The organism is Mesobacterium hydrothermale, from assembly GCF_035818635.1.
GTDB lineage: Bacteria > Pseudomonadota > Alphaproteobacteria > Rhodobacterales > Rhodobacteraceae > Mesobacterium_A > Mesobacterium_A hydrothermale.
In genome coordinates, this window is the sequence record NZ_JAYLLH010000012.1 from 1 (window position 1) to 54122 (window position 54122).

The window sequence follows — 54122 nt, forward strand, 5'->3', positions numbered from 1 at the left end:
GAAATGGAGGATGTTCTGCGCCAGGCGCGGGGTCTCGGGCAGGTCGAGCGGGATGTATTCGGGCATTACATACCCGAGGGGGGGGGGGGGGGCCCGCCCCCCCCCCCGGGGGGGCCCCACGGCGGTTTTCGGGGGCACTGCCCCCGTCGCGGGCTGGCCCGCGACTCCCCCGAGGTATTTGGAAAACCAAAGACATGCGGGGCTGTGTGGAATTCCGCACGGTTTGCGTGGGTGGTTGTGCGGGTTGCGTGACATGCTGTTTCGCAAGGATCGTTATCTAATTGAATTTAAATGTGAAATTAAATCTCTTGCCGGGGTGTGGGTGGCATGTGTTCACTTCGCCGTGAAGGTGCTGGAGGGCACCTTGAATTGTGACTTTGAAAATCCTGGGAGGATGACATGAAGAAATTTGCACTGGCCGTAAGCACCGTGGCCCTGATGGCCGCAGGCGCAACCGGCGCGATGGCTGCCTGTGACGACGGCGAGATCGTGATCAAGTTCAGCCACGTGACCAACAGCGACAAACACCCCAAGGGCATTGCCGCGACCCTGTTGATGAACCGCGTCAACGAAGAGATGAACGGCAAGGCCTGCATGGAGGTCTTCCCGAACTCGACCCTGTACAACGATGACCAGGTCCTGGAAGCGATGCTGCAAGGCGACGTTCAACTGGCCGCGCCGTCGCTGTCGAAGTTCGAGCAGTTCACCAAGAAGTTCCGTATTTTCGATCTGCCGTTCATGTTCAAAAACATTGCGGCCGTGGATGAATTCCAGAACAGCGAAACCGGCCAGGCGATGAAGGAATCGATGGTCAAGCGCGGCCTGCTGGGCCTGCAGTTCTGGCACAACGGCATGAAGCAGATGTCGGCCAACAAGCCGCTGGTCCTGCCAACCGATGCCGCCGGTCTGAAGTTCCGCGTGCAGCCGTCAGAAGTGATCAAGGCGCAGATGGAAGCGATTGGCGTCAGCCCGCAGCCGATGGCCTTTTCGGAAGTCTACGGCGCACTGCAGACCGGCGTTGTCGACGGTCAGGAAAACACCTGGTCGAACATCTATGGCCAGAAGTTCTTTGAGGTTCAGGACGGCACGACCGAAACCAACCACGGCATCATCGACTATATGGTCGTGACCTCGACCGACTGGTGGGACAGCCTGCCCGACGACGTGCGCACCCAGCTGGCGACCATCCTCGAAGAGGTCACCACCTCGCGCAACGCCGCCGTGGGCCAGGTCGACGCCGAAGCCCGCCAGGCGATCCTGGATGCCGGCGGCGTGATCCGCGAACTGAACGCCGACCAGCGCCAGGCCTGGGTTGATGCGATGCTGCCGGTCTGGAAGCAGTTCGAGGGCGATGTCGGCCAGGACAACATCGACGCCGCGCAGGCGATCAACGCCAAGCACTGATCGTTTTCATATCAGGCTACGCCCGGCCCCGCACGCGTTGGGGCCGGGTTTTCCCGATCCATCCTTACATCGTCAGGGGGGAGTGCGATGTCTTCCCAATATGAGCCGCAATCGGCATTGGGCCGCTTTGTGAACGATTTCGAGGAAACGGCGATTGCCGTGATCCTTGGAATGATGACCATCATCACCTTCGTCAACGTGGTGCTGCGCTATGTCTTTCGCGACGGGCTGAGCTGGGGGCTTGAGGCGACGACCTTCCTGTTCGCCTGGCTGGTGCTGTTCGGGATCAGCTATGCGGTCAAGGTGACCGCGCATCTGGGCGTGGATGCGGTTACGGGCATGGTCAGCGCACCGGTACGGCGCGTTCTGGCCCTGATCGCCGCAGCGCTGTGCATCTTTTACGCGGTCCTGCTGATGAAGGGGGCCTGGGATTACTGGGCCAATTTCGCCAACCTGCCGCAAACCACAGGGCGCTGGCTGCCCACCGGGCTGGAAGAGATGAAGCGCACCAGCTATCGCGGTTGGTACGAGGTGCTGGAACTGCCGATGCCCGATTGGCTGCGGTGGATCGAACCGATCATGAACGACGGTGACGCCTATGAAAAAGTGCCGCGCTTTATTCCCTATTTCATCCTGCCTTTCGGGATGGCGCTGCTGTTGTTCCGCTTTATTCAGGCCACCGTTCGGATTTGGACCGGTCAGTCCGACAGCCTGATCGTCAGCCACGAAGCCGAAGACGCCGTCGATGACGTCGCCCACATGAACCGCGAGGGCTGATCCCATGGAAGTTGCAATTCTCTTTGCCATGGTCGTCGGACTGATGTTGATCGGCGTGCCGATCGCGGTGTCCCTTGGCCTGTCGTCGATCCTGTTCCTGCTGGTTCTGTCGGATACCTCGCTGGCCTCTGTGGCGCAGTCGCTGTTCCAGGCGATGGCAGGTCACTATACCCTGCTGGCAATCCCGTTCTTCATCCTGGCCTCCAGCTTCATGTCGACGGGCGGCGTGGCGAAACGGATCATCCGCTTTTCCATCGCCTGCGTCGGCCACCTGCGCGGCGGCCTTGCCATCGCAGGTGTCTTTGCCTGCATGCTCTTTGCCGCGCTGTCCGGCTCGTCGCCCGCGACCGTGGTGGCGATCGGCTCTATCGTCATCGCGGCCATGCGGCAAGCGGGATATTCCAAGGATTTCGCCGCCGGCGTCATCGCTAATGCGGGCACCCTTGGCATCCTGATCCCGCCCAGCATCGTGATGGTGGTCTATGCGAGCGCCACCGACGTCTCGGTCGGGCGGATGTTCCTCGCGGGCGTGATCCCGGGGATCATGGCGGGCACCATGCTGATGATCACGATCTACGTCATGGCCCGCATCCGCAACATGCCCGCCGGGGAATGGAAAGGGTTCGGAGAGATCTTCTCAAGCTTCCGCGACGCGTTCTGGGGGCTGATGCTGATCGTGATCATCATGGTGGGCATCTATGGCATTCCAGGTATCACCGGCGCGATCTTCACCCCGACAGAAGCAGCGGCGGTGGCCTCGGTCTATGCCTTCCTTGTCGCGGTCTTCGTCTACCGGGACATGGGGCCCCTGAACCAGGGGGACGACAAGCGCAAGCTGACCCTGATCGACAAACCGATCGCGCTGGTCACGGCCTTCTTTCACCGCGACACCCGGCAAACCCTGTTCGAGGCCGGCAAGCTGACGGTCACGCTGATGTTCATCATCGCCAACGCGCTGATCCTCAAGCACGTGCTGACCGACGAACAGATCCCGCAGCAGATTGCCAGCGCGATGCTGGATGCAGGCTTTGGCCCGGTGATGTTCCTGATCATCGTCAACGTGATCCTTCTGATCGGCGGGCAGTTCATGGAGCCCTCGGGCCTGATCGTGATTGTCGCCCCGCTGGTCTTCCCGATCGCGATCCAGCTTGGCATCGACCCGATCCACCTGGGCATCATCATGGTGGTGAACATGGAAATCGGCATGATCACTCCGCCGGTGGGCCTGAACCTCTTTGTCACGTCGGGCGTGGCGGGGATGCCGATGATGCGGGTTGTGCGGGCGGCTCTGCCATTCCTGGCGGTGCTGTTCGTCTTCCTGATCATGGTGACCTACATCCCCTGGATCAGCACATGGCTGCCGATCAGCATCATGGGACCAGAGATCATCACGAACTAGGCCCGACCCGGCCGAAAAAACAAACGGCGCCCCGAAAAGGGCGCCGTTTTCCTGTCTGCCAGTCCGCGTTGGCCGGACAGACCGGCCTTCCCATCATCTTGCCGGAAATATCCCGGGGGGTGTGGGGGGCTGGCCCCCCACCGGTCCGCCAGCGTCAGCGGGCCGAGGCGTTCAATGCCTCGACGATCGGCCGGAAATCCGCGGCGGTCAGGGACGCCCCGCCGACCAGCGCGCCATCGACATTCGACACGCCAAAGATCTCGGCCGCGTTGCCGGGTTTCACCGAACCGCCATAGAGGATGCGCACCGACCGGCCGACACCGGCGCCAAAGCGGCGTTCCAGCCGCATCCGAATGAAATCGTGTACCTCTCCGATCTGGTCCAGCGTCGGGATCAGCCCGGTGCCAATGGCCCAGATCGGCTCATAGGCAATCACCAGGTTATGACCCGTCGCGCCATCGGGTACCGACCCCGCAAGCTGGCCGCCGATGATGTCCAGGGTGTCTTGCGCCTCGCGTTGGGTCAGGCTTTCGCCGCAGCACAGCACCACGGTCAGACCCGCCGCCCAGGCGGCGGCGCATTTGGCGCGCACGTCCGCATCGCTTTCGCCATGGTCATCGCGGCGTTCGGAATGGCCCAGGATGACATGGCTCGCGCCCGCGTCCTTCAACATCTCGGCAGAGATGTCGCCGGTATGCGCGCCGCTGTCCTTGGGGTGGCAATCCTGCCCGCCGATGGCCAGCCCGTCGGGAGCGGTTTCGCAGGCGGCAGAGATCAGCGTGGCGGGCGGGCAGATCAGCACTTCGGCCTCTCCGGCCAGGGTAGGCGCCAGCGCCTCCAGTTCCGACAGCGCGGCCCGAAGCCCGTTCATCTTCCAGTTGCCCGCCGCCAGTTTTCTCCGCATACCCTGTTCTCCATCGTTGTCTGGGACCCGCGACATCATCGCGGGGGCAGGCCGAAGGTCAAGCCCTTGCGCCGCATTCGCCCCCTGCTATGACGACGCATCCCTTGGACGGAGCGCGGGATGATCCCCAGACTCGATGCCGCGAAAATTGCCGCCGGCGACGTGGAAACACTTGCCACGCTGAAATCCGCCGCCGAAGGCATCGGGTTCATGACCGTGACCAAAACCGCGATCACGCCCGCCCGGATGCGGGACGTCCTCGCCGCCTACCGCGCATTCTTTGCCCTGCCAGAGGCGGACAAACAGGTGGTCAACATGGCGCTGACCGGGGCCAACCGGAAGTGGGGCGCGCCTCTGTCGGAACATGTCGATCCCGACGCCAATCCCGATTACAAACAGGTCTTCGACTGCGGCTTTGAACTGCCCGCGGGGGATCCGCGGGCCGGCCTGCCGGTCCGCGTCGCCCCCGGTGATTTCGTCATCAATTTCGGCGAAATGCTGGAAATGTGGACCCGTGGCCGGGTGAAGGCAACGCTGCACCGGGTTGTGGGGTCGTCGCAGGAACGGATTTCGGTCCCGATGTTCTTCAACCCGAACTTTGACACCAATGTCGCGCCCATGGGGTCCGACGCGGTGATCATGGCGGGCGAACACCTGTCGAAGCGCTTTGCCGAAACCTATGTCCATATGAAAACGAAGGGCTGAGCCCGTCGGCTGGCCGGTTAGCGCAGTTCCGCCAGGGCTTCACGTGCAAGCGCCTCTGCGGCGTCGGGGTGGTCCTGCGCCTCGGGTGGCAGGGTCCAGTAGGGCATGGCCGCATGTGCGCCGTCCTTGCGGGTATATTCCCAGCGGGTGCAGCCCATCGCGTCCAGCTTGTCGGCAAAGGCCCCTGCGCCCTTGATCATCAAGGCCCCGTCCGGGCCGATGATCGCGAAGATGGTGCCATCGTGATACAGGCACAGTCCACCCATCATCTTGCGCGTGGTGATGTCGCCCAGCCCCGAAAACAGGTCCACGGCAAAGGCGATATCGCCGTCACTGACCGCCATGGCTGTCCTGTTCGGCGCGCAGTTCCTCGACGTCCTTGAACTTGATCGACTCCCCACAGCCGCAGGCATCGACCACGTTCGGGTTGCGGAACTTGAACCCCGATTCCAGCAGGCTGGTCTCAAAGTCGATTTCGGTTCCGAACAGGAACATCTGTGCCATTGGCGCGATCATCACCCGCGCACCATCCTGTTCAACCACCTCGTCATTGGGGTCGGCGGTATCGACGTAGTCCATGGTATATTCCATGCCTGCGCAGCCGCCTTTCTTGACACCGATGCGCAGACCGGCACGTCCGTCGCGCTCCATCAGTTTGTGAATCTGCTTGACGGCGGCAGGGGTCAGGGTCACGGCCTGTTTGCCGGGAATGGTGAACATTGCGGCTCTCCTTTCCGGGAAAGGTAGGGGTTGAAGCGGTTCCGCTCAAGAGGACATCAGAACAGCACGGACATGAAAGCCGTAATCTGATGGTCGAAAATGGCCAGATGGGCGGCGATTGCCCGACGGGCCTGTTCAGTGGCGAAAAACAGGGCGATCTGGCCAAGCACGAACCCGCCGGTCAGACCAATCGCGGCGCGCGCCAGAACGCCCCGGCGCATCATGCCACGCGCCTGTCGGCTGCGGGCATCACATGAACCCCAGTTCCAGCCGCGCCTCGTCGGACATCATTTCCATGCCCCAGGGCGGATCGAAAACCATTTCCACGTCGACCTGCTTGACGCCGGCCAGCGGTTCGATCGCGTCGGCGACCCAGCCGGGCATTTCACCGGCCACCGGACAGCCCGGTGCGGTCAGCGTCATCAGCACCCGGACTTCGTTCTGATCGGTGATGTCGATCGTGTAGATCAGCCCCAGATCATAGATATTCACCGGGATTTCCGGGTCATACACCGTCCGGCACGCTTCGACGATCTGCTCGTACAGCGGATGGTCTGTGCTGGAAGGCGCAATCAGCGGTGTGCCTTCCATGGGCTGGGTTGCTTCGGTCATATCCGGTCCTTCGATCTTACCTGAGTGAAGATATAGGGAATATCGCCGGCGGGGTAAAGGCCGCGCGCTCCGAGGCATTTTTCACAAACAGGTCATATTGAAGCCCGAATCAACCCGCGAAATGCAACCATACCGCGCACACAAGGGACGAGAGGACCGCACCATGACCCTGCCTAAGATCGACGCATTGACCCGCACCCGCGTTCACGACCTGATCGCAACGGATCTGCAATGCGCGGTGGACGATGCCGATCTGCGCCGCCGCCTGGCGATGAACGGTTACGGGTTTCGCGATGACGCGGATCGCCGGGTACTGGTGACCCTGCCGCACATGGTCGAAATCCTGGACCTGCCGCGCCGCGCGCTGATGAACTGAGGCGCACCTCAGTCGTTGATATCCTCGCGGATGATCTTTCGGTTGCTCTTGGGGCCACGAAACGCCAGTTTCAGACCGATCCATGCCGCCAGCGACAGACCGGCCCAAAGCGCCATGAGGATCGACGCTGCGGGGCTGAGACCCAGCGCAACCAGCACGCTGACCGCCAGCGCCCCAAGCGCGAAACCCAGGAAAACGAACCCCGGCGCCAGCACTTCCAGAATGGCCAGCGCCAGCGCCGCCGACAGCCAGACCCACCACAGCGATAGCCATGCCATCAGGCACCGCCTTTCGGTTTGAACATGGCAAAGGCATTGCCGAACGCATCCAGCGCCTGCGCGGGCAGAACAACGGTCTGGCTGCCTTGTCCGGCCCCCAGAGCATTCAGCGCCTCGACCTGTTTCAGGGCGACGTTGTATTGCACGGCGTCCAACCCGTTTTCGGTAATCGCCTTGGCCACGACCTCGGTCGCATAGGCTTCGGCCTCGGCGGTGACGCGGCGCGCCTTGGCGGCCTGTTCCGCGGCATAAAGGTCGCCATCAGCCGCCAGTTCAACCGCACGCTTGCGGCCCTCGGCTTCTGTCACGGCGGCGCGGCGGGCGCGTTCGGCGTTCAACTGCTGCAACATCGCTTCGCGGGTGGCGGCATCCAGATTCACGTCCAGGATCTCGGACCTGGTCACCTCGATCCCCCAGGCATCGACCGCGTCTTCGACCGCGGCCTTGATCGCGGCGGTCAGCTGTGACCGGTTCGATTGTACCTCGTCCAGTTCCATCTTGCCGATCTCGGCGCGGACGATCCCGGCGACGGTGGTTGCAATCGCGGCATCGACATCGCGGATGCGGTAGACGGTCTTTTCCGGCTCTGTGATGCGATAGAATACGCTTGTATCGACCTGGACCAGCACGTTGTCGCTGGTGATGGCGTCCTGGCTCATGGTCGGCAACTGGCGTTCCAGAACCGAAATCTTGTGTCGCACCACGTCAAGGAAGGGCACGATCATGTTGATGCCCGGTCCCAGCACCGCATGCAGCCGCCCGAACCGTTCGACCACGTGTTTTTCCGATTGCGGCACGATCCGCACCGCCCTGAGCACGAGGATGACGAACAGAACCGCCAGGAGCAGGTAGCCAAGGTTGGAGGCAAGAAACTCTTCAAGGATGGGCGGCACGGGCGTGTCCTTTCGCAAAATCACTGAGGGTTTGATATAGGCATGACGGATGATTGCAACCAGTGACAGGCACGGGTAATCCACCGGGGTTGCAAGGAAAGGACGACAGGCGATGGCGCAGACGGGCTTTGTGAAGCTGGCGCAGGACGGCAAGGCGCGCACCGGGGTGATCACCACACCGCGCGGAGAGATCCGCACCCCGGCCTTCATGCCGGTGGGCACGGCGGCGACGGTCAAGGCGATGCTGCCGGAAAGTGTGCGGGCCACCGGTGCCGATATCCTGCTGGGCAACACCTACCATCTGATGCTGCGGCCAACCGCGGAACGGATCGACCGGCTGGGCGGGCTGCACAGGTTCATGAACTGGGACCGGCCGATCCTGACCGATTCCGGCGGGTTCCAGGTGATGAGCCTGTCCGGGCTGCGCAAGCTGACCGAGGCGGGCGTGACCTTCAAATCCCATATCGACGGGTCGAAACACATGCTGTCGCCGGAACGCTCGATGGAGATCCAGCGCCTGCTGGGGTCGGACATCGTGATGTGTTTCGACGAATGCCCCGCACTGCCCGCGGATCGCGACAGGATCACCCAGTCGATGCGGCTGTCGATGCGCTGGGCCGCGCGTTCGCGCGAGGCTTTCGGCGACCGGCCCGGGCACATGCTGTTCGGCATTCAGCAGGGCGGGCTGGAACAAGACCTGCGGGGCGAAAGCGCCGAGGCGCTGAAGGCGATCGGGTTCGACGGCTATGCCGTCGGGGGCCTGGCCGTGGGCGAAGGGCAGGAGGCGATGTTCGGCTGCCTGGACTATGCGCCCGACATGCTGCCCGAGGACAAGCCGCGCTACCTGATGGGGGTGGGCAAACCCGATGACATCGTGGGCGCGGTGAAACGCGGGGTCGACATGATGGATTGCGTCCTGCCGTCCCGGTCGGGGCGCACGGGGCAGGTGTTCACCCGGCGCGGCGTGCTGAACATCAAGAACGCCCGCCACCAGGACGACCCGCGGCCGCTGGACGAGGCCTGCAGCTGCCCGGCCTGCACCGGGTATTCCCGGGCCTACCTGCACCACGTGTTCCGCGCGCAGGAGATCATCAGCTCGATGCTGCTGACCTGGCACAACCTGCATTATTTCCAGGAGATCATGGCGGGGATGCGCGCCGCGATCGCCGAGGGACGGTTCGACGCCTGGGAGGCGGAGTTCCACGCCACCCGGGCGCTTGGGGATATCGAGCCGCTGTAGCGCGGAACGCCGCCCGGCGGGCGGCGTGCAATGGAAGCCCGGGCAAGCCCGGGCGGGGGAAAGGGGGCGCTGCCCCCTCTGGGCCTTTGGCCCATTCACCCCCGGGATATTTTCCGGCAAGATGATCTGGACTGTCAGCTTTCGCCGAAGACGCGCCCGAAGATCGTGTCGACGTGCTTGGTATGGTAGCCCATGTCGAATTTCTCGTTGATGCCGTCGGTGCCGAGGGCCGCGACGACATCCGCGTCGGCCAGCAGCTGTTCGCGGAAATCGACGCGGTCTTCCCAGACTTTCAGCGCGTTGCGCTGGACCATGGCATAGGCGTCTTCGCGGCTGACGCCGGCCTGGGTCAGTGCCAGAAGAACACGTTGGCTCATCACCAGCCCGGGGAACTTGTTCATGTTGTCGCGCATGTTGTCGGGGAAGATCAGCATCTTGTCGATGACACCCGCGAGACGGTTCAGGGCGAAATCGAGCGTCACGGTGGCATCGGGGCCGATGCCCCGTTCGACCGAGCTGTGCGAGATGTCGCGTTCGTGCCAGAGCGCCACGTTTTCCATCGCCGGAATCACCGTCATCCGCACGAGACGGGCGAGGCCGGTCAGGTTTTCGGTCAGCACCGGGTTTTTCTTGTGCGGCATGGCCGAGGAGCCTTTCTGGCCCATCGAGAAGAATTCCGCGCCTTCCAGAACCTCTGTCCGCTGCATGTGGCGGATCTCGATCGCGACGTTTTCGATGCTGGAGGCGATGACGCCGAGCACGGCGAAGAACATGGCGTGGCGGTCGCGCGGGATGACCTGGGTGCTGATCGGTTCCGGGGTCAGGCCCATCATCTTGCAGACGTGGTCTTCGACCGCGGGGTCGATATTTGCGAACGTGCCGACCGCGCCCGAGATGGCGCCGGTGGCGACCTCGGCCCGGGCCTGTTGCAGGCGGGCCTTGTTGCGGTCCATCTCGGCGTAGAAGCGGGCGAAGGTCAGACCCATGGTGGTGGGTTCGGCATGGATGCCGTGGCTGCGGCCGACCCGCAGGGTCATCTTGTGCTCGAACGCGCGTTTCTTGAGCGCGGCCAGTACCTTGTCGAGATCGGCCAGAAGGATGTCGGCGGCGCGGACAAGCTGCACGTTCAGACAGGTGTCGAGCACGTCCGAGGAGGTCATGCCCTGGTGTACGAAGCGGGCCTCGTCGCTGCCCACATGTTCGGCGAGATGGGTGAGGAAGGCGATCACGTCATGCTTGGTCACCGCCTCGATCTCGTCGATGCGGGCGACGTCGAATTCCACGTCTTTGGCTTTCCAGACGGCTTCGGCGTTTTCCCTGGGGATCACGCCAAGCGCGGCCTGGGCGTCGCAGGCGTGGGCCTCGATTTCATACCAGATCTTGAACTTGGTGGCGGGCTCCCAGATGGCGGTCATCTCGGGTCTTGCATAGCGGGGGATCATGGCGCGCGCTTTCGTGGTTGTTCGGGAATTGCGCGCGGGTTTAGACCGGGGGGGCGTGCGGGGCAAGGCATCGCGCGGGGGCTGAGGCGGTTTGCCATGGGGGAACGCGGTGAGACTGGCGGATTTCGAGGGGCGCTGGCGGTTGGAGCGGGTGATCGAGGACCGTTTGGGCGGCCCGGCGCGGTTTTCCGGTGAAGCGGCGTTCGTGCCGGACGGGATCGGGCTGGTTTACGAGGAGCGGGGGTGGCTGGACGCCCCCGCCGGCCGGTTCCAGGCGGAGCGGCGGTATCTTTGGCGCGAGGACGGGCAGGGGATTGTCGTCTGTTTCGACGACGGGCGGTTCTTTCACCGGATCGGTGCGGAGGCGGCCCATTGGTGTGAGGCGGACGATTACCGGGTGCGGTATGATTTCAGTGGCTGGCCCGTTTGGCGGGCGGTCTGGCGGGTGACGGGGCCGCGCAAGGACTATCTGATGGACAGCGTGTACCGGCGGTGAGGCGGGGGCTCTGCCCCCTCTGGGCCTGCGGCCCATTCACCCCTGGAGTATTTGGAGAAAGATGAAAGAGCGGCGGGTCAGACCATCATTTCCTTGGTCGCGGACAGGGTCACGTCGGGATAGTCGCGGATCACGCGGTCGATGTCCCATTGCAGCCGGGTGAGGTAGACCACGTCGCCGTCATTGTCGTGACCGATGTGCTGCTTGTTGGCGTTGATCAGTTTGTCGACCGCCGCCTTGGGGCCGGTGACCCAGCGGGCCGAGGTGAATTGCGAGGGCTCGAACCGGACGGGCAGGCCATATTCCAGTTCGATGCGGCTGCCCAGAACCTCGAATTGCAGAGCGCCGACGACGCCGACGATGAAGCCGGAGCCGATCATCGGCTTGAAGACCTTGGCGGCGCCTTCCTCGGCGAATTGCATCAGCGCCTTTTCCAGGTGCTTGGCCTTCATCGGATCGCCCGCGCGCACGCCTTGCAAGAGTTCCGGCGCGAAGCTGGGGATGCCGGTGACCTTGAGCGTTTCGCCTTCGGTCAGGGTGTCGCCGATGCGCAACTGGCCGTGGTTCGGGATGCCGATGATGTCGCCCGCCCAGGCTTCTTCCGCAAGTTCACGGTCGGCGGCCAGGAACAGCACGGGGTTCGACACGGCCATCGGTTTCTTGCTGCGCACATGGGTCAGTTTCATGCCGCGCCGGAAGTGGCCGGAGGCAAGGCGGACGAAGGCGACGCGGTCGCGATGCTTGGGATCCATGTTCGCCTGAACTTTGAAGACGAAGCCGGAAACCTTTGTTTCTTCGGGAGAAATCTGGCGTGGCTCGGCGGATTGCGGTTGCGGCTCGGGGCCGTATTCGCCGATTCCGTCCATCAGTTCCTTGACGCCGAAGCTGTTGATGGCAGAGCCGAACCAGATCGGGGTCATGTGCCCTTCGAGTACCGCCTGCGGGTCGAGCGTGGGCAGCAGTTCGCGGGCCATCTCGACCTCTTCCTGCAACTGTACGAGCAGGTGAGCGGACACGTGTTCGGCCAGTTTGGGATCATCCAGCCCTTTGATTTCAATGGTTTCCGCGACCTTGTTGCGGTCGGCGCGGTCCATCAGTTCCAGCCGGTCGTGGATCAGGTCATAACACCCCAGGAAATCACGCCCCATGCCGATGGGCCAGCTTGCCGGGGTCACGTCGATGGCCAGGTTTTCCTGGATTTCATCGATGATTTCAAACGTGTCTCGGCTTTCGCGGTCCATCTTGTTGCAGAAGGTGAAGATCGGCAGGTCGCGCAGGCGGCAGACTTCGAACAGCTTTTTCGTCTGGCTTTCGACGCCCTTGGCGCCGTCGATCACCATGACCGCCGCATCCACCGCCGTCAGGGTGCGATAGGTGTCTTCCGAGAAGTCCGAGTGCCCCGGTGTATCGACAAGATTAAAGCGGAAGGTCTTGAAATCGAATGACATTGCCGAGGCCGAGACCGAGATGCCACGGTCCTGTTCCATCTTCATGAAGTCCGACCGGGTGCGCCGCGCCTCGCCCTTGGCGCGGACCTGACCGGCCATCTGGATGGCGCCGCCGTAGAGCAGGAATTTCTCGGTCAGAGTCGTCTTGCCCGCGTCGGGATGCGAGATGATGGCAAAGGTTCGGCGCCGGGCGATCTCGGCGGGAAGGTCGGGGCGGTTGGGTGCGGCGTCAAGCATGGCGCGCCGTATATTTCGGCGCGTGCGGCTTGGCAAGAAAATCGCGAGTCCGATGGGCACAATCGATGCACAATCCATGCACATTGTATGCGCATGCGATGTGGCTCAGCCCGTCGATGACCGCCTGAGCCGGTCGGCGGTATCCGCGCCGCGCAAAAGCTTGCGCTCGACCTCCAGATCGTCGTGCGAGGTTTGCGAGTGGCCGGGCAGGAGCTGGTCGAGCGCGGCCTGCATCTCTGGCGGGAGGGCAGCAGAGGTGCGGCTGTCGACCATCATGGATTCGACTGCGATGCCTTCGGCAAAGACGATCTGATGCTGATCGAACAGCATCTGGTAATAATCGACGAACCCGCCGGGGTCGAAACGCACGCTGTCGCCGTTCACAAGGTGACGGGCACGCACCAACAGTTCGGCACGGCCGGCGCCCAGTTCGTCATTGCGCTGATAGATGAACAGGCGGTGATCGGGGGACACCCGCAAATCGCCCAGGTTGTTCAGCACGCCCGCGCGGATCAGCACCGGGGCAAAGCTGCCGGTGGCGCGCAGGGTGGTCTGGCCGAGCCACCGGATTTCCTGCGGGCCGGCGTCGCGGGTCAGGACGCGGTCGCCGATCTTCAGGTCTTCGACGCGGCGCTGTTCGCCGGTCGCCATCGTGATGTGGGTACCCGCGGTGAAGGAAACGCAGGCCATCTGGGCGAATTTCTGTAGCGCCGCCTCGGGCGAGATGCCGACCAGTGTCAGGCCGGTTTTCGGCGCCAGCGGGGACAACGGCATCAGGTAGACGGCGGCGGCATTGCCGTTGGTCGTGACCTCGACCAGGATCAGCGCCTCTGTCGTGTCGCCTTGCGGTGTCATGAAGGTCAGGCAGGCATCCAGGTAGAGATCCGCGCCCGGGGTGCCGATATCGCTGTCGCGGGCCACACGGTAGGGCGGAATCCGGTCCGCCACCAACCGCAGGGTGCGTTCGGGCGCGTCGGTGGCCAGTTCATAGACATCGTCCAGCATCAGGTCTTCGGCATAGCTGAGCGTGTCGCCGTCGTTGGCACCGTTCACGACGCGCAGATCGGAGGCGGCATAAACGCTGACGCTTTGGACATGGGGTTTGGATCGCTGACGGGACATGGCACCAGGAACTGTTGTGGCGCGGGGTTTGGCCGCGCGCAGGGATGGACCTTCATCCTATCGCAGGTCAATGTGTCCTCAAATGGCCGGCTGTTCGGCGATTTGTCGACAGCGGTCACGGAACAGGGAGATTTCGGATGGATCTGGGTATTCGCGGGAAAAAGGCGCTGGTCTGCGCGTCGAGCAAGGGGCTTGGCCGCGGCTGTGCCGAGGCGCTGGCGGCCGAAGGCGTCAACCTTGTGATGAACGCGCGCGGGGTCGAGATGCTGGAGGCAACAGCGGCAGAGATTCGTGCCCGCCATGGCGTCGAGGTGGTGACCGTGGCCGCCGATGTGACCACGCCAGAGGGGCAGGCAGCGGTGATCGCGGCGGCCGAAGGGGCCGATATCCTTGTCAACAATGCCGGCGGCCCGCCCCCGGGGATGTGGACCGACTGGGACCGCGCGGATTTCATCAAGGCGCTGGATGCCAACATGCTGACCCCCATCGCGCTGATCAAGGCGCTGGTACCGGCGATGATGGAGCGGGGCTGGGGCCGGGTGGTCAACATCACCTCGCAAAGCGTCAAGGCGCCGATCCCGCAGCTGGGCCTGTCCAATTCCGCGCGCGCCGGGCTGACGGGCTATGTCGCGGGCACCGCGCGGCAGGTGGCGCCCTTTGGCGTGACGATCAACAACCTGCTGCCGGGGTCGCATGACACCGACCGGATCGTGGCGCTGGAAAAGTCGATTTCGGCCACCCAGGGCATCACGATGGAACAGGCCCGCAAGGACCGTACCGGCGGCATACCCGCGCAGCGCTACGGCACGATCGAGGAATTCGGCGCGGCCTGTGCGTTCCTGTGTTCGGACAAGGCGGGCTTTATCGTCGGGCAGAACATCCTGCTGGACGGCGGCGGCGTCAACGCAACGCTCTGATGGCGCGGGGGCCGGACGGGCAGGGCGGCGGCGCGGGCGTTTCGCTGTCCGATCAGCTGTTCAACGCGGCGTCGGTGGCCGATCTTGCCGCCGACTATGCGGTGTTGCCAGGGTTCGACGCTGGCCGGTTCCAGGCAGAGGTGCTGGCGGGCCTGCCCGGGCGTGGGCTGCTGGAGCGGCTCGACTGGATCGCCGATTGCGTCGCGGCACAGCTGCCGCAAGGCTTCCCCGCGATGGCAGAGGCGCTCGAGGCCGCGCTGCCGCCGGAACTGGACCCGACGCGGCGCGACGATGACTTCGGCCGGTTCATCCATGCCGTGCCCGGCATCCTGGCGGTGCGCCACGGGCTGGAGCATCACCACGACCGCGCGCTCGATCTGCTCTATGCCGCGACCCGGCGGTTTTCGATGGAGTTCTACATCCGCCCCTTCCTGAACCGCTGGCCCGACGAAACCCTGGCACGGCTGGACGACTGGGCCCGGGATGACAATTACCACGTCCGCCGGCTGGTCAGCGAAGGCACCCGGCCAAGGCTGCCCTGGGCAAAGCGGCTGACACTCGACCCGCTGGTGCCGTTGCGGTTTCTCGATGTGCTGCACAGCGATCCCACCCGTTACGTCACGCGGTCGGTGGCGAACCACATGAACGACCTGTCCAGGATCGCGCCCGAGCGGGTGTTGGCACACCTGCGCCAGTGGCACGCGGCGAACAAGCAGGAGGCGAGCGAGATCGCCTGGATCACCCGCCACGCCCTGCGCACCGCGGTCAAGCGGGGCGAACCCGCGGCGCTCTCGCTTCTGGGCTATGCCAGCGACGCGCCGATCGACGCGCGGCTGGAACTGCTGACGCCAACCTGCGCGCGCGGCGATCCGCTGCTGTTTCGCGTGCACCTCACCGCGCCTACCCGGTGCAAGGCCCTGGTCGACTACCGCCTGCGCTTCGCGCGCCCGAACGGCAAGAGCGGTGAAAAGGTCTTCAAGCTCAAGGCGATGGACCTGCTCCCGGGTCGACCCGTCACGCTGGAAAAACGCCACAAGCTCAAGGCCGAGGCCAGCACGTTCCGCCTGCATCCCGGCCTTCATGGCCTGACGCTACAGGTGAATGGCGTCGATCGCGCAAGCACGGTGTTCGACCTGACCTAGGGAGCCGCACCGGTCACACAAAGCCGCGCACCTATGTCTTTGGTTTTCCAAATACCTCGGGGGTTTGGGGGCAGCGCCCCCAAGCGCGGCACAGCCGCGCGCCCCCGGATTCCCTGGCGCGGCGCTGCCGTTCCGGTCTGCGTGTCAGACAGAGATCGCCACGCCCTTGCGCCCGGCCAGGTCGGTGAAGAACTGCCACGCCACCCGGCCCGAGCGGGCACCACGGGTGGCTTGCCATTCGATCGCCTCGGCGCGCAGGTCCTCGTCCGACACGGTCACGCCATAGGCGTCGCAATAGCCACGGATCATTGCCAGGTACTCGTCCTGCGAACAGGGGTGGAAGCCCAGCCACAGCCCGAACCGATCTGACAGCGACACTTTTTCCTCAACCGCCTCTGACGGGTTGATCGCCGACGATCGTTCGTTCTCGATCATGTCGCGCGGCATCAGGTGGCGGCGGTTCGAGGTGGCGTAGAACAACACGTTCGCGGGCCGGCCTTCGATCCCGCCATCCAGAACTGCCTTCAGCGATTTGTAGTGCTGGTCGTCATGGCTGAAGCTCAGGTCGTCGCAAAACAGCAGGAACCGCGTGTCGGGCGCGGTGCGCAACAGGTTCAGCAGGCGCGATACCGACGGCAGGTCTTCGCGCTGCAATTCAACGATCTTCAAATCGTGGCCCTCGGCGCGCACGGCGGCATGGACTGCCTTCACGACCGAGGATTTGCCCATGCCGCGCGCGCCCCACAACAGCGCGTTGTTGGCGGGCAGACCGGCGGCGAACTGGCGGGTGTTTTCCAACAGCGTGTCACGCGCCCTGTCGATCCCCAGCAGCAGGCCGATATCAACCCGGCTGACTTTCGCCACCGGTTCCAGCCGATCGGGCTCGGTGTGCCAGACAAAGGCTTCGGCACCGGCGAAATCGGGGGCTGCGCCGGGGGCCGGAGCCAGACGCTCCAGCGCCTCGGCAATGCGTGTCAGGGCCTGGGACTTCTTCACTTGTCCGCCTTCTTGTCGGCGTCGTCCTCATCGTCCTCGTCGAATTCCTTCATCAGCGGATCGTCGAAATCGGCGGGGTCGTCGAACAGGCTCTCGTTTTCGCCGATGATCCCCTCGGCGCGGGCCTCTTCGTCTTTCTTCTTCTCGACCATCTGCACCAGCCAGATCGATATCTCGTACAGACCATAGACCACGGTAAACAGGATCACCTGGGTGGTGACGTCCGGCGGCGTGACCAGCGCGGCCACGGTCAGAATGCCGACAATGGCATATTTCCGTGTCGCCCGCAGCCCCCGTGACGACGCAAGCCCGGCCTTGCCCATCAGCGTCAGAAGAACCGGCAGCTGGAAGCACAGGCCAAAGGCCACGATCATTTTCAGGGTGATATCAAGGGTTTCGTTCACCTTGCCGTTGAACACGATGTCGATGCCATGGTCCGCTGCATCGGCGGATGCGTCGCCGCCGAAATAGGCCGACACCATCGAGGGCACGTCGGCAAACCCCAGGAAGAACGCCATGGCCAGCGGCACCACGACATAATGCGCGAATGCCGCGCCCAGCAGGAACAGCAGGGGCGACGCGATCAGGAACGGCAGGAAGGCATTCTTTTCATTGCGGTACAGCCCCGGTGCCACGAAGCGCCACAGCTGGTAGCCGATGACCGGGAAGGACAGCGCCAGCCCGCCGACAACCGAGATCCGGATCAGGGTAAAGAAATACTCTTGGGGCGCGGTATACTGCATCACCGGGTTCGGATTACCAAGACCGCGCATGGTCTTTTCGATCGGCATCAGCAGAAAGTCGAGCAGGTAGCCGCCGACCGAGAAACAGATCACCATGCCGACCAGAAAGGCCACGACCGACCAGATCAGCCGGGTGCGCAACTCGGCCAGATGCTCGATCAGCGGGGCCGAGGAGTCGTCCAGATCGTCGGTGTTGGCGTTCATTTCTCGTCCTTGGCATCGTCCGTGGCAGGGGCGGTGTCACTGGCCAGTTCGGCCTCCAGCGCCTCGGCCTTCTTGGCCGCTTCCTCTGCCTCGCGCTTTTTGCGGTTGGCGGCGGCACGGGCCGCGCTGGCCTCGATCTTCTTGCGCTGGGCGTCCTTTTCGGCGGCCAGCTTGCCGGTCTCGCTGTCGGGGTCGAGCGTGATTGTCTTGGCCGCGTCCTTGACGCCGTCCATGGCCGTGCTGACCGGATTGGTGGCGGCGCGCAGCGTCTTTTGCAGATCGCTGACGCCTGCATCGTCGGCGGCATCGTTCATCGCGCGGGAAAACTCACGCGCCATGCCCTTGGCCTTGCCGACGAACCGTCCGATGTTGCGGAACAGCACCGGCAGGTCCTTGGGACCGACCACGATCAGCGCAACCACGCCGATCACCAAAAGCTCGGACCACCCGAGATCGAGCATCGCGGCTTACACCTTGTCTTTTTCTTCCGACGGGGTCACGTCCTTGGCCTCTTCCGCGGTCTGGTTTTCAAGTTCCTCGGTGCCGTCCTTGACGCCTTTCTTGAAGGCGGTGATGCCTTTGCCGACCTCGCCCATGAGCGAGGAAATCTTGCCGCGGCCGAACAGAACCAGCACGACGACGGCGATCAGAAGAAGGCCGGGAAGGCCGATGTTGTTGAGCATTGGATGTCTCCTTGCAGCCGCGGGCCGCAACCGGCCCGGTGGAAATTCAGGCCCACCACATACGGGTTTTGTCCCCCGACCGGAAGCGCAATTGCACCATTCCACGGTCCGGCGCGGCTGAAAATCGCACCTCTTTTGACAGGATGCTGTCAACTGACAGGATAATGACAGTATAGTGCTCGCAGACTGGGCAGGCCCGGCCCAGAATCACCCCAAGGTGACGCCCGCGCCGGGGCCCGGCCCGAAACACCTGCGCAAGGACAGTTCCGCCATGTCGCGTTCCGACCGCCTGTTCGACCTGATCCAGATCCTGCGTGACGGCAAGCTGCACCGCGCCGAAGACCTGGCGCGCACGCTGGGCGTGTCGATCCGCACGGTCTATCGCGACATGGACACGCTCGCCGCCTCTGGCGTCCCGGTCGAAGGCGCGCGCGGGGCGGGGTACATGGCCACCTCTGCCGTCACGCTGCCGCCCCTGAACCTGACGCTGGCCGAACTTGAGGCGCTGCACATATCCATCGCGGTGCTGGGGCAGTCACAGGACGCGGAATTGCAAAAGGCCGCCGCCTCGCTCTCTGCCAAGATCGAAGCGGTGCTGCCCGAAGACACCGCCGCCAACCGCGGCAGTTTCGGCTTTTCGGTCTATCCGTTCGACCGCGCCGCGCAGGGGTTTCGCCACATGCCGACGATCCGCGCTGCGATCCGGGTCCGGCAAAAGCTGGAACTGGACTACCTGGGTCAGGACGGCGCGCGCTTCCGTCGGATCGTGCGGCCGTTGCACATGGATTACTGGGGCAGGCTCTGGACCCTGACCGCCTGGTGCGAAACGACCCAGACGTTCCAGGTCTTCCGTGTCGACCGTATCGAAACCCTCCGGGTGTTGCCGGGCCTCTTCGTCGATGAACCCGGCAAGACGTTGAAGGACTACCAATCCGGTCAGCAGCCCTGAGCGCTGGAAGTCTTTGGTTTTCCAAATACCTCCGGGGTGAGGCCGAAGGCCGAGGGGGCGGAGCCCCCAACGATTTTTCGAAGAAAAATCGCGCGCCGATCCGACGTTTACTGCAGGAACGGCATCGGGTCGACGCTGTCAAACCCGCGCCGCACTTCGAAATGCACGTATGGCGGCGATCCCGGGCGCAGCGCGCCGATGGCCTGGCCGCGGCTGACCCGGTCGTCCTTTTTCACCTTGATATCCCCGACGTTGGCATAGACCGTCAGCAGGTTGTCGGGGTGCTTGATGACCACAATCGGCACGTTGTCGGCATCCGAAGTCACCGCCGCAACCACACCCGACGCCGCCGCCTTGACCGGCGATCCGGCCGAGGACGAAATGTCGATCCCTTCGTTCCGGCCCTTGGCGTATTCGCGGATGATCGAGCCCGAGACCGGAAAGCCCATCTCGGCGTTGCGCGTCACCGGCTTGGTGGTTTCCAGCGCGGGGGCCGCGGGCACGGCCGGTTTCTCCGACGCCGGCGGCGGGGTCTCGGCCGGCAGCGGTTTCGACGCGCTTGGCGGTTCCGGCGTGGGCGAGCCGGTGCCGGGCAGGATGGGGGCGTCGTCTTCGGCCGCGGGGGCAGCCACCGGGTCTGCACCCACCGGGATCAACAGGAACTGGCCCTCGCGCAGGGTATAGTTGCGGTCGAGGCTGTTCCAGTCGGCCAGCGCCCGCACGCTGACGCCATAGAGCCGCGAGATCGTATAGGCAGTTTCGCCGCGCGCCACCTTGTGGCGGATCGGTTCCGTACCGGTCTGGGGGTCGGGGGCCTTTTGCGCAGCGGGCTTCGCAGGCGTCGGCTCGGCACTTTCGATGGCGCTTTCGGCCAGTTCGGTGATGTCCACCTGCGACGGCGGACGGATCGGGCCGGTGGTGGCGGCGCCGGTGGCGGGCGACGGTTCGGCGACGCGGCGCGGCAGGGCGATGATTTCGCCCGGGCGCAGGCTGTCTTCGGGTTTGACCCCGTTGTAACGCCCCAGCTCACCTGCGGGCAGGCCGACGCGGTCGGCCAGGGTTTGCAGCGTGTCCCCACGTTGCGCCACCGCGACCTGGTAGTTCGGATAAGACAGGATGCCTCGGTTGTCCGGCTCTGGCCGCTTGGCGCTGGCGGCCCGCGCGGCGCTGGCGGTCGAGAAATTGTCGCCCATCTTGCCACGCATGTCGAAATCGAACCCGTCGCTGCACGCACAAAGCGCCGCAAGGGCCAGCGTGGCAACAGACAGGCGCAGCAGGTTCCGGGGGGCGGACTGGCGCATCTCGAACTCCTCAATGTCGGCGCGCCCCCAATACGTCCGGGGGCGTCGTTATCAACCCATGGTTACATCTACCCGCTGGTCAAGCGTCCTTGCCCAGACCTTCGACCAGCGGCACAAATCGTACCGGGCGCAGTTCCTCATAGTCAAAGCCGGTGTCCAGCCGCGTCACGCGGATCAGGCTTTGCACCGTGTCGGACTGCCCCACCGGCACCACCATGATACCGCCAATCTTCAGCTGGGCCAAGAGCGGCCCCGGCGGGTCTTCCGCCGCCGCCGTCACCAGGATCCGGTCGAACGGGGCCTGGTCCGGCAAGCCGAAGCTGCCATCGCCGGTGATCGTGGTGATGTTGTTCAAATCCAGCGCCTCGAACACTTCGCGCGCCTCTCGCACCAGCCGCATGTGGCGATCGACGGTATAAACCCGGCGCGCCAGCTGGCTGAGGATCGCCGCCTGGTAACCCGAGCCGGTGCCGACCTCGAGCACCTTGTCCCGCGGCTGGACCCGCAGCGCCTGCGTCATCAGTCCCACGACCGAGGGCTGGCTGATGGTCTGGCCACAGGCGATGGGCAGCGGCATGTCGTCATAGGCGCGGTCGGCGAAATACCCGCGCACGAATTGCGCCCGGTCGAATTTTTCCATGGCCGACAGCACGTTGCGGTCCGTGACGCCCTTCGACCGAAGGGCGTAGAGAAACTGCATCTTGGCTTCGGCATCAAAGGTCATTCAAAGGCGGCCTTCAGCCGGCCCAGGCTGTCTTGCGCGGTCAGGTCGGGACGCATCGGCGTGACGCTGACATAGCCGTCAAGGTTCACCGCCGCATCCGATCCGGGCGCCGAGGGCGCGCGCTGGTCGCCGCCCTTGATCCAGAGGAACTGCCGTCCGGACGGTGCGCTGTGCGGCTCGACCGAGAAAACGGTGCCCTCGCGGCGGCCCTGCGGCGTGACCTGGATGCCCTTGACGGCAGCGGCGGGCACGGGCGGGAAGTTGACCGAATAGAACAGCCGGTAGCCGGTCTGCTCAGCGGGATCCTGCGCAAGAATCCGTCGGATGACGTCGGCGCCAAAAGCCTCCGCCGCCGAGAACGGCGCGGCATGGTCGGTTTCGGGCCCAAGGTATTGCGACAGCGCGATTGAGGGCACCCCCTGAAGCGCGGCTTCGATAGACGCGCCCAAAGTGCCGGAATAAAGCGAATTTTCGGCGGAATTATTGCCCCGGTTTACCCCGGACAGCACGAGGTCGGGCTTGGCGTCCTTCATCACCTCGTGCAAGCCGGCCAGCACGCAATCCGCCGGGCTGCCTTCCGTCGCGAAAACGCGGTCGGACATGCGGATGATCATCATCGGGTGGGTATAGCTGATGCAATGCCCGACCCCCGATTGTTCGAACGCGGGCGCAACGGTCCAGACCTCGCCGTCAGCGCCAGCGACGTCTTCGGCGATGGTCTTGAGCACCTGTAAGCCCGGCGCGTTGATCCCGTCGTCATTGGTGATGAGTATGCGCATGGTTCTGACCCCTTTTGCCCTTCAATAGGCAAAGCACCGGGGCGGGGCAAGCGCACAGCAAGTGTCTTTCATCTTTCTCCAAATACTCAATCTCCGGCGCCGACACGCAGGGCGGCGTTTTGAGTATTTTTGGAAAGATGAAAGCAGGGGGTCAGAGCAGTTCGGGCAGGAGCCGTGCGGCTTCGTCCTGGATTGTCGCCAGTTTGCTGCGGTCCTCGCCGGGATGGAACCGGGCGCGGGTGGCGGTGGCCATCGGGTGTGGCGCCAGGATGCGAACCGAAGGGCCGATCTTGGCGCATTCGGCCTGCCAGCCGCGGACCAGCGCGATCTGTCCGGTCTTCGTGCTGGCGTAGTGGCCGAAGAAGGGCGCTCCTGCGTGGGGGTCGTCGAAGAAAATCGCAGTGCCGGTATCGCCCAGCAGCGCGCCGATGTAGGGCACGAGGTGGCCCATGGCGCGCAGGTTGGTGTCGACCGATCTTTCCCAGTCCTTGCCATCGAGATGGGCTGTGGGCGTCAGCGGCGCGGCGTGGATCGCGGTGTGCACCCAAAGCGCGGCGCCGCCCCAGCGATCGTGGATCGCGCGGCACAGTTGCGCCATCGCGTCGGCATTGGTGATGTCCATAGGTGCAAGCGTGGCGTCGCCGCCCCGGGTCTTGATGCGGTCGTCAAGGTCTTCGAGCCCGCCGACGGTCCGCCCGACAGCGACGATGTGATGGGTGTCGGACAACAGTTCGGCGAGGGCAAAGCCCAGGCCGCGCGAAGCCCCGGTGATAAGCGCAACAGGTCTGGTCATGGATGCGGATGTGCGCCTTTTGCCCGGAGGCGTCAAGGGCTTGCAGCGCCGCTTGGCGCGGGGGAAAAGGGGGCATGGATTTGCGACGGGGCCTTTTGCCGGAAACCGACACGCTGCCCCGGCTGCCGGGGCTGGCGGAGATGCTGGCGTCAGACACCGCGCCCGGGTGGGATGGCTGGGACTGGCTGGAGCCGTCCGGGGCTGATGGCGCCGGCGGGGCGGCGTTGGTGGTGTTGCACGATGCGCTGTGGCTGCCGCGCGCGGGGTTGATCGTGGACAGTGCCGGGCGGCCTGCCTTTGCCAGCGCCGGGCAGGTTCCGCCCCGGATACGCTTGCCGGGAGCGACGCAAACCCGCGATGGCTGGCGAGTCACCGCCAGCGGTGCGGCGCGGGTCGACCGGGCGGCGCTGTGGATGGCGGGCGGTGCGGCGCGGAACTATGGCCATTTCCTGTTCGATGCGTTGCCAGGGGTATGCGCGCTGGACGATGCCGGCATCCTGGCGCAGGTTCCCGCGACGGCGCCGGTCTTGCCGGACTGGGCGCGCACGGTTCTGAAGATGGCCGGCGTGCAGGTGCGGGAACGGGGCGAACCGGTGCTGCGCATCGGCACGCTGGTCTATGTCACCTCGATGAACGCCTATCTCAACCGATGCGGTCCGTTGATCCGCCCGGCGGCAGCGCGGCTGCGAGGGACCGGGGCGGCCGGGCGGGGCGGGGCGGTGTACCTGTCGCGGCGCGGCTATAGCGGGCGCATCCTGGTTGAGGAGGCGCAGATCGAGGCGGCGCTGTCGGGGCGCGGGGTCGATGTCATACGCCCCGAAAAGCTGTCGCCGGATCAGCAGCGCGCGCAGGTTGCGGGACGCGATGTGCTGATCGGGCCTTCGGGGGCGGCGCTGGCCAACATGATTTTCCTGCCGCGTGGCGCGCGGGTGATCGAGATCCGGCCGGAGCCGGTGCAGGAGCCGTGGATGGACCTGGCCTGCCGCGCGCTGGGCCTGATGTTGACGGTGGTGCCGGGATCGGGACCGTTGCCGCGCGCGCAGGTGCCACTGGCGGCGCGGGTGCAGCAACTGCCGAGGTGGGCTTTGCGGCGATATCACTATGCCTATTCCGCCGATCCGGGGCAGGTTCTGGCGGCGTTGGACGCGGCGCGCTAGGCGGTGAGGTGCGGGCGGATATCCTGCCCGCAGGCGGCATAGATGTCGAGCAGGTCGTCAAAGCTGATGCCGACATGCTGAGCCTTGGCCAGCGGTCCGTCGTGCGCGGTCAGGGTCGGGCGTTCGGCAACGGTGCCGGGGGTCAGGTCGCAGGCGATCGGCTCTTCGGTTTCGAAGCCGGGCAGATCGTTCATCAGCCAGGCAAAACACCCGTCGAACCCCGCATCGCCGTTACAGAAGTCGATGTAGCGATAGAAGTTTTCCGGCGTGACGCTGGCCCAGACGGCAAAATGGAACACCTCGTCGCTGCCACGGATCGGCAAGGGCAGGACGCAGCAGATGAAGCGGTGCTGTTCCCAGCGGCAGAGGTCGGCCGACAGGCGATCCTCGCCTGCGTCGAGAATGTCGCGGCCGGTTGCCTGACGATCCCCATGTGGCCAGCAATCGGGGTGGTCGAGCCCGATGTCGAAAATGCCGTTGAACGACCGCCCGCAACAGGGGCAGGTCCGGGTTTCGTCGTTGAAGCGCCGCCAGCGGGCGTCGAGGGGAAGAAGGTTCATGGCTGCGACATGTCGGGTCCGGTTGGCAAGGTCAAGCCCGGGCTGGGCAAACCGCGCGATCTGCGCCACTCTGGCCCAGGTTCCGAGGCGGAGGATGCGATGCGGCAGTGGATCTTGGCGGGGGCACTGGTGTTGCCCGGTCTTGCAGTTGCGGATGAAATCAGCGGCGATTGGTGCGGGCCGGAGGGCGGGGTGATCACGATCCGCGGCGATCGGGTCACATCCCCCGGCGGGACGGTGACAGACGGGCTTTACAGCCGGCACCGTTATGAATTCCTGATCCCCGAGGGCGAAAGCGATGCGGGCGGCTGGTTCGTCATGCGGCAGGTGTCGGAAGAGCAGGCCGTGGTCCGTGTCGATGACGGAGCGGCGCAGACCTGGACGCGCTGCCAGGGGATGAGCTGACGCCGCTGGCCGTGTCAGCGATGCGCGACAGGCCGGGCGATTGCCCGGCCCGTGCGGCCCGCGAGATGGCCCTGCGGGGTTATTCCGCGGCTTTCATCTGAAAGCCTTTTTCGATCATGTCGGCGGGTTCGACCGGGTATTCGCCCGAGAAGCACGCATCGCAATACTGCGGACACGAATCGTTGCGGCCACTGGCTTCGCCAGCGGCGCGGTAAAGCCCGTCCAGCGAGATGAAGCGCAGGCTGTCAACACCAAGGTGGGTACGCATTTCGTCTTCGGTCATCGTTGCGGCCAGAAGCTTTTCGCGCTGCGGCGTGTCGACGCCATAGAAACAGGGCCAGGCGGTGGGCGGGCTGGCGATGCGGAAATGCACCTCGGCCGCGCCGGCATCCAGCAACATGTCCTTGATCTTGCGGCTGGTGGTGCCGCGCACCACGCTGTCATCCACCAATACGATGCGCTTGCCCGCGATCAGGGCGCGGTTGACGTTCAGTTTCAGCCGGACACCCATATTGCGGATCTGTTCGGTCGGTTCGATGAAGGTCCGGCCCATGTACTGGTTGCGGATGATCCCCATGCCATAGGGAATGCCGGATTCATGGGCATAGCCGATCGCCGCCGGGGTGCCGCTGTCGGGGACGGGGCAGACAAGATCGGCTTCGACTGGGGCTTCGCGGGCCAGTTCCACGCCAATCTGGCGGCGGGTTTCATAGACCGAACGGCCGCCGATGATGCTGTCGGGGCGGCTGAAATAGACGTGCTCGAAAATGCAGAAGCGTGGCTTGGCGGGACGGAACGGGCGGACCGATTCAACGCCGTCCTCGGCGGTGATGACGACCATTTCACCCGGCTCGATCTCGCGCACGAAATCGGCGCCGATGATATCCAGCGCACAGGTTTCCGACGACAGGCACCAGCCGTCACCGACCTTGCCCAGAACCAGCGGGCGCACGCCCAGCGGGTCGCGCACGCCGATCAGCTTGGTTCGGGTCATCGCGACCACGGAAAACGCGCCTTCGACCCGGCGCAGCGCGTCTTCCATCCGGCTGGGGATGTCGCGTTGCAGCGAGCGGGCCATCAGGTGGATGATGCATTCCGAATCCGACGAGGACTGGAAGATCGATCCGCGTTCGATCAGTTCGCGCCGCAGCGCGATGGCGTTGGTGATGTTGCCGTTGTGCGCAATCGCCGCGCCGCCCATGCTGAATTCGCCGAAGAACGGCTGCACGTCGCGGATCGCGGCGGCCTTGGATCCGGCGGTGGAATAGCGCACATGCCCGATGGCCAGCGGCCCGGGCAGCGATTCCATCAGCGATTGCTTGGTGAAATGGTCGCGCACATAGCCGAAACGATGGGCCGAATTGAACCCGGTGGCCGCCGAATGGCTGACGATGCCGCCCGCCTCTTGCCCGCGGTGTTGCAGGGCGTGCAGGCCAAGGGCGACGAAGTTGGCGGCGTCTGTGACACCGACCACCCCGAAGATGCCGCACTCTTCGCGCAGCTTGTCGTCGTCGAAAGGATGGGCGGGGGGCATCTGGAGGTCGGACAAGGGTGGCTCCGAATCCTGTGTTGGGCGTTCGTGCCCGTCATAGTGCCCCAAGGCGCGTCTGTCACGAAAGGATCACAAAACAGTCTGTGACCAATGGTCAGGGGGCGGCGGATGCCCGGCCTTTGGGCCGGTCGTGCAGGAATTTCATCAGCGTCGGGGTCAGGTACATCGGGATCTGATAGCAGCCGATGAACAAAAGCAGCTGGTCGATGGTGCTGTCGGGCAGGGCGACAAGAAACAGCGCGATGTTGCGGTTGCCTGCGACGACGCTGATCCCGGGCAGGTCGCGGGCGGGAATCCCGCGCAGGAACCGCCAGGCCAGCAGCTGCAGGCCAAAGTTCAACATCAACGCAAAGCCCAACCAGCGGGCAAAACGGGCCGGATCGGTTGTCAGCACCGGGCCCGCGACCGACATCAGCCCGACCACCATGACCGCCAGCAGGATCGCAGCTGCGCCATCAAAGGCCTGCTGGCGTTCCGGGGTCACCCGGTCGCCGGCGAGGTGACGCAGGGCAAAGGCCGTGCCGACCGCGCCGAAGACGACCGCCATCAGTTTCAGCGATGACAGCAGAACCGCGGCAGGAGAGCCGAAGGGCGGAAAGAACAGCAGAACGGGCAGGGCGGTGAACGGAAACAGCGCCGTGCCCAGCAGCAGAAGCCGCATCGCGGCAGAGGGATCCTGCCCCATCAGGATCGTGAAGTTGGGGCTGCCGGTGACCGAGGGCGACGACAGCACGAGGATGACCGCCAGCATGGCCGGGCTGTTCAACAGCCCCAGAAGGGCGGCCAGCGCCAGCGCGATCAGCGGCAACGCAAGCTGATAGATCAGCGCGACCCGCAGGGTGCCCCGCAGGTCGCGCAGGTTGCCAAGCGCCGCGCGTGGCCCGATCCGGAAGGCGGCGACGAACAGCAGCGCGGCGATCATCTCGGGCAGCCAGGGTTTGACCCAATGCGCCAGCCCGGGCAGGCAAAGCCCCGCGACCAGCCCGGCGATCAGGCTCCAGCGGCCGTGCCGGGCGATGAAGCGCAGGGCGCCCAAGGGCTCAGCCCCCGGGGCCCTTGCGGATGTTGTCGGGCAGCCAGGTCGCCAGTTCGGGGAAGGCGATCAGCACAAAGACCATCACCACCATGATCAGGAACATCGGGATCGCGGCGCGCGCGATGAAGTTCATCTCATGGCTGGTCATGCCTTGCAGCACGAACAGGTTGAAGCCGATGGGCGGCGTGATCTGTGCCATTTCCACGACGACGACGATGAAGATGCCGAACCAGATGATGTCGATGCCCGCCTGCCGGATCATCGGTTCCACCACCGCCATGGTCAGCACCACCGACGAGATCCCGTCCAGGAACATGCCCAGCACGATATAGAACACCAGCAGCGCCATCAGCAGTTCGAACTTGGTCAGGTTCCAGCTGGCGATCAGGTCGGCCAGCCCGCGCGGCAGACCGGTAAAGCCCATCGACAGCGACAGGAAGGCGGCACCGGCCAGGATCAGGGCGATCATCGCGCTGGTGCGCACGGCACCCATCAGGCTGGCGGTGAAGGTGCCCCAGGTCAGCGAGCCCTGCGTCGCGGCCAGCACCATCGACCCGATGACGCCGAAGGCGGCGGCCTCGGTCGCGGTGGCATAGCCCAGGTACATCGAGCCGATGACCACCAGGATCAGGCAGATCACCGGGATCAGGAAGCGGGAGTTCTTGACTTTTTCCAGCAGCGTCATCCGCGGTTCGGGTGTCGGGTTGAAGTCTTTGGACACTTTCGACTTGACGCCGACATAGGCCATGAACATGGCCGCCAGCACGAGTCCGGGGAACACGCCGGCCATGAACAGCTTGGTGATGGATTCGTTGATGGTGACGCCATAGACGATCAGCGTCAGCGACGGCGGAATCATCAATCCCAGCGTGGCTGCGCCCGCTAGTGTGCCGATCACCATGTTTTCCGGATAGCCACGCTTGCGCAGTTCCGGGATCGACATCTTGCCCACGGTTGTCAGCGTCGCCGCGGACGAGCCGGACACGGCGGCAAAAACCGTACAGCCGACGATATTGGTGTGCACCAGCCCCCCGGGCAGCCGCGCCATCCACGGCGACAGGCCCTTGAACATGTCCTCGGACAGTCGCGTTCGGTACAGGATTTCCCCCATCCAGATGAACAGCGGCAAGGCGGTCAGCGTCCAGCTGGACGACGACGCCCAGACCTTGGTGATCATCGCATCGCCTGCCGGGCGCGAGGTGAACAGCTCCATCCCGACAAAGGCCACTCCCAGCAGGGACAGCCCCACCCAGACGCCAGAGCCCAGCAGCAGGAAAAGAACGAAAAGGAAGATCGCGATCGGGATCAGTTGTTCCATTGTGCCGGTCCCTTATTCCGCGTGGCTTTGATCGACGAGATCGGACCGAATGCCATGGTCGCCAGTGACCAGCAACCGGACAAGGTGATCCCAGAAGGCGATGGCCAGCAGGATCGTGCCCACGCACATCGACAGTTGCGGGATCCAGATCGGTGTGGCGTCAAGGCCTTGGGACAGTTCGTTCCAGCGCCAGGAGACATAGGTGCCCTTGACCGCGTAGCGGGCAAGGTAGGTGGCCAGCGCCGCGCCGATGCCGAAACACCAAAGTTCGCCCCAGCGGCGATACTTGCCAAGGAAGGACAGAAACAGCGACACCCGGATATGCGCGCCGTGGTTCAGCGCATAGGCCAGCGCAAGAAAGGACGCGCCCGCCATGCAGTACCCGGCGTAGTCGGTCGCGCCTGGAAAGACATGGCCGGTCCAGCGCGCCAGCATCTGCAACACGATGATCACAAGGATCGCGATCAGGAACAGCGCCGCAAGGACGCCCCCCGTCAAGTAAAGGCCGTCCAGCGCACGGCGCAGGGTCTTGAGCATGATGTCCCCCGGAAAATCAGGGTGGGTCGCGACCCACCGCGGTGGTGGGGGTGGGTTCGAAAACCCACCCCGCGCCGTTGTCTTATTGGTTCTTGTAGGCGTCGACGATGGCCTTTCCGGCGTCGCCCGCGCTTTCCAGCCATTCAGCGGTCATGGTGGCGCCGATGGCCTGCAATTCGCTGACCAGCTTGTCGCCGGCGCGGCCTACGGTCATGCCACCTGCCTTCAGCCCGTCCAGGGTGAACTGGGTGTAGTCCTTGGAACGCTGCAGGCCGCTGGCGGCTGCGGCGGTGGCGCAATCGTTCATCACGGTCTTGGTGGCGTCATCCAGCCCGTTCCAGGCGTCGGCGTTGACGAAGACCGCGTTGCGCGGCAGCCATGCGTCGACTTCGTAGAAGTGGCTCAGGTGTTCCCAGACCTTGCGGTCATACCCGGTGGCGCCCGACGAGATGAAGGATTCCGCCACGCCGGTGGCCAGCGCCTGCGACAGTTCCGCGGCTTCGACCTGGACCGGCAGCATGCCAGTCAGTTCCGCCATGCGCGCGGTTGCGGTCGAGTAGGAGCGGAACTTCACCCCCTTGAGGTCGGCCACCGAGTCCACCGGCTTGTTGACGTAAAAGCCCTGCGGCGGCCACGGCACCGAATAGAGATAGTGCAGGTTATCTTCGGCCAGCGCCTCTTCGACATAGGGCTGGGCGATGCTCCAGAGCTTTTCATGCTCGTCGAAGGACGACACCAGGAAGGGGATCGAATCCACGCCGTAAAGCGGGTTTTCATTCTGGTGCGCCGACAGCAGACGTTCGCCGATGTTGGCCTGTCCGGTCATCACCGCGCGCTTGATTTCCGCGCCGCCGAACAGCGAGCCCGAGGGATGGGTGACGATTTCCAGCGCCCCGCCGGTGCCGTCGGTGACGCATTTGGCGAATTCCGCGCCAACCTCGGAATGGAAGTTGGTCGCGGCATAGGCCATCGGCATGTCCCACTTGTCGGCCAGCGCCGGAGCGGCCATGGCACCGGCCAGCGCGGTGCCGGCCAGAAGGGTTTTGAGTTTGGTCATTTTGGGTCTCCCTGTGATTTTATGTGAACGGTGTGGCGTCCGGGTTCGTCCCGGATCGGTTGCCGTCACGTCATGAAACGTGACGGGGAATAGGGGGTGAGGTCAATATTCGGCGTGTGCCCGCCGATCATCTGCGCCAGCAAACGCCCGGTTTTCGGCCCGCCGGTCAGGCCGACATGGTCGTGGCCAAACCCCAGGTAGGCGCCCTTGACGCCCGGCACCTCGCCGATCACGGGGATGGAATCGGCCATCGAAGGGCGGTGCCCCATCCATTCCACCGATTTCTTCCAGGTGATGCCGGGGATCGCCTTGCGGATGTTGTCTTCCAGCAGCTTGTAGGGCGCACGCGAGCGCGGCGCGTCCAGCCCGCCGAATTCCACGATCCCCGCCAGCCGCAGCCGGCCTTCCATCGGGGTGGCCACGAACTTGCCCGAGGCGACCATGACCGGCGCCTTGGGCATGACCGAGGGCTCCCATAGCTCGAGGTGATAGCCACGTTCGGATTCCAGCGGCGCCTTGATGCCCAGCTTTGCCGCCAGCGGGCCGGACCAGACGCCCGTGGCCAGCACCGCGCCGTCGCACGCGAGTGTGTCACCGCCCGCGCGCACCCCGGTGACCGTGCCGTTTTCGCGGACGATATCGGTGACCTCGGCCTTGATCATCTGTCCGCCCTGATCCGTCACATGCCGGGCCAGCGCGGTGACATAGGCGCCAGGGTCGGAAATCCGGCCATGGTCGTGCAGGCGCACCGCCATGCCGATATCGGGGCCAAAGATCGGGTCGTACCCGCGCCAGTCGTCGCCTTCCAGCAGGTCCCAGGTAAAGCCGTTGTCGCGCCGCACCGACCAGCCCAGGTTGTCGCCCTCGTACGCGGCCCGGTCGCGGTACAGATACAGGTAATCCGACGCCACCACCCAGCGTTCCGCCCCGGTGCCCGCCGACAGCGCCTGATGGTCGGCCAGGCTGTCGCCGATGATCGGGGTCAGGGCCCTGGCGCGATGGCGCATCCTGGCATCCGTCCCATGCGACAGGTATTTCAGCATCCAGGGCAGCAGCCGGGGCAGGTAGCCCCATTTCATGAACAAGGGCTCTTTGGGGCTGAACAGCATTTTCGGCGCTTTCCACATCAGCCCTGGCACGGTGACCGGGATGATCGCGCAACTGGCCAGCACGCCGCCATTGCCGAAACTGGCCCCGGCGGCCGGGCCTTCGCGGTCGATCAGGATCACCTTGTGCCCGTCGCGTTGCAGCCAGATCGCGGTGGAGACCCCGAAGATCCCTGCGCCGATGATGGCGATTTTCTTCTTGTCCTGTGTCGTGCCGGTCACGTGAGTGGCTTTCCCCATGGCGGCGGACGCATCCCCCGCGCCTGCCTGTTGAAATCAAGATTGCCGCGAGGACATCATAAATTCCAATACAATTTCATGCAAAAACCATAAGCTGCTGTGATAGGGTCGCGTCATGTCCACGCCGTTTCGCCAATTTCAGGCCTTTCACGCCACGCTTCAGCGCGGCACAGTCACGGCGGCGGCCGAATACCTGGGCATTTCGCAACCGGCGATTTCCAACCTGCTGGCGCAGCTTGAACGGCGCACCAAGCTGAAGCTGTTCGAACGCACCCGCGGGCGGTTGGTGCCAACACCCGAAGCGATGGTGCTGTTCGACGAGATCGACACGGTCGTGCGTGGCCTCGATCACGTCAACCAGGCGGTGACCGACCTGCAAAACCAGAAGGCGGGACAGTTGCAGGTGGCCTGCAACCACGCGCTGGCCTTTGGTTTCCTGCCGAACGAGATCGCGCGTTTCGCCAAGGGCCGCCCGAACCTGACCATCGCGTTCCAGTCGCAATATTCCGGCAAGGTGCAGGAATGGGTCACCGCCGGCCTGTTCGAAATCGGCCTGTGCGAAATGCCCGTCCGGCAAGAGGCGATGGAACAGCGCCATTTCCGGTTCGAAACCCTCTGCGCCCTTCCCGAGGGCAGCGGCGTTGCCGACAAACCGGTGCTGACGCCCTCGGACCTCGACAGCTATCCTTTCATCGTCATGGGAAATGACCACATGGTCAGCCGTCGCACCCGTGAAGCGTTCCTGTCCGACGGTGCGCATTTCCGCATCCGCTGCCACACCGATCTGTTCCGCAACGCGCTGAACCTTGTGAAACAGGGGCTGGGCGCGGCGATGATCGACCCGTTCACCCTGTCCGCCGACGACGGGGCGGGCTATGTCGTGCGCCGTTTCGATCCGGCAGTGCTGCTGGATATCGTCGTGGTCACCGCCAAGGACAAGCCGCTTTCCGCGATCGGCCGAGAGTTCCTGGACCAGGTTCTGCCGCGCATGCAGGCCGTGGCGGTGGGCTAAGGCGCGGCTTGGCACCGGCGCCGCAGCGGGCCACAGTCGCCCAGGACACCCAAGGGGAATCGGCATGAAGATCAGCGGCGGCAAGTCGTTTTACGGCGCATCGGTGGGCATCCTGATGCTGGAATCGCGCTTTCCACGCATCCCAGGCGACATGGGCAATGCCCAAAGTTGGGATTTCCCGGTGCAATACCGCGTTGTGCGCGGCGCCTCGCCCGATCTTGCGGTGCGCGGCGGCGCCAAGGGGCTGCTGCCCGCCTTCGTCGAGGCGGCGCAGGCGCTGGTGGCCGATGGTGCGGACGGGATCACGACAACCTGCGGATTCCTCTCGTTGATGCAGGCGGACCTGGCGGCAGCGGTCGGTGTGCCGGTGGCAACCTCCTCGCTGATGCAGGTGGGCCTGGTCAACGCGCTTCTGCCGCCGGGGCGGCGGGCCGGGGTGCTGACGGTGTCCGCCAAGTCGCTGACCCCCGCGCATCTGGCCGCGGCCCGGGTGCCTGCGGACACGCCGGTGGGCAGCACCGAAGGCGGGCGCGAATTTACCCGTGCGATCCTGGACAACGACCCGGTACTGGACGTGGCGCTCGCGCGGCAGGACAATATCGACGCGGCCCTTGCGCTTCGGGCCGCCCATCCTGACCTGGGCGCCTTGGTGCTGGAATGCACCAACATGGTGCCTTATGCCCGCGATGTTGCCCAGGCGACGGGGCTGCCGGTCTTCACCATTCACAGCTTCATTTCCTGGTTCCAGTCGGGCCTGCGTCCGCGCCGCTTTCCGTCGGTCGAGGACTGAGTCACCTCACCTGTGCCGTGCCTCCAGCGCCAGCAGGAACCGCTTCGCCGACAGCCCGCCTCCGAACCTGGTCAGGTTGCCGTCTGCGGCCACCAGCCGATGACAGGGCAGGATGATCGGTATCGGGTTGGCGCCGTTCGCCGCCCCGATCGCCCGCACCGCGCGCGGCACGCCCAGGTGCGCCGCCCAGGCACCATAGCTTTGCGTGCGGCCATAGGGCAGCGTCGGCATGGCGCGCCAGTGCCGGGTCTGAAAATCGGTGCCCGACAGGACCAGGGGGACGTCGAACGTTCGCAACTCCCCGGCGAAATAGGCGGACACTTGGCGCGCCACCTCGGCAAAGGCGCCGGAGGCCTGCCGCCAGGCCGGGTCCGGGCCAAAGGCGCGCGGGCCCTGTGCGAACCCCAGCCGGTGCAGCCCCCTGTCATCGCCGACCAGCAGTAGCGCCCCGATGGGGCTGTCGACAAACCGGTACCGCAGGTTGACCGTCACCGCCGCAGGCTTCCCGGGGAACGCCCGTAAAGCCGCGCAAACCCCGCGTTCAAGGCACGCACGCTGCCGAACCCGGCGGCCTTGGCGATCTCGGCCACCGGCAGGTCAGTGTCGGTCAGCAGCGTCTTGGCCCGGGCCAGCCGCCGGGTCCGGGCCACCTGCGCCGGGCTGGCGCCCAGGTGCTGCGCGAACAACCGGCTCAGGTGGCGCGCGCCCACCCCCAGCCTGCCGGCCAGCGCCGCGACCGTGCCGCCATGGTCCAGCGCCCCGTCCGCAATCAGCCGCAGGGCGCGCGTCACCGTGGCCTGAGTGCCCATCCACGCGGGCGAAAACGGCAGGGTCTCGGGCCGGCACCGCAGACAGGGGCGATAGCCCGCCGCCTCGGCCGCCGCCGCGCTGGGGAAGAACCGTACGTTCCGGCTCAGCGGCGGCTTCACCGGGCAGACCGGGCGACAATAGATGCCGGTGGTGCGGACAGCGGTAAAGAACCGCCCGTCAAAGGCCGGGTCCTTGCGCAGCCGGGCCGCATCGCAGGTGTCGAAATCCAACATGGTCCCAGGATACCGCCGCGGTCCCGGCCGGGACAGCCCCGACGCGATGATCACGTCCGAAACCGTCCACTTGCTTTCATCTTTCCACAAATACTCAAACCGGCGGAACACTCGCCAAGGCCGCGGAACACCTGTATGATAGCGATGTCCTATCAAAACTGACGTTGATAGTCCTGTATCATGATCGCCAAACTCGAAATGCTCATCGCACTCGCCAAGGAACAGCACTTCGGTCATGCCGCCGAGGCGCTGGGCATCACCCAGCCGTCGCTGTCCAACGGGATTCGCCAGTTGGAGGATCAGCTGGGTGTTAAGCTGGTCAACCGTGGCTCCCGCTTTGGCGGCCTGACGCCAGAGGGCCAGCGCGCCCTGGTCTGGGCGCGGCAGATCGTGGGGGACGCCCGCAGGTTGAAACAGGAAATGCGTGCCACCTATGCCGGGCTTGCCGGGCATGTCCGCCTGGCGGTGATCCCGACCGCGCTGACCTGGGCGGCAGAGCTGACCGCGCGCTTCACCGAGCGCCATCCCAGCACCAGTTTCACCGTGTTGTCGCGCTCGTCCGAGGAAATCCTGAAACAGATCGAGAATCTCGATGCCGACGCCGGATTGACCTATCTCGACAATGAACCCTTGGGCCGGATGACCACCACGCCGCTGTACCGCGAGCATTACGCGCTGCTGTGCCGGTCCGATCACGTGCTGGCGCACAAGCACAGCCTGCGCTGGCCCGAGTTGAACGGCATCGCGATGTGTCTGCTGACCCCGGACATGCAGAACCGGCGGATCCTCAACCGCCACCTGATGCAGGCGGGGATCGAAGTTGTGGCCTCGGTCGAAAGCAATTCCACAATCGTGCTGGTATCGAACGTGATCGCCGGGCGCTCTGTCACCGTGTTGCCGGATCACCTGGCGCGGTTTCTGGCGGCGGGGCATGACCTGTGCGTGGTCCCGATCGAGGAAGACAGCGCCGCACCGACCGTCGGCCTGGTGGCGCTGCACCGGGAGCCTTATACCCCGGTCGTGCAGGCGCTGCGCAAACTGGTAGCCGAGATGGCGCGTGATCAATAGCAAATGGCTATCGCTTAACCGAATCTCGATATTGAATCGGACATCAAGCCGGGGCACATGAGGGTCAAACTGTCACAGGTGAGGATGCCATGCCCCGCGACCTGCCGCTGCCTTCTGACGACGACCTGCGCGCACTGGCGCAGGGGTTTCTTGAACTTGAAGGCCCGCTTCTGCCGATCCTGCACGCCATTCAGGACACTTTTGGCGTGGTGCCCGACAACGCCGCGCGCGTGTTGGGCGACGTGCTGAACGTGGGCCGGGCCGAAGTGCATGGCGTCCTCAGCTTCTATCACGATTTCCGCAAGGCGCCGGCCGGGACCCACGTGGTCCGGATCTGCCGCGCCGAAGCCTGCCAATCCATGGGCGGGGTCGCGCTGGCCGAGGCGGTGCTGGCGCATTTCAGGACCGGCTGGCACGGCACCACCGAGGACGGCCAGGTGACGGTAGAGCCGGTGTTCTGCCTGGGGCTGTGCGCCTGCGCGCCGGCGGCGATGGTGGACGACCGGCTGATCGGGCGCGCAACGGTCGAAAAAATCGCGGAGGGCGTGGCATGAGGATCTGGGTTCCGGGCGATGCCGCCGCGAAAGCGCTGGGTGCGGATGCCGTGGCGCAGGCGCTGCAAGCCGAGGCCGAAGCGCGGGGTATCGAGGTGCAGATCACCCGCAACGGCAGCCGGGGCATGATCTGGCTGGAGCCGCTGGTCGAGTTTGAAATCGACGGCGTGCGCCACGGCTTCGGCCCTGCCGGGCCCGCGGATGCCACGGCGATCCTGTCGGGCGACTGCGCAAAGGCGCTGGGCCCGGTCGAGGACCTGGACTGGATGAAACGCCAAACCCGCCTGACCTTTGCCCGCGTCGGCGTGATCGATCCGCTGTCGCTGTCAGAGTACGAAGCGCAGGGCGGGCTGACCGGGCTGCGCCGCGCGATCGCGATGACAGGCGAAGAGATCGTGGCCGAGGTTACCGCAAGCGGGCTGCGCGGCCGTGGCGGCGCCGGCTTTCCGACCGGGATCAAGTGGGACACGGTGCGCAAGGCGCAAGGCCCGCGGAAATACATCGTCTGCAATGCCGACGAAGGTGACAGCGGCACCTTTGCCGACCGCATGCTGATGGAGGGCGACCCGTTCTGCCTGATCGAGGGCATGGCGATTGCCGGGCTGGCGGTGGGGGCGACCAAGGGGTTTGTCTATATCCGGTCGGAATATCCCGATGCCATCGCGGTGATGACCCGCGCTGTCGAGATCGCCCGCGACGCCGGGGTGCTGGGCCAAGTGCTCGGCGCGCGCCATGCGTTCGACATCGAGATCCGCAAGGGCGCGGGCGCCTATGTCTGCGGCGAGGAGACCTCGCTTCTGAATTCGCTGGAAGGCAAGCGCGGGATCGTGCGTGCCAAGCCGCCGTTGCCGGCGCTGGAAGGGTTGTTCGGCAAGCCGACGGTGGTCAACAACGTGCTGTCGTTGGCCACCGTGCCGGTGATCCTTGCGAAAGGCGCTGCGCATTACGCCAGCTTCGGTCTGGGCCGGTCGAAAGGCACGATGCCGATCCAGATCGCCGGCAACGTGGCGCGCGGCGGGCTGTTCGAGACCGCTTTTGGCCTGCCGCTGGGCGAACTGGTGTCCGAGATCGCCGGGGGCACCGCCACGGGCCGTCCGGTCAAGGCGGTGCAGGTCGGCGGGCCGTTGGGGGCCTATTTCGCGCCGCATCAGTTCGACACGGCGTTCGGCTATGAGGAATTCGACGGCGCGGGCGGGTTGATCGGCCATGCCGGGATCACGGTGTTCGACGACGGCGCCGACATGGTCGCGATGGCGCGGTTCGCGATGGAGTTCTGCGCGGTGGAAAGCTGCGGCAAGTGCACGCCCTGCCGGATCGGCGCGGTGCGCGGGGTCGAGACCATCGACCGGATTGCGGCCGGCGACGGCAGCGCGGTGCCGCTGCTGGAAGACCTGTGCGAGGTGATGAAGGATGGCGCGCTTTGCGCGTTGGGCGGCTTCACCCCGTACCCGGTGCTGAGCGCGCTACGGCTGTTTCCCGACGAGTTCGGGGCGGTGAAAGTGGCCGCCGAATGAGCGGTTTCGCCGCCTGCGGCGGCGACCGATGCGGGGGGCCAGCCCCCCGTACCCCCCGGGATATTTCCGGCAAGATGATGTGAGAAGGGTTGGGCCATGAAAGATTTCATCATTCCCTGGGATGACAAGGACATGGGGACGCCCGCCCGGACAGGGGCGCCGGTGTCGCTGATCGTGGACGGGGTCGCGGTGACCGTGCCCGAGGGGACATCGGTGATGCGCGCGGCGGCGGCGGCGGGAATTTCGGTGCCGAAACTGTGCGCGACCGACATGCTGGACGCTTTCGGGTCGTGCCGGCTCTGCGTGGTGGAGATCGAGGGGCGGCGTGGCACGCCTGCGTCGTGTACCACGCCGGTGGCGCCGGGAATGGTGGTGCGCACGCAATCGGACAAGCTGCGCCGTCTGCGGCGCGGAGTGATGGAGCTGTATATCAGCGATCATCCGCTGGATTGCCTGACCTGTGCCGCCAACGGCGATTGCGAATTGCAGGACATGGCCGGTGTCGTGGGGTTGCGCGATGTGCGCTATACCGCGCCGGACAACGCCGCGCTGGCCAATCATTTCGAGTTGCGCAACACCTCGGGCGCGGCCAATCCCCAGTGGGCGCCAAAGGACGAGAGCAACCCCTATTTCACCTATGACCCGAGCAAATGCATCGTCTGTTCGCGCTGCGTGCGGGCCTGCGAGGAGGTGCAGGGTACCTTTGCGCTGACCATCGCCGGGCGCGGATTTGACAGCCGCGTGTCCGCCGGCAGCGGCGTGGACGATTTCCTGTCGTCCGATTGTGTCAGCTGCGGCGCCTGCGTGCAGGCTTGCCCGACCGCGACCCTGCAGGAAAAGACCGTGATCGAGAGGGGTGTGCCGGACCGGTCGGTGGTGACCACCTGCGCCTATTGCGGGGTCGGCTGTTCGTTCAAGGCCGAAATGCAGGGCGATGCGCTGGTCCGGATGGTGCCGTGGAAGAACGGCAAGGCCAACCGGGGCCATAGCTGCGTCAAGGGGCGGTTCGCCTGGGGCTATGCCACCCACCGCGAGCGCATCCTGAACCCGATGATCCGCGACACGATCGACGAGCCCTGGCGCGAGGTCAGCTGGGGCGAGGCGATGGGGTTTGCCGCGCAAAAGATGCGCGGCTTGCAGGAGAAATATGGACGGAAGTCGATTGGCGTGATCACGTCGAGCCGCTGCACCAACGAGGAAACCTTCCTGGTGCAGAAGCTGGCGCGCGCCGTCTTTGGCAACAACAACACCGACACCTGCGCCCGGGTCTGCCATTCGCCGACCGGCTACGGGCTTGGCCAGACCTTTGGCACCAGTGCCGGCACGCAGGATTTCGACAGTGTCGAGAAGACCGACGTGGTGATCGTGATCGGTGCCAACCCGACCGACGCGCATCCGGTCTTCGGTTCGCGGCTGAAAAAGCGGCTGCGGCAGGGGGCCAAGCTGATCGTCGTCGACCCGCGCCGCATCGACCTGGTGAAATCGAACCATATCCAGGCCGCGCATCACCTGGCGCTGCGACCGGGCACCAATGTTGCCGTGGTGACCGCGCTGGCCCATGTCATCGTGAGCGAAGGCCTGATGGATGAGGCCTTCATCCGCGAGCGCTGCGATTGGGACGAGTTCCTGGCCTATGCCGAGTTCGTCAGCAACCCGCGCCATTCCCCCGAGGCGGTCGAGGCGCTGACCAGTGTTCCGGCGGCAGAGTTGCGGGCCGCGGCGCGCACTTTTGCCTCTGGCGGCAACGGCTCGATCTACTATGGCCTGGGGGTGACGGAACACAGCCAGGGCTCGACCACCGTGATGGCGATCGCCAACCTGGCGATGCTGACCGGGAACGTCGGCCGCGAAGGCGTGGGGGTGAACCCGCTGCGTGGTCAGAACAACGTGCAGGGGTCCTGCGACATGGGATCGTTCCCGCATGAACTGCCGGGCTATCGCCACGTCAAGGGCCCCGAGGTGCGGGCGATCTTTGAGCAGGCCTGGGGGGTGTCGATCGACCCCGAGCCGGGGCTGAGAATCACCAACATGCTGGATGCGGCGGTCGATGGCAGTTTCAAGGGGCTGTATTGCCAGGGCGAGGATATCCTGCAGTCCGACCCCGACACCCGCCACGTGGCCGCAGGCCTGGCCGCGATGGAATGCGTCATCGTGCATGACCTGTTCCTGAACGAGACCGCGAACTATGCCCATGTCTTCCTCCCGGGCTCGACCTTTCTGGAAAAGGACGGCACCTTCACCAATGCCGAACGCCGGATCAACATGGTCCGCCGCGTGATGGCGCCACGCAACGGCTATGCCGACTGGGAAGTGACGCAGATGCTGGCTAACGCGATGGGGGCGGGCTGGTCCTATACCCACCCGTCGCAGATCATGGCGGAAATCGCCGCGACCACGCCCAGTTTCGCGGGCGTCACCTATGACAAGATCGAGGCGCTGGGCAGCGTGCAGTGGCCCTGCAACGACAGCGCGCCAGAGGGCACGCCGCTGATGCATGTGGACGGGTTCGTGCGTGGCAAGGGGCGGTTCATCGTCACCGAATATGTCGCGACCGAGGAAAAGACCGGCCCGCGCTTCCCGTTGCTGCTGACCACTGGTCGCATCCTGTCGCAGTACAACGTGGGGGCGCAGACCCGGCGGACCGACAACACCGTCTGGCACGAACGCGACCTGCTGGAAATCCATCCGCATGATGCCGAAAACCGCGGCATCCACGATGGTGATTTTGTCCGGCTTGCCTCACGGTCCGGCGAGACAACGCTGATGGCCAAGCTGACCGACCGGGTCAGCCCCGGTGTGGTCTATACCACCTTCCACCACCCCGACACCCAGGCCAACGTGATCACCACCGACCATTCCGACTGGGCCACCAATTGCCCGGAATACAAGGTGACGGCGGTGCAGGTCAGCCTGTCGAACGGGCCCAGCGACTGGCAAGAGGACTACGCCGCACAGGCGGAACGGTCGCGGCGCATCCTTCCGGCGGCCGAATGAGACAGGCGGCGATCAGCCAGGCCGGGCTTTCGGTCCAGCGTGACGGACGGCGCGCGGTGCTGCGCAGTCTGCCCGACGAGGTGCCGGTGGCCATGGTCTTCAACGGCACCACGCAGGCGGTGATGATGGCCAGCCCCGCGGATCTGTGCGATTTCGCCCGGGGCTTCGCGCGCAGCGAGGGGATCGTGGAAACGGTCGATCAGATCGAGACGCTGGAAATCGTCGAACATGACGCCGGGATCGAAGCGCGCATGTGGCTGGCCGACGACCGGGGCGCGCAGCTCAAGGCGCGGCGCCGTGCCCTGCTGGGCCCGGTGGGCTGTGGTCTGTGCGGAATCGACAGCCTCGAAGCCGCCTTGCGGCCGCTGCCCTGTGTGACCGCCTCGCTTCACCTTGACGCGTCAGAGGTCGCCCATGCCACCGATGCGCTGCGGGCCCACCAGCCGCTGCACGACCAGACCCATGCCGCCCATGCCGCGGGCTTTCTGCAACCGGGGCAAGGCATCGTTTTGGCACGCGAAGACGTCGGCCGCCACAATGCGCTCGACAAGCTGATCGGCGCGCTTGATGCCCGCGGCCTCGACCCGGCCAGCGGCGCGGTGGTCCTGACCAGCCGGGTTTCGGTCGAGATGGTACAGAAAACCGTGATGGCAGGCATCCCCGCGCTGATCGCGGTGTCTGCGCCCACTGCACAGGCCCTGCGGCTGGCTCAGGATGCAGGGCTGACCGTCGCGGCCTTTGCCCGGGGCGGCGGATTCGACCTGTACGCCCATCCCGAACGGATCATAGACGGAGAACGCCATGTCGTCTGACAAGCTGGTCTCGATGGCCAACCAGATCGCCACCTTCTTCCACAGTCAGCCGGGGGCAGACCGCGCGCAGCGCGTGGCAGATCATCTGAATGATTTCTGGGATCCGCGGATGCGCCGCGACCTGATTGCCCATGTGGCCGCCGGCGGCGCGGGTCTTGATCCGCTGGTGCAGGAGGCGATGTCCCACCTGCGCGCGCCTGCTGGCTGAAACTGCGGCCTGCCACGTCTTTTGCTTGCCAAATACCTCGGGGGGATTGGGGCAGCCCCCCCCATGGTGTGACCCGTTGCATGTGGACGCGCCCGACAAACGGCCGCGGCGTGCGGCCGAGCGTCCGGATCAGGGCCCTCAGTCCGCCAGGGCGGTGTCGATCGCGGTGCACAATTTGCCCACCAGTTCGTCGATCTGCGCGTCCTCGATGATGAGGGGCGGGGCCAGCAACACGTGGTCGCCCACAATCCCGTCCAGCGTGCCGCCCATAGGGTAGCAGATCAGCCCCTCGGCAAAGGCCGCGGCCTTGATCCTGGCGTGCAGTTTCCGCGCCGGGTCGAAATGTGTCTTGCTGTCGCGGTCCGCGACGATCTCGATGCCCCGGAACAGACCCCGGCCGCGAATGTCGCCGACATGCGGATGCTGGCCAAGCGCGTCGGTCAGGCAGGACTGCAACAGTTCGCCCTGGAGACGGACACGGGCCATCAGGTCGTGTTCCTCGAATTCGGTCAGCACGGCATTGGCCGCAGCGGCCGCCATGGCGTGTCCCATATAGGTATGGCCATGCTGGAAAAAGCCGGAGCCCGCGGCAATCGCGTCATAAATCTTGCCTGAGGTCATCAGCGCGCCGATCGGCTGGTAACCCGCGCCTAGGCCCTTGGCGATGGTGATCATGTCGGGGGCGACGCCGTCCTCGGCACAGGCGAACAGGTGTCCGGTCCGGCCCATGCCGCACATGACCTCGTCCAGGATCATCAGCACGCCGTGACGGTCGCAGATTTCGCGGATGCGCTTGAGATAGCCTTCGACCGCCGGAACCGCGCCCAGTGTCGCGCCGACGACGGGTTCGGCCACGAAGGCCATCACGGTGTCAGGGCCAAGGCGCTGGATCTCGATTTCCAACTCGTCGGCCACGCGTTGGCCATAGGCCAGGGGCGACTCGTCCTCGGCGCGGCCGCGGTATTCGTAGCACGGGCTGATATGGGTGGTTTCCACCAGCATCGGCGCGAATTGCGCCCGCCGCCAGGCGTTGCCGCCGGTGGCCAGCGCGCCCAGCGTGTTGCCGTGATAGCTTTGCCGCCGGGCGATGACGCGGTGGCGGTCGGGCTGACCGATTTCCAGGAAATATTGCCGCGCCAGTTTCAGCGCCGCCTCCACAGCCTCGGATCCGCCAGACACAAGATAGACCCGGTCGATGCCCTCGGGGGCCGCGGCGACAAGGCGATCCGCCAGTTCCTCCGCCGGGGCGGATGTAAAGAACCCGGTGTGCGCAAACGCCAGCGTGTCCATCTGCGCATGCAGCGCCGCGCGGACCCGTTCGTTGGAATGGCCAAGGCAGGACACAGCCGCGCCGCCCGAGCCGTCAAGGTATCGCTTGCCCGAAGCATCGACCAGGTAACAGCCGTCGCCGGCGACAGCGACAGGGGGCTGGGTCTTGGTACTGCGTCCGAAAATATGGCTCATCCCATCGGTCCTTCCGGGTTGAGGTCACGGGAAAATAAAGCGGTTGCCTTATTTGTTCCGCTTGATAAATCAGTCGCATCAAAAAGCAAGGGGCAATGATGGGTGAGGCGGAAAAGATCGGGCAAGGCCTGACGCGGCTGGCGCAAAACAGCCCGCCCAAGCTGCGCGAACTGGCAGCCTGGGTGCTGGACAATCTGCCTCAGGTGGCGTTCGGCTCGATCCGGGGGCTGGCGGTTCAGGCGGGCAGCAATCCCAACACCGTCATTCGGCTTGCGCGGGAACTGGGCTTCGACGGGTTCGAGGGGTTCAAGGCGGCAGTGCAGGCGCAGTTGCAGGCCGGGGCGAACTATTCCAGCCGCGCCGCGGCGCTGCACAACCGTTCCGGGGCTGAACTGCGCGCGGATCTTGTTGCCGCCAGCCGAGAGAATTTCGAGGCGTTGTTTCACCCCGACACGATGGCGGTGCTGGAATCCTGCGTTGATCCGTTGCTTTCGGCGCGTCGGGTCCATTCTGTCGGAGTGCGCAGTTGTTTTGGTGTGGCGTATTACTTTTCCTACGCCGGGCGCATGGCCTTTGACAATTTCGTCGAGGTGCCGTCGGTGCCCGGTGCGATCCTTGACCAGATGTCCCGGACCGGACCCGAGGATATCGTGGTGATCATCACCTATGCGCACTATTCGCAGGAAGCGATCCGTGCCTGCCAGGTGGCGCGGTCGCGCGGTGCCCGGGTGCTGGCGCTGACCGACAGCTTTTCGGCCCCTGTTGCCCTTGATGCGTGGCAGGTGCTTCGGTTGCCCATGGCGGGGCCACAACTGATGCCCTCGCTGGCGGCGGCTTTCGTCGCGGTGGAAATGCTGCTGGCGGAAATGGCTGCACGCAGCGAAACGGCCGCGGACCGGACCGCCGCGTTCGAGGCGCGGCTTCGCGACTATGGCGGCTATATCTGACCGTGAGCGGGGTTATCCGGCGGCGTTTTCCTTGGCAACGGACACGGCCTTGAGCACGGCCCAGACCTGCTTGCCGGGTTCCAGCCCCAGTGCCTGAACCGACCGGCGGGTGACCCGAGACAGGATCAGGTTGCGCCCGGCACATAGTTGCACCAGCGCGCCGGGGCCGGCCCCCATCCGGATTTCCCTGATCTCGGCGGGCAGGATATTCAGCGCCGAAATCCCTTCGGGGCGCTGCGTGGCCAACATCACATCCTGCGATTCCACGTGGACCCGCAGCGTTACGCCAATGTCGCGTGGCACGCGGGGCAACAGCAGGCGGACGCCCTTGGCATCCAGTTCCGACAGTCCGTCGGCATGGTGCGCGACCACCGTTGCTTCCAGCATCGCCCCGGTGGCGCGCGCGCCCAGCGGTGTCACGGCGGGATCGGACAGGACCTCTGCCGCCTGGCCGATGCGGATGACGCGGCCAGCGTCGAGCGCGACCACCGTGGTGGCCAGGCGGGCCACCTCTGCCGGGGAATGGCTGACATAAAGGATCGGCACCCCGGCTTCGTCCCGAAGCCGTTCGAAATAGGGCAGGATGTCGGCCTTGCGCGCCTCGTCCAGCGCCGCCAGCGGCTCGTCCGCAAGGATCAGTTCGGGCCCCGCCAGCAGCGCGCGGCCAAGTGCAACACGGGAGTTTTCGCCACCCGACAGGGTCGCGGGGCGGCGGGTCAGGAGGTGGGTCAGGCCCAGCATTTCGGCCACCGGTTCCAGCGGTGCCCTGATCTGACCCCGCGGGGCGAACCACTGACCGAAGCGCAGGTTCTGCGCCACGGTCAGGTGCGGGAAAAGCCGTGAATCCTGAAAGACATAGCCCAGTCGCCGCTTGTGCACCGGCACGTTGATGCCCCGGGCGCTGTCGAACAGCACGCGATCACCGATCGCAATGCGCCCGCTGTCGGGGCGCATCAGCCCGGCGACGGCGTTGATCAGCGTGCTTTTCCCCGAGCCGGAGCGGCCAAACAGCACCGTCAGCCCGTCGGGGGCGGTGATGTCGGCATCCAGCGTGAAATCGTCGAACGCCTGTGTGATCCGCAGCGACAGCGTCATTGGCCCGCAACCCGTTTCTGTACCCGCCGCGCCAGAAGTTCCGACACCAGCAGCGCCGAGAGCGCGACACCGACCGACACCAGCACCAGCCGCAGCGCGGCGCCTTCGCCGCCCGGAACCTGAAGGAAGGCATAGATGGCCGAGGGCAGGGTGCGGGTCTGTCCGGGGATGTTCGACACGAAAGTGATCGTCGCGCCGAATTCGCCCATCGCCTTGGCAAAGGCCAGGATTGCCCCCGCGATGATCCCCGGCAGGGTCAGGGGCAGGGTGATCGTCAGAAAGACCCAGAACCGTGGCGCGCCCAGCGTGGCGGCCGCCTGTTCCAGTTTCGGGTCCACCGCCTCGATCGACAGGCGAATGGCGCGCACCAGCAGGGGAAAGGCCATGATCCCGGCGGCCAGTGCCGCGCCGGTCCAGCGAAAGGCAAAGACCACGCCGACCTGTTCCAGGGCCCGGCCCAGCGGGGCCAGCGGCGAAAACGTCATCAGCAGCAGGTAGCCGGTGACGACCGGCGGCAGGATCAGCGGCAGGTGCACGATGCCGTTCAGCAGCGCATGCCCCGGAAACCGCCAGCGTGCCAGCGCATAGGCCACGAAGATCCCCGGCGGCAGCGCGCAAAGCGTCGCCCAGAACGCCACGCGCAGCGACAGGGCCACCGCCTGCCATTCCTCGGGGCCGAGCCAGCCGGTCATTCGACCAGAACGGTAAAGCCCTGCGCCTTGAACGCGGCGCGGGCGGGGGCTGAGGTCAGGTAGGACAGGAAATCGCCCTTGGCCGGGTTCTTGCTGCGCGACAGGGTGGCAGCGGGATAGGTGATCGGCGGATGGCTGTCCGCCGGGAAGGTGGCGACGATGGTCACACGCGGGTCGGCACTGGCATCGGTGGCATAAACGATGCCATAGGGCGCGGCCCCCAGCGCCACCAGTGCAAGCGCCGCGCGCACGTTGTCGGCCTGTGCCACGTGCGGCTCCAGCGTCTGCCAGTGTCCCAGCGTTTCCAGCGCGGCCTTGCCATAGATGCCGGCGGGGACCGCGTCGACCAGCGCCATGGCCAGCTTGCCGCCGTTTAGCCGCACGCTCAGGTCGCCCGACGCAAGGTCGACCGGGGGGGCGTCGGGGTCATGGGCGATCAGCACAAGGCGGTTGGCCAGCAGGTCGATCCGGCTGTCCGCGTCGATCAGCCCATCCGCCTGCAACCTGTCCATCCAGCCCGCGTTGGCCGAGATGAAGACATCCGCCGGGGCACCTTGCTGGATCTGCCGTGCCAGCGCCGACGACCCGGCCAGCGATACGTTCGCGGTGTTGCCGGTTTCGGCATGATACCGCGCGGCGATATCGTCCAGCGCGGTCTTCAGGCTGGCGGCGGCAAAGACGGTCACGTCGGATGCCTGCGCGGCGAAAGGCGCGGCAAGCAGCACCAGAAGCGCGAGGGGGCGGAGGATCATGCGGCGGACCTTCTTGATATGTACGGCGAAACATATCGCGTGAGCACGCCACGATTGCAATCGTTATTCCCCATTGGACATATCGTTTTCGATGCAGGGTGCCAGCATCCCGTGCAGGGCGTCGATTTCCGCCGCGCCGGCCTCGGCCGCGGTGTCTTCGATCTTTCGGTAAAGCGTCAGAACCGTTTGCCCGGTCCCGGTCAACTGCGCGCCACCGCCCTTGGCACCGCCGCGGGCGCTGTCGACCAGCGGGGCGGCAAAGGCGTGGTTCATGTCCTCGACCAGCAGCCAGGCGCGTTTGTAGCTCATGCCCATGGCGCGGCCGGCGGCAGCGATAGAGCCGGTCCGGGCGATCTGCTCCAGCAGGTCGGCCTTGCCGGGGCCCAGCATAACAGGGCCGAAATGCAGGCGCAGACGCAGGCGCGTGTCGGGGGGAAGGTCAGTCATGGCGCGACTATGCGCGCGCCGGATGGGCACGCGCAAGCGGTCGGCACGAAAATGGCCGCCGGACCCCTTGGGAAAGCCCGGCGGCCACAGCCCGGAGGCGGGTCAGCCCTTGGCCGACGGCGCCTCTCTGCTGCCAAGGGTGACGGCTTGCGTCATCTCTTTGCCGCCGCGCAGGAACGTCAGAGTGACCGTTGTGCCCGGTGCATCGCCAGCGATGGCGCGGGTCAGGTCGCGCGGGTTGCCGACCTTGGTCGTATCGACCGACAGAACGATATCGCCCTTTTTCAGCCCGACTTTTTCAGCGGGCGTATCTGGCTGGACGCCGGCGATCATCACGCCGCTGGGGGCGTCCATGCCCAGGGCGGCGGCGACCTCGTCACTGACCGGCTGGATCTGTACGCCCAGCCAGCCGCGTTCGATCGTGCCGTCGTCGGTCAGGTCGGCGACCACGGTTTTCACCATGTCAGACGGCACCGCGAAGCCAAGGCCCACCGAGCCACCATTGGGCGAGATGATCGCGGTGTTCATGCCGATCACCTGCCCGTGTTCATTGAACAGCGGCCCACCCGAATTGCCCTTGTTGATGGCGGCGTCGGTCTGGATGAAGTTGTCGAATGGCCCGGAATTCAGGTCGCGCCCGATGGCGGACACGATGCCGGTGGTCACGCTTTGGCCGACGCCTAGCGGGTTGCCGACGGCCACCACGTTTTCCCCCACTTGCAGCGCGTCGCTGTCGCCAAAGCCCACCGTCGTCAGGTTGTCTGCGTCGATCTTGAGCACTGCGACATCGGTGGCCGGGTCGGCGCCGATCACCTTGGCATCGAAGCTGCGACCGTCGGTCAGGGTGACGGAAACGGTTTCCGCACCGTCGACAACATGCGCATTGGTGACGATCTCACCGTCGGTCGAGATGATAAAGCCGGTCCCGGCACCCTTGATCATGCCGCCGGGACCGTCGCCCTGCATGTCCGGGAAAGGCATGCCGAACCGGCGCTGGAAGTCCTGGAAGGGGAAGCCCTGGGGCATGTTGCCCATGCTGACGTTGCCGCCCTGGACCTGCTTTGTGACTTCGATCATCACCACAGCGGGCGAAACCTGTTTGACCAGATCGACGTAGCCACCGGTGACCGGGGCGGCGGCCATGGCGCCCCCTGCGCCGTGACCGATCGCGGTGATGCCGCCGATCCCCAGCGCCGTGGCAACCGCCAGGGCCGAGACAAAGCGGGCCGGTGTGCGTTTCAGGGTATCCATGTCGGGTGCTCCTTTATCTGTCGAATGGATCGGCCGGGACTGTCTGCCCGGGATCGTTCGAAGGTGGCGGCCTTGAATTGCAGGAAAACCGCTGAAAGATTGCAAATACGTAATCTGGCTCACATCGGGGTGAGGTGCGCTTGATCCCGCGCGTCAGCTGCGGTTGATCTTTGGGGCATCCCGCCCTCATATCAAAAGGGCACCTGGCAGGAACCCAAGGCCCATGTCATTGAAACTGCTTGTCGTCGAGGACGACCCCACCACCGCCGATTTCATCACCCGCGGCTTCAACGAGGAAGGCGCAGCGGTGGATCGCCTGGACAACGGGCGCGATGCGCTGGCGCAGGCGATGGCGGGCGGCTACGACGTGATGGTGATCGACCGAATGCTGCCCGATCTTGACGGGCTGTCACTGCTCAAGGCGCTGCGGGCGGCCAATGTTGCCACGCCCGCGCTTTTCTTGACCTCGCTTGGCGGGGTCGAGGACCGGATCGAAGGGTTGCGCGCGGGCGGCGACGACTATCTTGTGAAACCGTTCTCGTTTGGCGAACTGTCCGCGCGGGTGCAGGCGCTGGGACGCAGGCCGCCGTTGCAGCAGGCCGAAACGGTGCTGCGGGCGGGCGATCTGGAAATGGACCTTCTGGCGCGCACGGTGACACGGGCGGGCCAACGGATCGACCTGTTGCCGCGCGAATTTTCCCTGCTTGAACACCTGTTGCGCCGCAAGGGTCGGGTGCAGACCCGCACGATGTTGCTGGAATCGGTTTGGGGGATCCATTTCGATCCGCAAACGAACGTGGTCGAAACCCATATCAGCCGATTGCGCGCGAAGGTGGACAAGCCCTTTGACAAGGACCTGATCACCACGGTGCGGGGTGCCGGTTACCGGATCGGGGACTGAGATGCGGTTGTCGCGCCTGTTGCGGTCAACGCCCATCCGTCAGGCCGGTCTGCTGATTGCCGTGGTCGCGGTGGTCACGCTGGCGACGCTGGGCGGCGCCTTTCTGAAGATGCGCAGCGACTTGCAGGCGGGATTGCGCGCCGACCTGACGCGGGAACTGGCGGGTTTCGACGTGTCGGCCACGCCGGGGGCGCTGGCCACGTTGGTCGATGCGCGGGCGCGGGCCACCGATCCGGCACGCACGATCTTTGCCTTTGTCGGCGATGACGGGCGGTTCGCCGGAAACGCGCGGGTGCGGATCACCGACACCGAGGTCACGCTGAGTGAAGCCTCGCCCCGCCAGCCGCTGTCACAGGCGGGCTATATGCACGAAATGCGGCGGTTGTCGGGGGGCGTGCTGATCGTGGCGCAAAGCCTTCAGCCGGTGCGGCAGTTGGCGGAAACGTTTCTTGGGCTGGTGGTGTTCAGCCTGGTGCCGACGGTCCTGATTTCCCTGGGGCTGGCCGCGCTGGTCGCGGGCCGCGCCGCGCGGCGGGTCGAGGCGCTGGAGGCCACGCTGAACCGCATTGCGGGCGGCGATCTGGCCGCCCGGGTCGAGGTTGCGCGGGAAGAGGATGACCTGACCCGCATCGGGCGCGGGCTGAACCGGATGGCCGAGAAACAGCAGGCCGCGACCGAGGCGCTGCGGCAGGTGTCGTCAGACATCGCGCATGACCTGCGCACCCCGTTGCAACGCATTGCCGTCTTGCTAGAGGATTTGCAGACCCACTTGCCCGACGACAGTCGCGCGGCCGAATTGGCCAGCCGCGCCTCGGACGAGGCGGCGCGCGCGGTGTCGGTCTTCCGGTCGCTGTTGCAGATCGCGCAGATCGAAGGCGGCAGCCAGGCGCAGCACTTCAAACCCTTCGACCTTTCCCAGACCGCGCGCGCGATCGCCGAGCTTTACCAGCCGATGGCCGAAGATCGCGGGGACCGGTTCGTTCTGGAGGTCCCGGAGCGACCGGTGACGGTGACGGGGGACGCCAACCTTGTCGGGCAGGCGCTGTCCAACCTGATCGAAAACGCGCTGCGCCATGCTCCGGCGGGCGGCACGCTGACGGTGGTGGTGCGGGCGCGCGGCGCGGGTGGTGTCCTGGTCGTGTCCGACACTGGCCCGGGCATTCCGGGTGCGGAACGGGACAAGGTGCTGCGGCGGCTTTACCGGCTGGAACAAAGCCGCACGACCCCGGGTCACGGGCTGGGCCTGTCGCTGGTGGCCGCCGTGGCGGCGCTTCATGACGCGGACCTGACCTTGTCCGACAACGCGCCCGGCCTGCGAGTCAGCCTGCGGTTCCCGGGCTAGGCGTCAGGCCTGTGGCAACTGCAAACCCTCGATATCCGGCAAATGGTCGCCCGCGTTGTTCTTGAGCCAGGTCAGAACCGAAACGGCGGTCTGGGTCAGTTCTACCCCGGCGGGATAGACCACGAACCAGTGCCGGATGATCGGCAGTCCCGGAATCGCCACCGCCACGAGGCGGCCGGCTTTCAATTCGTCATAGACCGTGTGGCCGGACAGGATGGCGACCCCCAGCCCGGCGATCACCGCCTGCTTGATGGTTTCGTTCGAATCCATCTCGATTCTCGCAAAGTCCTGCCCGCGGCCAAGCTCATCAAGGAACCTCATGGTCAGGATCCGGGTGCCCGATCCGCTCTCGCGCATGATGAAGGTCTGCGACAGAATGTCTTTGACCTCTCTCGGGCCGTCGATCAGGGGGTGATCCGGGGGCGCCACCATGAGGTGGGGATGCTCTCCGATGACGTTGGCGTGCACCTCTGGCAGACGCGGCGGGCGGCCCATGATCGCCAGATGTAGTTCCCCGGCTGTTAGCGCTGCCAAGATCTCGGAACGATTGCCAATTTTCAGGATCACCTCGACATCCGGAAGCGCGCTGCGCAGCAGCGCAACCAGGCGCGGAGCGAAGTACTTTCCGGTGCTGACGACCCCCAGAACAACGATCCCGGACAGGCCTTTTCCAAGGGAATCAATCTCATGTACCGCGTTTTCCAGTGCCGCGCGCAACTTGTGCTGCGCCCGCAAAAGAACCTCTCCCTCTGGGCTGGGCGTAAAGCCTTCGGCACCATCGCGCCGCAACAGGCGGCAGCCAAAGCTGGTCTCAAGTTGCTTGATCTGGTTGTGAACCGCGGGCGGGGTCAAGGACAGGTTCGACGCGGCCACAGAGATCGATCCGGTTTCGGAAACGACCTGAAGGGCGCGCAACTGTTTGAGGGTGACTGTGTCTAGTCTTTTCAAGATTTTCTAATCCCGCTTCGAAACTTTTAAATTTCCTTACAATTCACTTTTCCCGATATCAAGGCTGACGAAACCCAAGGAGAGGAGGCCTTGAGCGTGGACCACTTAAGCGACATGCCGGCTGGCCGTTGCCCGGAAGACCTTACACCCGCCATCGACGCCATGTGCAAGGTGGCCAAGGACGTTGCGCGACTGATCGCGCTTGGCGGTATCGAGTCCAAGCTGGCGGAAGCGGTTGGCGACAACTTCGGCGGCGATCAGCAAAAGGCCCTGGACGTGATTGCCGATGACGCCTTTGCCGAAGCGCTGCAGGGCACCGGTGTCCGCTGGTACGCCTCGGAAGAGCAGGATGTGGTTGTCGAAATCGACACCGACGGCACCCTGGGCCTGGCGATCGACCCGCTGGACGGTTCGTCCAACATCGACTGCAACGTCTCGATCGGCACGATCTGGGGCATCTCGCCCGCCGCCGAGAGCGGCGAGGAAACCTTTCTGGTCGCGGGCAAGAACCTGCGCGCAGCCGGCTATTTCATCTACGGCCCGCAAACCGCCCTGGTGGTGACCTTCGGCGATGGGGTGATGGAATTCATCCTTGATCCGCGCGATGGTCTGTTCAAGCTGGTCAACGAGCGGATGATGATCCGCGAGGACTCGGTCGAATTCGCCATCAACGCCTCGAACTACCGTCACTGGCCAAAACCGGTGCGCGCCTATGTCGACGATTGCATCGCCGGCACCGAAGGCCCGCGCGAACGCAATTTCAACATGCGCTGGGTCGCGTCGCTGGTGGCCGAAACCCACCGCATCATCAGCCGTGGCGGCATTTTCCTGTATCCGGGCGACGACCGGAAAGGGTACGAACAGGGCCGTCTTCGCATGATCTATGAATGCGCGCCGATCGCAATGCTGGTGGAGCAGGCCGGCGGCCGCGCCACCAACGGGCTGGATCGCATCCTTGACCGGTCGGTTACGGAACTGCACGCACGCACGCCGTTTGTCTTCGGCACCGCCGACAAAGTGGACCGCGTCGCAGCCTATCATGACCTGCCCGAGCAGGAAGTCTCTGCGCTTTTCGGCAGCCGCGGCCTGTTCCGCGTCTGACAGCGATAAAAAACGACCAGCGGCACTGACCGTTTTCCCAAAGGAATACCCATGTCACGCAAGCATCCGATCATTTCCGTCACCGGTTCCTCTGGCGCAGGCACCACCACGGTGAAATCCACCTTCGACCAGATCTTCCGCCGCGAAGGGTTCAACGCGGTTTCGATCGAAGGCGACGCCTTCCACCGCTTTGACCGCGCCGCGATGAAGGCAGAGCTTCAGCGCCGCTATGAAGAAGGCGACCAGACGTTCAGCCACTTCTCGTACGACGCCAACGAACTGGCCAAGCTGGAAGAAGTGTTCCGCACCTACGGCGAAACCGGCAAGGGCGAAACCCGCCACTATATCCATGACGACAACGAAGCCGAGCGTTACGGCGCCGCCCCCGGCACGTTCACCGAGTGGTCGTCCTTCGAGGACGGGTCTGACCTGCTGTTCTACGAAGGCCTGCACGGCGCGGTTGTGAACGAAGAGGTCAACCTGGCCAAATACGCCGATCTGAAAATCGGCGTGGTGCCGGTCATCAACCTGGAGTGGATCCAGAAGATCCACCGCGACAAGGCGCAGCGTGGCTATACCACCGAGGCGGTGACCGACACGATCCTACGCCGCATGCACGCCTATGTGCACTGCATCTGCCCGCAGTTCATCGAAACCGACGTGAACTTCCAGCGCGTGCCGGTGGTCGATACCTCGGATCCGTTCTGCGCCCGCTGGATCCCCACCGCCGACGAAAGCCTTGTCGTGATCCGGTTCAAGAACCCGCGCGGCATCGACTTCCCGTATCTGACCTCGATGATCCACGACAGCTGGATGAGCCGTGCGAACTCGATCGTCATCCCGGGCGGCAAGATGGACCTGGCGATGCAGCTGATCTTTACGCCGATGGTTCACCGTCTGGTCCACGAATCCAAGCGCGCCTGAGGAGGAGACGC

General features: G+C 65.1%; 59 protein-coding genes. 25 read left to right on the plus strand and 34 right to left on the minus strand.

The genetic code is table 11. The features are described from left to right. Window positions 1–399: 399 nt before the first annotated feature. From VK792_RS10205 to VK792_RS10215, 3 genes are all read left to right on the plus strand, one after another. On the plus strand, window positions 400–1404 hold the full coding sequence (locus VK792_RS10205; RefSeq protein WP_326297380.1) for a DctP family TRAP transporter solute-binding subunit: 1005 nt from the start codon (window positions 400–402) through the stop codon (window positions 1402–1404). An 87-nt stretch (window positions 1405–1491) separates the two neighbouring features. Further along, window positions 1492–2181 (plus strand): TRAP transporter small permease, encoded by a 690-nt coding sequence (locus VK792_RS10210; protein ID WP_326297381.1) that lies wholly within the window; start codon window positions 1492–1494, stop codon window positions 2179–2181. A gap of 4 nt (window positions 2182–2185) precedes the next feature. Beyond that, window positions 2186–3580 (plus strand): TRAP transporter large permease, encoded by a 1395-nt coding sequence (locus tag VK792_RS10215; RefSeq protein WP_326297382.1) that lies wholly within the window; start codon window positions 2186–2188, stop codon window positions 3578–3580. 154 nt (window positions 3581–3734) lie between these two features. On the opposite strand, the gene tpiA is transcribed toward VK792_RS10215, so the two are convergent. Further along, complete coding sequence (gene tpiA / locus VK792_RS10220; RefSeq protein ID WP_326297383.1) at window positions 3735–4484, minus strand: triose-phosphate isomerase; 750 nt, start codon at window positions 4482–4484, stop codon at window positions 3735–3737. A gap of 120 nt (window positions 4485–4604) precedes the next feature. Here tpiA and VK792_RS10225 point away from each other — a divergent pair, with 120 nt between their 5' ends. After that, complete coding sequence (locus VK792_RS10225) at window positions 4605–5189, plus strand: 2-oxoglutarate and iron-dependent oxygenase domain-containing protein (RefSeq protein ID WP_326297384.1); 585 nt, start codon at window positions 4605–4607, stop codon at window positions 5187–5189. Window positions 5190–5206: 17 nt separating this feature from the next. Here the strand turns inward: VK792_RS10225 and VK792_RS10230 are convergent, their stop codons facing one another. The 4 genes from VK792_RS10230 to VK792_RS10245 are packed head-to-tail and all read right to left on the minus strand — an operon-like array spanning window position 5207 to window position 6521. Beyond that, on the minus strand, window positions 5207–5533 hold the full coding sequence (locus VK792_RS10230) for a TfoX/Sxy family protein (RefSeq protein WP_326297385.1): 327 nt from the start codon (window positions 5531–5533) through the stop codon (window positions 5207–5209). After that, window positions 5520–5909, minus strand: a complete 390-nt coding sequence (locus VK792_RS10235) for a HesB/IscA family protein (RefSeq protein ID WP_326297386.1) — start codon at window positions 5907–5909, stop codon at window positions 5520–5522. Before VK792_RS10235 ends, VK792_RS10230 begins: the two co-directional genes overlap by 14 nt. 56 nt (window positions 5910–5965) lie before the next feature. Next, on the minus strand, window positions 5966–6133 hold the full coding sequence (locus VK792_RS10240) for a hypothetical protein (RefSeq protein WP_326297387.1): 168 nt from the start codon (window positions 6131–6133) through the stop codon (window positions 5966–5968). A 25-nt stretch (window positions 6134–6158) separates the two neighbouring features. Further along, a complete protein-coding gene (locus tag VK792_RS10245; protein WP_326297388.1) occupies window positions 6159–6521 on the minus strand; it encodes an SUF system Fe-S cluster assembly protein in 363 nt (120 codons plus the stop codon). 163 nt (window positions 6522–6684) lie between these two features. On the opposite strand from VK792_RS10245, the gene VK792_RS10250 reads away from it, so the two are divergent. Beyond that, window positions 6685–6897 (plus strand): hypothetical protein, encoded by a 213-nt coding sequence (locus VK792_RS10250; protein WP_326297389.1) that lies wholly within the window; start codon window positions 6685–6687, stop codon window positions 6895–6897. An 8-nt stretch (window positions 6898–6905) separates the two neighbouring features. On the opposite strand, the gene VK792_RS10255 is transcribed toward VK792_RS10250, so the two are convergent. Beyond that, window positions 6906–7175 (minus strand): NfeD family protein, encoded by a 270-nt coding sequence (locus VK792_RS10255; protein ID WP_326297390.1) that lies wholly within the window; start codon window positions 7173–7175, stop codon window positions 6906–6908. Continuing rightward, window positions 7175–8059, minus strand: coding sequence for an SPFH domain-containing protein (locus tag VK792_RS10260; protein ID WP_435404841.1), 885 nt, complete (start codon window positions 8057–8059; stop codon window positions 7175–7177). Before VK792_RS10260 ends, VK792_RS10255 begins: the two co-directional genes overlap by 1 nt. Window positions 8060–8180: 121 nt before the next feature. On the opposite strand from VK792_RS10260, the gene tgt reads away from it, so the two are divergent. Further along, window positions 8181–9308 carry a tRNA guanosine(34) transglycosylase Tgt gene (gene tgt / locus VK792_RS10265; RefSeq protein ID WP_326297392.1) on the plus strand — a complete coding sequence of 376 codons (1128 nt, stop codon included), beginning with the start codon at window positions 8181–8183 and terminating at the stop codon, window positions 9306–9308. 134 nt (window positions 9309–9442) lie between these two features. Here tgt and purB read toward each other — a convergent pair whose 3' ends face one another. Next, a complete protein-coding gene (gene purB / locus VK792_RS10270) occupies window positions 9443–10750 on the minus strand; it encodes an adenylosuccinate lyase (protein WP_326297393.1) in 1308 nt (435 codons plus the stop codon). A 109-nt stretch (window positions 10751–10859) separates the two neighbouring features. Between purB and VK792_RS10275 the strand changes: the two genes are divergently transcribed. Next, window positions 10860–11246 (plus strand): DUF6314 family protein, encoded by a 387-nt coding sequence (locus VK792_RS10275; RefSeq protein ID WP_326297394.1) that lies wholly within the window; start codon window positions 10860–10862, stop codon window positions 11244–11246. Between the two features lie 77 nt (window positions 11247–11323). On the opposite strand, the gene VK792_RS10280 is transcribed toward VK792_RS10275, so the two are convergent. Beyond that, a complete protein-coding gene (locus VK792_RS10280; RefSeq protein ID WP_326297395.1) occupies window positions 11324–12931 on the minus strand; it encodes a peptide chain release factor 3 in 1608 nt (535 codons plus the stop codon). 105 nt (window positions 12932–13036) lie between these two features. Further along, a complete protein-coding gene (locus VK792_RS10285; RefSeq protein WP_326297396.1) occupies window positions 13037–14053 on the minus strand; it encodes a Hint domain-containing protein in 1017 nt (338 codons plus the stop codon). Window positions 14054–14190: 137 nt separating this feature from the next. Between VK792_RS10285 and VK792_RS10290 the strand changes: the two genes are divergently transcribed. Both VK792_RS10290 and VK792_RS10295 read left to right on the plus strand, forming a co-directional pair. Beyond that, entirely contained in the window at window positions 14191–14970 is a 780-nt protein-coding gene (locus VK792_RS10290) for an SDR family oxidoreductase (protein WP_326297397.1), read from the plus strand. Then, window positions 14970–16112: a YhaZ family DNA alkylation repair protein gene (locus VK792_RS10295; protein WP_326297398.1), complete on the plus strand. Its 1143-nt coding sequence runs from the start codon at window positions 14970–14972 to the stop codon at window positions 16110–16112. Before VK792_RS10290 ends, VK792_RS10295 begins: the two co-directional genes overlap by 1 nt. 144 nt (window positions 16113–16256) lie before the next feature. Here the strand turns inward: VK792_RS10295 and VK792_RS10300 are convergent, their stop codons facing one another. The 4 genes from VK792_RS10300 to VK792_RS10315 are packed head-to-tail and all read right to left on the minus strand — an operon-like array spanning window position 16257 to window position 18738. Further along, complete coding sequence (locus VK792_RS10300; RefSeq protein WP_326297399.1) at window positions 16257–17108, minus strand: ATP-binding protein; 852 nt, start codon at window positions 17106–17108, stop codon at window positions 16257–16259. Further along, entirely contained in the window at window positions 17105–18055 is a 951-nt protein-coding gene (gene tatC / locus VK792_RS10305; protein WP_326297400.1) for a twin-arginine translocase subunit TatC, read from the minus strand. The genes VK792_RS10300 and tatC overlap by 4 nt, the downstream gene beginning before the upstream one ends. Beyond that, window positions 18052–18516, minus strand: coding sequence for a Sec-independent protein translocase protein TatB (gene tatB / locus VK792_RS10310; protein WP_326297401.1), 465 nt, complete (start codon window positions 18514–18516; stop codon window positions 18052–18054). Before tatB ends, tatC begins: the two co-directional genes overlap by 4 nt. Before the next feature lie 6 nt (window positions 18517–18522). Continuing rightward, complete coding sequence (locus VK792_RS10315; protein ID WP_326297402.1) at window positions 18523–18738, minus strand: twin-arginine translocase TatA/TatE family subunit; 216 nt, start codon at window positions 18736–18738, stop codon at window positions 18523–18525. 271 nt (window positions 18739–19009) lie between these two features. Here VK792_RS10315 and VK792_RS10320 point away from each other — a divergent pair, with 271 nt between their 5' ends. After that, window positions 19010–19687, plus strand: a complete 678-nt coding sequence (locus VK792_RS10320) for a helix-turn-helix transcriptional regulator (RefSeq protein ID WP_326297493.1) — start codon at window positions 19010–19012, stop codon at window positions 19685–19687. Window positions 19688–19794: 107 nt separating this feature from the next. Here the strand turns inward: VK792_RS10320 and VK792_RS10325 are convergent, their stop codons facing one another. From VK792_RS10325 to VK792_RS10340, 4 genes are all read right to left on the minus strand, one after another. Then, complete coding sequence (locus VK792_RS10325; protein ID WP_326297403.1) at window positions 19795–20988, minus strand: LysM peptidoglycan-binding domain-containing M23 family metallopeptidase; 1194 nt, start codon at window positions 20986–20988, stop codon at window positions 19795–19797. 79 nt (window positions 20989–21067) lie between these two features. Next, window positions 21068–21712, minus strand: coding sequence for a protein-L-isoaspartate(D-aspartate) O-methyltransferase (locus tag VK792_RS10330; protein ID WP_326297404.1), 645 nt, complete (start codon window positions 21710–21712; stop codon window positions 21068–21070). After that, window positions 21709–22491 carry a 5'/3'-nucleotidase SurE gene (gene surE, locus VK792_RS10335; RefSeq protein ID WP_326297405.1) on the minus strand — a complete coding sequence of 261 codons (783 nt, stop codon included), beginning with the start codon at window positions 22489–22491 and terminating at the stop codon, window positions 21709–21711. Before surE ends, VK792_RS10330 begins: the two co-directional genes overlap by 4 nt. A 151-nt stretch (window positions 22492–22642) precedes the next feature. Then, the gene (locus tag VK792_RS10340; RefSeq protein WP_326297406.1) at window positions 22643–23284 is read right to left on the minus strand and encodes an SDR family NAD(P)-dependent oxidoreductase; all 642 of its coding nucleotides are present in this window, start codon (window positions 23282–23284) and stop codon (window positions 22643–22645) included. 74 nt (window positions 23285–23358) lie between these two features. Between VK792_RS10340 and VK792_RS10345 the strand changes: the two genes are divergently transcribed. Further along, entirely contained in the window at window positions 23359–24441 is a 1083-nt protein-coding gene (locus VK792_RS10345; RefSeq protein ID WP_326297407.1) for a glycosyltransferase family 61 protein, read from the plus strand. On the opposite strand, the gene VK792_RS10350 is transcribed toward VK792_RS10345, so the two are convergent. Continuing rightward, the gene (locus tag VK792_RS10350) at window positions 24438–25001 is read right to left on the minus strand and encodes a DUF2199 domain-containing protein (protein ID WP_326297408.1); all 564 of its coding nucleotides are present in this window, start codon (window positions 24999–25001) and stop codon (window positions 24438–24440) included. The two genes, VK792_RS10345 and VK792_RS10350, sit on opposite strands and share 4 nt — an antisense overlap. 9 nt (window positions 25002–25010) lie before the next feature. Between VK792_RS10350 and VK792_RS10355 the strand changes: the two genes are divergently transcribed. Then, window positions 25011–25406 (plus strand): hypothetical protein, encoded by a 396-nt coding sequence (locus VK792_RS10355; RefSeq protein WP_326297409.1) that lies wholly within the window; start codon window positions 25011–25013, stop codon window positions 25404–25406. Window positions 25407–25485: 79 nt separating this feature from the next. Here the strand turns inward: VK792_RS10355 and purF are convergent, their stop codons facing one another. From purF to VK792_RS10385, 6 genes are all read right to left on the minus strand, one after another. Further along, window positions 25486–26940 (minus strand): amidophosphoribosyltransferase, encoded by a 1455-nt coding sequence (gene purF / locus VK792_RS10360; protein ID WP_326297410.1) that lies wholly within the window; start codon window positions 26938–26940, stop codon window positions 25486–25488. A 112-nt stretch (window positions 26941–27052) separates the two neighbouring features. Further along, entirely contained in the window at window positions 27053–27994 is a 942-nt protein-coding gene (locus tag VK792_RS10365; RefSeq protein WP_326297411.1) for a hypothetical protein, read from the minus strand. A gap of 4 nt (window positions 27995–27998) precedes the next feature. Beyond that, a complete protein-coding gene (locus VK792_RS10370) occupies window positions 27999–29312 on the minus strand; it encodes a TRAP transporter large permease (RefSeq protein ID WP_326297412.1) in 1314 nt (437 codons plus the stop codon). Window positions 29313–29324: 12 nt separating this feature from the next. Continuing rightward, a complete protein-coding gene (locus VK792_RS10375; RefSeq protein ID WP_326297413.1) occupies window positions 29325–29849 on the minus strand; it encodes a TRAP transporter small permease in 525 nt (174 codons plus the stop codon). Between the two features lie 82 nt (window positions 29850–29931). Beyond that, window positions 29932–30906 carry a TRAP transporter substrate-binding protein gene (locus VK792_RS10380; RefSeq protein WP_326297414.1) on the minus strand — a complete coding sequence of 325 codons (975 nt, stop codon included), beginning with the start codon at window positions 30904–30906 and terminating at the stop codon, window positions 29932–29934. A 65-nt stretch (window positions 30907–30971) separates the two neighbouring features. Continuing rightward, complete coding sequence (locus VK792_RS10385; RefSeq protein ID WP_326297415.1) at window positions 30972–32252, minus strand: NAD(P)/FAD-dependent oxidoreductase; 1281 nt, start codon at window positions 32250–32252, stop codon at window positions 30972–30974. Window positions 32253–32367: 115 nt separating this feature from the next. On the opposite strand from VK792_RS10385, the gene VK792_RS10390 reads away from it, so the two are divergent. Both VK792_RS10390 and VK792_RS10395 read left to right on the plus strand, forming a co-directional pair. Continuing rightward, window positions 32368–33264, plus strand: coding sequence for a LysR family transcriptional regulator (locus VK792_RS10390; RefSeq protein WP_326297416.1), 897 nt, complete (start codon window positions 32368–32370; stop codon window positions 33262–33264). A 64-nt stretch (window positions 33265–33328) separates the two neighbouring features. Beyond that, the gene (locus VK792_RS10395) at window positions 33329–34054 is read left to right on the plus strand and encodes an aspartate/glutamate racemase family protein (protein ID WP_326297417.1); all 726 of its coding nucleotides are present in this window, start codon (window positions 33329–33331) and stop codon (window positions 34052–34054) included. Window positions 34055–34060: 6 nt separating this feature from the next. On the opposite strand, the gene VK792_RS10400 is transcribed toward VK792_RS10395, so the two are convergent. Together VK792_RS10400 and VK792_RS10405 are read right to left on the minus strand one after the other, a co-directional pair. After that, window positions 34061–34546 carry a methylated-DNA--[protein]-cysteine S-methyltransferase gene (locus VK792_RS10400; RefSeq protein WP_326297418.1) on the minus strand — a complete coding sequence of 162 codons (486 nt, stop codon included), beginning with the start codon at window positions 34544–34546 and terminating at the stop codon, window positions 34061–34063. Then, entirely contained in the window at window positions 34543–35097 is a 555-nt protein-coding gene (locus VK792_RS10405) for a bifunctional transcriptional activator/DNA repair enzyme AdaA (RefSeq protein ID WP_326297419.1), read from the minus strand. The genes VK792_RS10400 and VK792_RS10405 overlap by 4 nt, the downstream gene beginning before the upstream one ends. Before the next feature lie 180 nt (window positions 35098–35277). On the opposite strand from VK792_RS10405, the gene VK792_RS10410 reads away from it, so the two are divergent. The 6 genes from VK792_RS10410 (at window position 35278) to VK792_RS10435 (ending at window position 42247) form a co-directional block, all read left to right on the plus strand. Further along, window positions 35278–36165 (plus strand): LysR family transcriptional regulator, encoded by an 888-nt coding sequence (locus tag VK792_RS10410; protein WP_326297420.1) that lies wholly within the window; start codon window positions 35278–35280, stop codon window positions 36163–36165. 89 nt (window positions 36166–36254) lie between these two features. Beyond that, window positions 36255–36719, plus strand: coding sequence for a formate dehydrogenase subunit gamma (locus VK792_RS10415; RefSeq protein ID WP_326297421.1), 465 nt, complete (start codon window positions 36255–36257; stop codon window positions 36717–36719). Further along, entirely contained in the window at window positions 36716–38233 is a 1518-nt protein-coding gene (locus VK792_RS10420) for an NADH-ubiquinone oxidoreductase-F iron-sulfur binding region domain-containing protein (RefSeq protein ID WP_326297422.1), read from the plus strand. Before VK792_RS10415 ends, VK792_RS10420 begins: the two co-directional genes overlap by 4 nt. A 96-nt stretch (window positions 38234–38329) precedes the next feature. Continuing rightward, the gene (gene fdhF / locus VK792_RS10425; protein ID WP_326297423.1) at window positions 38330–41227 is read left to right on the plus strand and encodes a formate dehydrogenase subunit alpha; all 2898 of its coding nucleotides are present in this window, start codon (window positions 38330–38332) and stop codon (window positions 41225–41227) included. Further along, window positions 41224–42039 carry a formate dehydrogenase accessory sulfurtransferase FdhD gene (fdhD, locus tag VK792_RS10430; RefSeq protein WP_326297424.1) on the plus strand — a complete coding sequence of 272 codons (816 nt, stop codon included), beginning with the start codon at window positions 41224–41226 and terminating at the stop codon, window positions 42037–42039. Before fdhF ends, fdhD begins: the two co-directional genes overlap by 4 nt. After that, window positions 42029–42247, plus strand: a complete 219-nt coding sequence (locus tag VK792_RS10435; RefSeq protein WP_326297425.1) for a formate dehydrogenase subunit delta — start codon at window positions 42029–42031, stop codon at window positions 42245–42247. Before fdhD ends, VK792_RS10435 begins: the two co-directional genes overlap by 11 nt. A 138-nt stretch (window positions 42248–42385) precedes the next feature. Here the strand turns inward: VK792_RS10435 and VK792_RS10440 are convergent, their stop codons facing one another. Further along, window positions 42386–43711: an aspartate aminotransferase family protein gene (locus VK792_RS10440; RefSeq protein ID WP_326297426.1), complete on the minus strand. Its 1326-nt coding sequence runs from the start codon at window positions 43709–43711 to the stop codon at window positions 42386–42388. Between the two features lie 98 nt (window positions 43712–43809). Between VK792_RS10440 and VK792_RS10445 the strand changes: the two genes are divergently transcribed. Then, window positions 43810–44658, plus strand: coding sequence for a MurR/RpiR family transcriptional regulator (locus VK792_RS10445; RefSeq protein ID WP_326297427.1), 849 nt, complete (start codon window positions 43810–43812; stop codon window positions 44656–44658). 12 nt (window positions 44659–44670) lie between these two features. On the opposite strand, the gene modC is transcribed toward VK792_RS10445, so the two are convergent. From modC to VK792_RS10470, 5 genes are all read right to left on the minus strand, one after another. Then, window positions 44671–45753, minus strand: a complete 1083-nt coding sequence (gene modC, locus VK792_RS10450) for a molybdenum ABC transporter ATP-binding protein (RefSeq protein ID WP_326297428.1) — start codon at window positions 45751–45753, stop codon at window positions 44671–44673. Further along, entirely contained in the window at window positions 45750–46445 is a 696-nt protein-coding gene (modB, locus tag VK792_RS10455) for a molybdate ABC transporter permease subunit (protein ID WP_326297429.1), read from the minus strand. The genes modC and modB overlap by 4 nt, the downstream gene beginning before the upstream one ends. Then, complete coding sequence (modA, locus tag VK792_RS10460; RefSeq protein ID WP_326297430.1) at window positions 46442–47197, minus strand: molybdate ABC transporter substrate-binding protein; 756 nt, start codon at window positions 47195–47197, stop codon at window positions 46442–46444. The genes modB and modA overlap by 4 nt, the downstream gene beginning before the upstream one ends. A 63-nt stretch (window positions 47198–47260) precedes the next feature. Continuing rightward, the gene (locus VK792_RS10465) at window positions 47261–47644 is read right to left on the minus strand and encodes a winged helix-turn-helix domain-containing protein (RefSeq protein WP_326297431.1); all 384 of its coding nucleotides are present in this window, start codon (window positions 47642–47644) and stop codon (window positions 47261–47263) included. 102 nt (window positions 47645–47746) lie between these two features. Next, a complete protein-coding gene (locus VK792_RS10470) occupies window positions 47747–48895 on the minus strand; it encodes a trypsin-like peptidase domain-containing protein (protein WP_326297432.1) in 1149 nt (382 codons plus the stop codon). 229 nt (window positions 48896–49124) lie between these two features. Here VK792_RS10470 and VK792_RS10475 point away from each other — a divergent pair, with 229 nt between their 5' ends. Next, window positions 49125–49796, plus strand: a complete 672-nt coding sequence (locus tag VK792_RS10475; RefSeq protein WP_326297494.1) for a response regulator transcription factor — start codon at window positions 49125–49127, stop codon at window positions 49794–49796. Between the two features lies 1 nt (window position 49797). After that, a complete protein-coding gene (locus VK792_RS10480; protein ID WP_326297433.1) occupies window positions 49798–51138 on the plus strand; it encodes a sensor histidine kinase in 1341 nt (446 codons plus the stop codon). Between the two features lie 3 nt (window positions 51139–51141). Here VK792_RS10480 and VK792_RS10485 read toward each other — a convergent pair whose 3' ends face one another. Continuing rightward, the gene (locus VK792_RS10485; protein WP_326297434.1) at window positions 51142–52086 is read right to left on the minus strand and encodes a LysR family transcriptional regulator; all 945 of its coding nucleotides are present in this window, start codon (window positions 52084–52086) and stop codon (window positions 51142–51144) included. A 114-nt stretch (window positions 52087–52200) separates the two neighbouring features. Here VK792_RS10485 and VK792_RS10490 point away from each other — a divergent pair, with 114 nt between their 5' ends. Both VK792_RS10490 and VK792_RS10495 read left to right on the plus strand, forming a co-directional pair. Continuing rightward, window positions 52201–53187, plus strand: a complete 987-nt coding sequence (locus VK792_RS10490; protein ID WP_326297495.1) for a class 1 fructose-bisphosphatase — start codon at window positions 52201–52203, stop codon at window positions 53185–53187. Between the two features lie 51 nt (window positions 53188–53238). Next, a complete protein-coding gene (locus VK792_RS10495; protein WP_326297435.1) occupies window positions 53239–54111 on the plus strand; it encodes a phosphoribulokinase in 873 nt (290 codons plus the stop codon). The last annotated feature ends 11 nt before the right edge of the window (window positions 54112–54122 follow it).

What these genes read in the sequence shown, in the direction of transcription:
- VK792_RS10205 (WP_326297380.1), top strand. Translation starts at nt 400, where the DNA reads ATGAAGAAATTTGCACTGGCCGTAAGCACCGTGGCCCTGATGGCCGCA.
- VK792_RS10210 (WP_326297381.1), top strand. Translation starts at nt 1,492, where the DNA reads ATGTCTTCCCAATATGAGCCGCAATCGGCATTGGGCCGCTTTGTGAAC.
- VK792_RS10215 (WP_326297382.1), top strand. Translation starts at nt 2,186, where the DNA reads ATGGAAGTTGCAATTCTCTTTGCCATGGTCGTCGGACTGATGTTGATC.
- tpiA (WP_326297383.1), bottom strand. Translation starts at nt 4,484, where the DNA reads ATGCGGAGAAAACTGGCGGCGGGCAACTGGAAGATGAACGGGCTTCGG.
- VK792_RS10225 (WP_326297384.1), top strand. Translation starts at nt 4,605, where the DNA reads ATGATCCCCAGACTCGATGCCGCGAAAATTGCCGCCGGCGACGTGGAA.
- VK792_RS10230 (WP_326297385.1), bottom strand. Translation starts at nt 5,533, where the DNA reads ATGGCGGTCAGTGACGGCGATATCGCCTTTGCCGTGGACCTGTTTTCG.
- VK792_RS10235 (WP_326297386.1), bottom strand. Translation starts at nt 5,909, where the DNA reads ATGTTCACCATTCCCGGCAAACAGGCCGTGACCCTGACCCCTGCCGCC.
- VK792_RS10240 (WP_326297387.1), bottom strand. Translation starts at nt 6,133, where the DNA reads ATGATGCGCCGGGGCGTTCTGGCGCGCGCCGCGATTGGTCTGACCGGC.
- VK792_RS10245 (WP_326297388.1), bottom strand. Translation starts at nt 6,521, where the DNA reads ATGACCGAAGCAACCCAGCCCATGGAAGGCACACCGCTGATTGCGCCT.
- VK792_RS10250 (WP_326297389.1), top strand. Translation starts at nt 6,685, where the DNA reads ATGACCCTGCCTAAGATCGACGCATTGACCCGCACCCGCGTTCACGAC.
- VK792_RS10255 (WP_326297390.1), bottom strand. Translation starts at nt 7,175, where the DNA reads ATGGCATGGCTATCGCTGTGGTGGGTCTGGCTGTCGGCGGCGCTGGCG.
- tgt (WP_326297392.1), top strand. Translation starts at nt 8,181, where the DNA reads ATGGCGCAGACGGGCTTTGTGAAGCTGGCGCAGGACGGCAAGGCGCGC.
- purB (WP_326297393.1), bottom strand. Translation starts at nt 10,750, where the DNA reads ATGATCCCCCGCTATGCAAGACCCGAGATGACCGCCATCTGGGAGCCC.
- VK792_RS10280 (WP_326297395.1), bottom strand. Translation starts at nt 12,931, where the DNA reads ATGCTTGACGCCGCACCCAACCGCCCCGACCTTCCCGCCGAGATCGCC.
- VK792_RS10285 (WP_326297396.1), bottom strand. Translation starts at nt 14,053, where the DNA reads ATGTCCCGTCAGCGATCCAAACCCCATGTCCAAAGCGTCAGCGTTTAT.
- VK792_RS10290 (WP_326297397.1), top strand. Translation starts at nt 14,191, where the DNA reads ATGGATCTGGGTATTCGCGGGAAAAAGGCGCTGGTCTGCGCGTCGAGC.
- VK792_RS10295 (WP_326297398.1), top strand. Translation starts at nt 14,970, where the DNA reads ATGGCGCGGGGGCCGGACGGGCAGGGCGGCGGCGCGGGCGTTTCGCTG.
- tatC (WP_326297400.1), bottom strand. Translation starts at nt 18,055, where the DNA reads ATGAACGCCAACACCGACGATCTGGACGACTCCTCGGCCCCGCTGATC.
- tatB (WP_326297401.1), bottom strand. Translation starts at nt 18,516, where the DNA reads ATGCTCGATCTCGGGTGGTCCGAGCTTTTGGTGATCGGCGTGGTTGCG.
- VK792_RS10315 (WP_326297402.1), bottom strand. Translation starts at nt 18,738, where the DNA reads ATGCTCAACAACATCGGCCTTCCCGGCCTTCTTCTGATCGCCGTCGTC.
- VK792_RS10320 (WP_326297493.1), top strand. Translation starts at nt 19,010, where the DNA reads ATGTCGCGTTCCGACCGCCTGTTCGACCTGATCCAGATCCTGCGTGAC.
- VK792_RS10325 (WP_326297403.1), bottom strand. Translation starts at nt 20,988, where the DNA reads ATGCGCCAGTCCGCCCCCCGGAACCTGCTGCGCCTGTCTGTTGCCACG.
- VK792_RS10330 (WP_326297404.1), bottom strand. Translation starts at nt 21,712, where the DNA reads ATGACCTTTGATGCCGAAGCCAAGATGCAGTTTCTCTACGCCCTTCGG.
- surE (WP_326297405.1), bottom strand. Translation starts at nt 22,491, where the DNA reads ATGCGCATACTCATCACCAATGACGACGGGATCAACGCGCCGGGCTTA.
- VK792_RS10340 (WP_326297406.1), bottom strand. Translation starts at nt 23,284, where the DNA reads ATGACCAGACCTGTTGCGCTTATCACCGGGGCTTCGCGCGGCCTGGGC.
- VK792_RS10345 (WP_326297407.1), top strand. Translation starts at nt 23,359, where the DNA reads ATGGATTTGCGACGGGGCCTTTTGCCGGAAACCGACACGCTGCCCCGG.
- VK792_RS10350 (WP_326297408.1), bottom strand. Translation starts at nt 25,001, where the DNA reads ATGAACCTTCTTCCCCTCGACGCCCGCTGGCGGCGCTTCAACGACGAA.
- VK792_RS10355 (WP_326297409.1), top strand. Translation starts at nt 25,011, where the DNA reads ATGTCGGGTCCGGTTGGCAAGGTCAAGCCCGGGCTGGGCAAACCGCGC.
- purF (WP_326297410.1), bottom strand. Translation starts at nt 26,940, where the DNA reads ATGCCCCCCGCCCATCCTTTCGACGACGACAAGCTGCGCGAAGAGTGC.
- VK792_RS10370 (WP_326297412.1), bottom strand. Translation starts at nt 29,312, where the DNA reads ATGGAACAACTGATCCCGATCGCGATCTTCCTTTTCGTTCTTTTCCTG.
- VK792_RS10375 (WP_326297413.1), bottom strand. Translation starts at nt 29,849, where the DNA reads ATGCTCAAGACCCTGCGCCGTGCGCTGGACGGCCTTTACTTGACGGGG.
- VK792_RS10380 (WP_326297414.1), bottom strand. Translation starts at nt 30,906, where the DNA reads ATGACCAAACTCAAAACCCTTCTGGCCGGCACCGCGCTGGCCGGTGCC.
- VK792_RS10385 (WP_326297415.1), bottom strand. Translation starts at nt 32,252, where the DNA reads ATGGGGAAAGCCACTCACGTGACCGGCACGACACAGGACAAGAAGAAA.
- VK792_RS10390 (WP_326297416.1), top strand. Translation starts at nt 32,368, where the DNA reads ATGTCCACGCCGTTTCGCCAATTTCAGGCCTTTCACGCCACGCTTCAG.
- VK792_RS10395 (WP_326297417.1), top strand. Translation starts at nt 33,329, where the DNA reads ATGAAGATCAGCGGCGGCAAGTCGTTTTACGGCGCATCGGTGGGCATC.
- VK792_RS10405 (WP_326297419.1), bottom strand. Translation starts at nt 35,097, where the DNA reads ATGTTGGATTTCGACACCTGCGATGCGGCCCGGCTGCGCAAGGACCCG.
- VK792_RS10410 (WP_326297420.1), top strand. Translation starts at nt 35,278, where the DNA reads ATGATCGCCAAACTCGAAATGCTCATCGCACTCGCCAAGGAACAGCAC.
- VK792_RS10415 (WP_326297421.1), top strand. Translation starts at nt 36,255, where the DNA reads ATGCCCCGCGACCTGCCGCTGCCTTCTGACGACGACCTGCGCGCACTG.
- VK792_RS10420 (WP_326297422.1), top strand. Translation starts at nt 36,716, where the DNA reads ATGAGGATCTGGGTTCCGGGCGATGCCGCCGCGAAAGCGCTGGGTGCG.
- fdhF (WP_326297423.1), top strand. Translation starts at nt 38,330, where the DNA reads ATGAAAGATTTCATCATTCCCTGGGATGACAAGGACATGGGGACGCCC.
- fdhD (WP_326297424.1), top strand. Translation starts at nt 41,224, where the DNA reads ATGAGACAGGCGGCGATCAGCCAGGCCGGGCTTTCGGTCCAGCGTGAC.
- VK792_RS10435 (WP_326297425.1), top strand. Translation starts at nt 42,029, where the DNA reads ATGTCGTCTGACAAGCTGGTCTCGATGGCCAACCAGATCGCCACCTTC.
- VK792_RS10440 (WP_326297426.1), bottom strand. Translation starts at nt 43,711, where the DNA reads ATGAGCCATATTTTCGGACGCAGTACCAAGACCCAGCCCCCTGTCGCT.
- VK792_RS10445 (WP_326297427.1), top strand. Translation starts at nt 43,810, where the DNA reads ATGGGTGAGGCGGAAAAGATCGGGCAAGGCCTGACGCGGCTGGCGCAA.
- modC (WP_326297428.1), bottom strand. Translation starts at nt 45,753, where the DNA reads ATGACGCTGTCGCTGCGGATCACACAGGCGTTCGACGATTTCACGCTG.
- modB (WP_326297429.1), bottom strand. Translation starts at nt 46,445, where the DNA reads ATGACCGGCTGGCTCGGCCCCGAGGAATGGCAGGCGGTGGCCCTGTCG.
- modA (WP_326297430.1), bottom strand. Translation starts at nt 47,197, where the DNA reads ATGATCCTCCGCCCCCTCGCGCTTCTGGTGCTGCTTGCCGCGCCTTTC.
- VK792_RS10465 (WP_326297431.1), bottom strand. Translation starts at nt 47,644, where the DNA reads ATGACTGACCTTCCCCCCGACACGCGCCTGCGTCTGCGCCTGCATTTC.
- VK792_RS10470 (WP_326297432.1), bottom strand. Translation starts at nt 48,895, where the DNA reads ATGGATACCCTGAAACGCACACCGGCCCGCTTTGTCTCGGCCCTGGCG.
- VK792_RS10480 (WP_326297433.1), top strand. Translation starts at nt 49,798, where the DNA reads ATGCGGTTGTCGCGCCTGTTGCGGTCAACGCCCATCCGTCAGGCCGGT.
- VK792_RS10490 (WP_326297495.1), top strand. Translation starts at nt 52,201, where the DNA reads ATGCCGGCTGGCCGTTGCCCGGAAGACCTTACACCCGCCATCGACGCC.
- VK792_RS10495 (WP_326297435.1), top strand. Translation starts at nt 53,239, where the DNA reads ATGTCACGCAAGCATCCGATCATTTCCGTCACCGGTTCCTCTGGCGCA.